Origin of the sequence: Candidatus Sphingomonas phytovorans, assembly GCA_029202385.1 — a bacterium.
Lineage (GTDB): Bacteria > Pseudomonadota > Alphaproteobacteria > Sphingomonadales > Sphingomonadaceae > Sphingomonas > Sphingomonas phytovorans.
Genome location: CP119314.1, coordinates 2,501 through 60,171, shown reverse-complemented (window position 1 = coordinate 60,171; position 57,671 = coordinate 2,501). Strand labels below are relative to the sequence as shown.

The 57,671-nt window shown below is 64.4% G+C and carries 45 protein-coding genes, 1 tRNA gene and 2 rRNA genes (1 of these 48 cut by a window edge); 11 read left to right on the top strand and 37 right to left on the bottom strand.

Annotation, left to right across the window (positions count from 1 at the left end; translation table 11 throughout):
* The 6 genes from P0Y59_00255 to P0Y59_00230 all read right to left on the bottom strand — a co-directional run.
* On the bottom strand, positions 1-1,964 hold the 5' portion of the coding sequence (locus P0Y59_00255; GenBank protein WEK00170.1) for an arylsulfatase. It extends 394 nt beyond the left edge of the window; the window shows 1,964 of its 2,358 coding nt (coding positions 1-1,964); it begins with the start codon at positions 1,962-1,964; its stop codon lies beyond the left edge, outside the window.
* Between the two features lie 256 nt (positions 1,965-2,220).
* Positions 2,221-4,539 carry a TonB-dependent receptor gene (locus P0Y59_00250; GenBank protein WEK00169.1) on the bottom strand — a complete coding sequence of 773 codons (2,319 nt, stop codon included), beginning with the start codon at positions 4,537-4,539 and terminating at the stop codon, positions 2,221-2,223.
* Between the two features lie 104 nt (positions 4,540-4,643).
* A complete protein-coding gene (locus P0Y59_00245) occupies positions 4,644-5,882 on the bottom strand; it encodes an MFS transporter (GenBank protein ID WEK02452.1) in 1,239 nt (412 codons plus the stop codon).
* A 2-nt stretch (positions 5,883-5,884) separates the two neighbouring features.
* Positions 5,885-6,646 (bottom strand): phytanoyl-CoA dioxygenase family protein, encoded by a 762-nt coding sequence (locus P0Y59_00240; GenBank protein WEK00168.1) that lies wholly within the window; start codon positions 6,644-6,646, stop codon positions 5,885-5,887.
* A gap of 62 nt (positions 6,647-6,708) precedes the next feature.
* A complete protein-coding gene (locus tag P0Y59_00235) occupies positions 6,709-7,791 on the bottom strand; it encodes an LLM class flavin-dependent oxidoreductase (protein ID WEK00167.1) in 1,083 nt (360 codons plus the stop codon).
* Positions 7,788-8,675 (bottom strand): aldo/keto reductase, encoded by an 888-nt coding sequence (locus P0Y59_00230; GenBank protein WEK00166.1) that lies wholly within the window; start codon positions 8,673-8,675, stop codon positions 7,788-7,790. Before P0Y59_00230 ends, P0Y59_00235 begins: the two co-directional genes overlap by 4 nt.
* On the opposite strand from P0Y59_00230, the gene P0Y59_00225 reads away from it, so the two are divergent.
* Positions 8,674-9,786, top strand: coding sequence for a Gfo/Idh/MocA family oxidoreductase (locus tag P0Y59_00225; protein WEK00165.1), 1,113 nt, complete (start codon positions 8,674-8,676; stop codon positions 9,784-9,786). The two genes, P0Y59_00230 and P0Y59_00225, sit on opposite strands and share 2 nt — an antisense overlap.
* Before the next feature lie 29 nt (positions 9,787-9,815).
* Here P0Y59_00225 and P0Y59_00220 read toward each other — a convergent pair whose 3' ends face one another.
* The 7 genes from P0Y59_00220 to P0Y59_00190 form a co-directional block, all read right to left on the bottom strand.
* Positions 9,816-11,048: a membrane dipeptidase gene (locus P0Y59_00220; GenBank protein WEK00164.1), complete on the bottom strand. Its 1,233-nt coding sequence runs from the start codon at positions 11,046-11,048 to the stop codon at positions 9,816-9,818.
* Between the two features lie 37 nt (positions 11,049-11,085).
* A complete protein-coding gene (locus P0Y59_00215) occupies positions 11,086-12,033 on the bottom strand; it encodes a serine O-acetyltransferase (protein ID WEK00163.1) in 948 nt (315 codons plus the stop codon).
* A gap of 236 nt (positions 12,034-12,269) precedes the next feature.
* Positions 12,270-13,070, bottom strand: coding sequence for a MetQ/NlpA family ABC transporter substrate-binding protein (locus tag P0Y59_00210; protein WEK00162.1), 801 nt, complete (start codon positions 13,068-13,070; stop codon positions 12,270-12,272).
* Positions 13,071-13,084: 14 nt separating this feature from the next.
* A complete protein-coding gene (locus P0Y59_00205; protein ID WEK00161.1) occupies positions 13,085-13,747 on the bottom strand; it encodes an ABC transporter permease in 663 nt (220 codons plus the stop codon).
* A complete protein-coding gene (locus P0Y59_00200; protein ID WEK00160.1) occupies positions 13,744-14,715 on the bottom strand; it encodes an ATP-binding cassette domain-containing protein in 972 nt (323 codons plus the stop codon). Before P0Y59_00200 ends, P0Y59_00205 begins: the two co-directional genes overlap by 4 nt.
* On the bottom strand, positions 14,712-15,725 hold the full coding sequence (locus P0Y59_00195) for an LLM class flavin-dependent oxidoreductase (protein ID WEK00159.1): 1,014 nt from the start codon (positions 15,723-15,725) through the stop codon (positions 14,712-14,714). The genes P0Y59_00200 and P0Y59_00195 overlap by 4 nt, the downstream gene beginning before the upstream one ends.
* A complete protein-coding gene (locus P0Y59_00190; GenBank protein WEK00158.1) occupies positions 15,722-16,639 on the bottom strand; it encodes an alpha-L-glutamate ligase in 918 nt (305 codons plus the stop codon). Before P0Y59_00190 ends, P0Y59_00195 begins: the two co-directional genes overlap by 4 nt.
* 275 nt (positions 16,640-16,914) lie before the next feature.
* Between P0Y59_00190 and P0Y59_00185 the strand changes: the two genes are divergently transcribed.
* Complete coding sequence (locus P0Y59_00185) at positions 16,915-18,498, top strand: sulfatase (GenBank protein ID WEK00157.1); 1,584 nt, start codon at positions 16,915-16,917, stop codon at positions 18,496-18,498.
* Positions 18,499-18,504: 6 nt separating this feature from the next.
* Here P0Y59_00185 and P0Y59_00180 read toward each other — a convergent pair whose 3' ends face one another.
* The 3 genes from P0Y59_00180 to P0Y59_00170 all read right to left on the bottom strand — a co-directional run bounded on the left by P0Y59_00180 (position 18,505) and on the right by P0Y59_00170 (position 19,527).
* The gene (locus P0Y59_00180; protein WEK00156.1) at positions 18,505-18,705 is read right to left on the bottom strand and encodes a hypothetical protein; all 201 of its coding nucleotides are present in this window, start codon (positions 18,703-18,705) and stop codon (positions 18,505-18,507) included.
* Between the two features lie 60 nt (positions 18,706-18,765).
* Entirely contained in the window at positions 18,766-18,990 is a 225-nt protein-coding gene (locus P0Y59_00175; GenBank protein ID WEK00155.1) for a hypothetical protein, read from the bottom strand.
* Positions 18,991-19,173: 183 nt separating this feature from the next.
* On the bottom strand, positions 19,174-19,527 hold the full coding sequence (locus tag P0Y59_00170; protein WEK00154.1) for a hypothetical protein: 354 nt from the start codon (positions 19,525-19,527) through the stop codon (positions 19,174-19,176).
* 363 nt (positions 19,528-19,890) lie between these two features.
* Here P0Y59_00170 and P0Y59_00165 point away from each other — a divergent pair, with 363 nt between their 5' ends.
* Complete coding sequence (locus tag P0Y59_00165) at positions 19,891-22,338, top strand: TonB-dependent receptor (GenBank protein WEK00153.1); 2,448 nt, start codon at positions 19,891-19,893, stop codon at positions 22,336-22,338.
* A 53-nt stretch (positions 22,339-22,391) separates the two neighbouring features.
* On the opposite strand, the gene P0Y59_00160 is transcribed toward P0Y59_00165, so the two are convergent.
* The 6 genes from P0Y59_00160 to P0Y59_00135 all read right to left on the bottom strand — a co-directional run bounded on the left by P0Y59_00160 (position 22,392) and on the right by P0Y59_00135 (position 33,773).
* On the bottom strand, positions 22,392-23,594 hold the full coding sequence (locus P0Y59_00160) for a c-type cytochrome (GenBank protein ID WEK00152.1): 1,203 nt from the start codon (positions 23,592-23,594) through the stop codon (positions 22,392-22,394).
* A 6-nt stretch (positions 23,595-23,600) separates the two neighbouring features.
* Entirely contained in the window at positions 23,601-24,140 is a 540-nt protein-coding gene (locus tag P0Y59_00155; GenBank protein WEK00151.1) for an SCO family protein, read from the bottom strand.
* A complete protein-coding gene (locus P0Y59_00150; protein WEK00150.1) occupies positions 24,140-25,882 on the bottom strand; it encodes a hypothetical protein in 1,743 nt (580 codons plus the stop codon). Before P0Y59_00150 ends, P0Y59_00155 begins: the two co-directional genes overlap by 1 nt.
* Positions 25,879-31,914, bottom strand: coding sequence for a hypothetical protein (locus P0Y59_00145; protein ID WEK00149.1), 6,036 nt, complete (start codon positions 31,912-31,914; stop codon positions 25,879-25,881). The genes P0Y59_00150 and P0Y59_00145 overlap by 4 nt, the downstream gene beginning before the upstream one ends.
* 180 nt (positions 31,915-32,094) lie before the next feature.
* A complete protein-coding gene (locus P0Y59_00140) occupies positions 32,095-33,105 on the bottom strand; it encodes a HAMP domain-containing sensor histidine kinase (GenBank protein ID WEK00148.1) in 1,011 nt (336 codons plus the stop codon).
* Positions 33,102-33,773 carry a response regulator transcription factor gene (locus P0Y59_00135; GenBank protein WEK00147.1) on the bottom strand — a complete coding sequence of 224 codons (672 nt, stop codon included), beginning with the start codon at positions 33,771-33,773 and terminating at the stop codon, positions 33,102-33,104. Before P0Y59_00135 ends, P0Y59_00140 begins: the two co-directional genes overlap by 4 nt.
* A 99-nt stretch (positions 33,774-33,872) precedes the next feature.
* Here P0Y59_00135 and P0Y59_00130 point away from each other — a divergent pair, with 99 nt between their 5' ends.
* Entirely contained in the window at positions 33,873-34,133 is a 261-nt protein-coding gene (locus P0Y59_00130) for a hypothetical protein (GenBank protein WEK00146.1), read from the top strand.
* A 103-nt stretch (positions 34,134-34,236) separates the two neighbouring features.
* On the opposite strand, the gene P0Y59_00125 is transcribed toward P0Y59_00130, so the two are convergent.
* The 3 genes from P0Y59_00125 to P0Y59_00115 all read right to left on the bottom strand — a co-directional run bounded on the left by P0Y59_00125 (position 34,237) and on the right by P0Y59_00115 (position 36,940).
* A complete protein-coding gene (locus P0Y59_00125; protein ID WEK00145.1) occupies positions 34,237-34,860 on the bottom strand; it encodes an outer membrane beta-barrel protein in 624 nt (207 codons plus the stop codon).
* A 185-nt stretch (positions 34,861-35,045) separates the two neighbouring features.
* The gene (locus P0Y59_00120) at positions 35,046-36,185 is read right to left on the bottom strand and encodes an ATP-binding protein (GenBank protein WEK00144.1); all 1,140 of its coding nucleotides are present in this window, start codon (positions 36,183-36,185) and stop codon (positions 35,046-35,048) included.
* Positions 36,186-36,247: 62 nt separating this feature from the next.
* Entirely contained in the window at positions 36,248-36,940 is a 693-nt protein-coding gene (locus tag P0Y59_00115) for a response regulator (GenBank protein ID WEK00143.1), read from the bottom strand.
* A 552-nt stretch (positions 36,941-37,492) separates the two neighbouring features.
* Between P0Y59_00115 and P0Y59_00110 the strand changes: the two genes are divergently transcribed.
* Positions 37,493-37,981 carry a MucR family transcriptional regulator gene (locus tag P0Y59_00110; protein WEK00142.1) on the top strand — a complete coding sequence of 163 codons (489 nt, stop codon included), beginning with the start codon at positions 37,493-37,495 and terminating at the stop codon, positions 37,979-37,981.
* A 59-nt stretch (positions 37,982-38,040) separates the two neighbouring features.
* Here P0Y59_00110 and P0Y59_00105 read toward each other — a convergent pair whose 3' ends face one another.
* From P0Y59_00105 to P0Y59_00075, 7 genes are all read right to left on the bottom strand, one after another.
* Positions 38,041-38,307 (bottom strand): metal-sensing transcriptional repressor, encoded by a 267-nt coding sequence (locus P0Y59_00105; GenBank protein WEK00141.1) that lies wholly within the window; start codon positions 38,305-38,307, stop codon positions 38,041-38,043.
* A 13-nt stretch (positions 38,308-38,320) separates the two neighbouring features.
* Positions 38,321-39,445, bottom strand: a complete 1,125-nt coding sequence (locus tag P0Y59_00100; GenBank protein WEK00140.1) for a nickel/cobalt efflux transporter — start codon at positions 39,443-39,445, stop codon at positions 38,321-38,323.
* A 92-nt stretch (positions 39,446-39,537) separates the two neighbouring features.
* A complete protein-coding gene (locus P0Y59_00095; GenBank protein ID WEK00139.1) occupies positions 39,538-40,659 on the bottom strand; it encodes a glycoside hydrolase family 130 protein in 1,122 nt (373 codons plus the stop codon).
* A complete protein-coding gene (locus P0Y59_00090; GenBank protein WEK00138.1) occupies positions 40,656-41,543 on the bottom strand; it encodes an ROK family protein in 888 nt (295 codons plus the stop codon). Before P0Y59_00090 ends, P0Y59_00095 begins: the two co-directional genes overlap by 4 nt.
* Entirely contained in the window at positions 41,540-42,721 is a 1,182-nt protein-coding gene (locus P0Y59_00085; protein WEK00137.1) for a Gfo/Idh/MocA family oxidoreductase, read from the bottom strand. The genes P0Y59_00090 and P0Y59_00085 overlap by 4 nt, the downstream gene beginning before the upstream one ends.
* Positions 42,718-44,163, bottom strand: a complete 1,446-nt coding sequence (locus P0Y59_00080; GenBank protein ID WEK00136.1) for an MFS transporter — start codon at positions 44,161-44,163, stop codon at positions 42,718-42,720. Before P0Y59_00080 ends, P0Y59_00085 begins: the two co-directional genes overlap by 4 nt.
* Positions 44,160-44,390 carry a hypothetical protein gene (locus P0Y59_00075; GenBank protein ID WEK00135.1) on the bottom strand — a complete coding sequence of 77 codons (231 nt, stop codon included), beginning with the start codon at positions 44,388-44,390 and terminating at the stop codon, positions 44,160-44,162. The genes P0Y59_00080 and P0Y59_00075 overlap by 4 nt, the downstream gene beginning before the upstream one ends.
* Between P0Y59_00075 and P0Y59_00070 the strand changes: the two genes are divergently transcribed.
* The 5 genes from P0Y59_00070 to P0Y59_00050 are packed head-to-tail and all read left to right on the top strand — an operon-like array spanning position 44,374 to position 50,898.
* Positions 44,374-46,710, top strand: coding sequence for a TonB-dependent receptor (locus P0Y59_00070; protein ID WEK00134.1), 2,337 nt, complete (start codon positions 44,374-44,376; stop codon positions 46,708-46,710). The genes P0Y59_00075 and P0Y59_00070 overlap by 17 nt on opposite strands.
* Before the next feature lie 60 nt (positions 46,711-46,770).
* A complete protein-coding gene (locus tag P0Y59_00065; protein WEK00133.1) occupies positions 46,771-47,733 on the top strand; it encodes an alpha/beta hydrolase in 963 nt (320 codons plus the stop codon).
* Complete coding sequence (locus P0Y59_00060; protein ID WEK00132.1) at positions 47,730-48,419, top strand: TetR/AcrR family transcriptional regulator; 690 nt, start codon at positions 47,730-47,732, stop codon at positions 48,417-48,419. The genes P0Y59_00065 and P0Y59_00060 overlap by 4 nt, the downstream gene beginning before the upstream one ends.
* A gap of 11 nt (positions 48,420-48,430) precedes the next feature.
* On the top strand, positions 48,431-49,669 hold the full coding sequence (locus tag P0Y59_00055) for a family 1 glycosylhydrolase (protein WEK00131.1): 1,239 nt from the start codon (positions 48,431-48,433) through the stop codon (positions 49,667-49,669).
* Complete coding sequence (locus P0Y59_00050) at positions 49,669-50,898, top strand: serine hydrolase (GenBank protein WEK00130.1); 1,230 nt, start codon at positions 49,669-49,671, stop codon at positions 50,896-50,898. The genes P0Y59_00055 and P0Y59_00050 overlap by 1 nt, the downstream gene beginning before the upstream one ends.
* 27 nt (positions 50,899-50,925) lie before the next feature.
* Here the strand turns inward: P0Y59_00050 and P0Y59_00045 are convergent, their stop codons facing one another.
* Positions 50,926-52,110, bottom strand: coding sequence for an MFS transporter (locus P0Y59_00045; protein WEK00129.1), 1,185 nt, complete (start codon positions 52,108-52,110; stop codon positions 50,926-50,928).
* A gap of 17 nt (positions 52,111-52,127) precedes the next feature.
* Positions 52,128-53,162 carry an aldo/keto reductase gene (locus P0Y59_00040; GenBank protein WEK00128.1) on the bottom strand — a complete coding sequence of 345 codons (1,035 nt, stop codon included), beginning with the start codon at positions 53,160-53,162 and terminating at the stop codon, positions 52,128-52,130.
* An 85-nt stretch (positions 53,163-53,247) separates the two neighbouring features.
* On the opposite strand from P0Y59_00040, the gene P0Y59_00035 reads away from it, so the two are divergent.
* Positions 53,248-54,153: a LysR substrate-binding domain-containing protein gene (locus P0Y59_00035; GenBank protein WEK00127.1), complete on the top strand. Its 906-nt coding sequence runs from the start codon at positions 53,248-53,250 to the stop codon at positions 54,151-54,153.
* Between the two features lie 123 nt (positions 54,154-54,276).
* On the opposite strand, the gene P0Y59_00030 is transcribed toward P0Y59_00035, so the two are convergent.
* The 3 genes from P0Y59_00030 to P0Y59_00020 form a co-directional block, all read right to left on the bottom strand.
* Positions 54,277-54,353: transfer RNA gene (locus tag P0Y59_00030), tRNA-Met, on the bottom strand.
* Between the two features lie 91 nt (positions 54,354-54,444).
* Positions 54,445-54,559: ribosomal RNA gene (gene rrf / locus P0Y59_00025) — 5S ribosomal RNA — on the bottom strand.
* Positions 54,560-54,755: 196 nt separating this feature from the next.
* A 23S ribosomal RNA gene (locus tag P0Y59_00020) occupies positions 54,756-57,553 on the bottom strand.
* Positions 57,554-57,671 lie beyond the last annotated feature (118 nt).

The window sequence follows — 57,671 nt, the reverse complement described above, 5'->3', positions numbered from 1 at the left end:
ACGCCGCTGCCCGTCGCGGCGTCACCCCTGATGTCGACTTCGAAACGATGCGCCCGCCCGGAAAGATCGGGCAGCGCATTGCGCGGCAGCTGGCCGATATCCGACTTGAAGACAAAGCGCTTCGCGGCGGGATCGAAGATCGTCGGCGCGTCGATCGGGGCAGGCAGCAGTGGAAAGACACCGTTGCGCACCCCCTCCTTCTCGAATTCCGCCTTGAGCTCGGCGAGCCTGGCCGGTTCCTTTGCCGCGAGATCGTTCGCTTCACTGAAGTCCTGATCGACGTGATAGAGTTCCCAACGGTCAGTCTCCGGATCGCTCGTGTAGACGCTGAGCCCCGATTCGATCAGTTTCCACGGCAGATACGGCCGGCGTGCCGCCGCCACCCAGCCGTCGCGATAGATCGCGCGGTTGCCGAAGATCTCGAAATATTGCTCGCGATGCGCTTCGGGCGCGGCCGGGTTGGTAAAGGTCGGCACCAGGCTGCGCCCCTCGAACGGGATTTGCTTCACGCCGTCGATCGTGTCGGGGAAAGCGATGCCGGCCGCATCGAGAATCGTTGGAGCGATGTCGTTGACGTGGCCGAACTGACCACGCACCGCACCAGCGGCACTGGTGTGCCCGGGCCAGGACACGATCAGCGGGTTGCGCGTCCCGCCGAAATGCGAGGCGACCTGCTTCATCCACTGGAAGGGCGCGGTGGTCGCCCAGCCCCAGCCTGCCGCATAGTGATTGGCGACCTCCGGCCCGCCGAACTTGTCGATCTGGGCAAGCTGCGAAGCCGCTCCGACCTGCCCGCCGGTGCCGGAAGCTGCCTCGTTGGCGAGCGATCCGTCGAGCCCGCCTTCGGCGCTGCCGCCATTGTCGCCGACGATGTAGAAGATCAGCGTGTTCTCGCCGCCCGGCCGGCTGCGGATCTCGTGGATCAGGCGGCCGACCTCATGGTCGGTATGTTCGAGAAAGGCCGAATAGACCTCCATCTGCCGCGCATAGAGCTTCTTCTGGTCGGGTGTGAGACTCTCCCAGGCCGGCAGCCCGTCGGGACGTGGCGTCAGTTGGGTGTTGGCCGGGATCACGCCGAGGCGCTTTTGCCGGACAAAGGCCTCTTCGCGATATCTGTCCCACCCGCCGTCGAACCGGCCCTTGTTCCGGGCGATCCATTCCGCGGGAACATGATGCGGCTGATGCACCGCGCCCGTCGCGAAATAGAGGAAATAGGGCTTGGCCCCGGCGAGGGCGTCATGCTCGTCGACCCAGCGGACCGCATGGTCGACGAGATCGACCGTCAGGTGATAGCCGGGCGAGGCCTTGTTGGGTGACTCCACCGGCGTGGTGTTGTCGTACAGGTGCGGCTCCCACTGATTGTCCTCGCCGTTGAGGAAACCGTAGAAATGGTCGAAACCAAGACCGGTCGGCCAGTGCGTGAACGGTCCGGCCGAGGAAATCTCCCATTGCGGGGTGTTGTGCCATTTGCCGAAGGCTGCGGTGCTATAGCCATTGTCGTGCAGGATGCGGGCGACCGACGCTGTCTCCTTCTTCCAGATCGTGTTGTACGCTGGGAAGCCTGCTGCGATGTCCTGCAGATTGCCGAAGCCCACCTGATGCTGATTGCGCCCCGTCAGCAGCGCGGCGCGTGTCGGCGAACAGATCGCGGTGGTGTTGAAGCGGTTGTAGCGCACGCCGTCGGCCGCGAGGGCGTCGAGATTGGGCGTGCGGGCCAAGCCGCCAAAGGTCGAGGTGGCCGCGAAACCGACATCGTCGAGAAGGATGACGACGACGTTCGGGGCGGACTTCGGCGCCTCGGCCTGTTTGGGGAATGCGGCGACCGATTGGGCACGGGTAAGGCCGATCTTGCCGCTGAACCCCTCCGATCCGCCGGGCGCCGATTGTGCTTGCGCCGCAAGGGGCGCCGAGAGCGAAAGAGTCGATACGGACAGCAACAACAACGTGCGACGCAATATGGTCATGGGCCCCTCCAGTCGGAAGCGGCCATACTCTATCATATTAGTAGAGAATAAACGTAGCATTCCCTTGGGCGACTCAATTTCAGCTTTCCGGCCCCTTCCCCCTGCGACACACCCCGCGGGCAAAACGCGCGCGTCAGTCTGATGTCGGTCGAAAAGGAAGCGGCGCTGCTATCAGTCTCATCGCCGACCGATGCCGTCATCGGTCGTTGGCAGGGAGGGGACCCGGCAGCTCGTCAGCGCCGGTTCCCCGCCCGGATCAGAAGTCCTTGCGCAGCAACAGACCCGCATAGCGCTGGTCGTCACGCGGGACGAAGCGCACCGTACCAGCGGCGCTGCCATTGCCCAGGAAGCTGGAATAATGCGTGTTCGTGATGTTCTTCACATAAGCGCGCACCTGCCAGCCCGACTTGCCGGACAGCACCGCCACGCTGGCGTTCCAGATCGCATAGGCAGGCTCGATCGTGTTGGCCGTTTCAGACAGCGAATATTGGGTCTTGCTGCGGAACGAGAGATCGCTCTGGAGTTCCAGGTTGAGCGCATCGGTGACCGGGAAGCGATAGGCCGCATTGCCGTAGAGCTTGACCTTGGGCGCGAACGGCAGGGGCTGCCCGTTGATGTTGCAGCTGACCGCGGCGCCGACCGGGCAATTGAAATTCACCACCTTGGCGTCAGTGTACGCAGCCGACAGGTCGACGGTGAAGCCGCGGATCGGGCGAAGCGTCACATCGGCCTCCGCGCCGCGCGACCTGACCGAGCCTGCGTTGATCAGGCGAGTCACCTGCAACCCGCCGACCGTATCGGCGAAGTTCGCCTGATAGCCTTCGAAGCTCGTCGAATAGACCGCCAGCGCGTAGCTGAAGCTCCGGTCCGACGTATTGCCCTTGATCCCGGCTTCATAGGAATTCGAGGTCTCGGGCTGGAGCGGCACCTCGTCGAGCGGCAGGACCGTGGTGCCGACGAGCTGCGAGCGCATGTTGAAATAGACGTTGTAGCCCGGCCCCTTGTAGCCGCGCGAATAGGTGAAATAGGTCTGCGCGTTCTTGCCCAGGTCGAGCTGGAGGCCGAGCCGGTAGCTGTCGCCGCGCCTGCTCGTCGAGCCGGTCGCATTGTGGTAGCCGCGAATGCCCGGTCGATCGACCGACGGCGCCGCGGCCCCGAGATTGTTCGGGTCGTTGGTCGAGGTCCGGACATGGTAGAAATCGACATCGTCCCAGGTCGACCGGTAACCGGCGATGCCCCGGAAGAAGCTGGTGAAGTTGAGATTGGCCTCGCCGAACAGCGCGTAATTGTTGTTGGTGACGCCATAATTGGCAACGCCCACCGTGGTCAGCGGCCCCGGCAATGTCGTGATCGTACGCTGGTAGCGCTCATCGGTATCGGCATGGAGGTAATAGGCACCGAGAACATAGTCGATGAAGCCTCGCTTCGGCGAGGTCAGCCGCAGTTCCTGCGAGAACTGGCGCGAGTTCACGTCGCCGAAATCCTCGCCCTGCGGGAAGCCGACCGCCAGCGTCGAGATGCCGTCGAAATCCTGATGCTGATGGTTCAGCCATTTGCGATAGGCCGTGATCGAGGTGACATGATAGTCGCCAAGCGCAAGTTCCCCGGTCAGCGACACGCCGAAATTCTTGTCGCGAACATCCGAATCGAAGTTCGACGCGATGGTGCGATTGTCCCGTGAGGGCACCACACCGGCACCGGCGAGCAGCCCGGCGAGCGCAGCCGAGTTGGTGACGACATTGGTCGGATACGCCGTCTGCGATGTGGACGCGTAGATCGCGGTCGGCACGGTATCGCGCGACTGGAGATAGTCGCCTATGACCGTGAACTTCAGGTCGTCGTTCGGCGTGAAGATCAGCTTGCCGCGGCCGCCATAGCGTTCGAACCCGTTCACCTCATGACCGTTGGTGAGGTTGCGGACGTTCCCGTCCCATTTTGTGTAGAGGCCGCCGATCAGGGCCTGGAGCTTGCCGGGGATGAGCGCGCCGGAAACACCGGCCTTCACGCGATATTCCTCATCGGTCGTGATGCCGGCCTCGCCGAACGCGCTGAACTGGTCGGTCGGATTCCGGGTCACGATGTTGACGACGCCGGCCGACGCGTTCTTGCCGAACAAGGTACCCTGCGGCCCGCGCAGCACCTCGACCCGCTCGACCTCGCCCAGATCGAGCGTCGACTGGCCCGGGCGAGTCAGCACGACGCCGTCGAGCACGGTCGAGACCGATGGCTCGACGCCGGGCGAGGTCGTGATGGTGCCGACGCCGCGGATGAAGATGGTGCGATCCTTGTTCGACGCACCCGTACGGAACTCGACCGACGGCACCGAGGTCGCGATCGACTGGAGATTGTTCAACTGGCGGCTGGCGAGCGATTCACCGCTGATCGCCGTGATGGCGATGGGAACGTCCCTGACTGCTTCGGAACGATAGCGCGCCGTCACGACGATCTCGTCGTCCTTGCTTTCATCGGGGGCGGCCGGCTCCGGCGCTGATTGCGCCCAGACCATGTTCGGCGCCAGCGCGCTGCTCGTCGCGAGCAGCATGAATGCGATAAATTTCGAGCGCCGGCTGGTCATCGATCTACCCTCTTTATGTCAGTCCCTGTGGGGCGGCGTATAATCCACCGATTTGGTGGGAAAAGAAAGTTTTCCTTCCCCACCCTGTAGTCGCAGGTGCCCGGTCAGACGCCGGGCTGCATCACCGACGGGCCGACCCGCCGAATGCGCGGCAGCAGCAAATGAATCCAGCCAAGCGCCAGGAGATAGGCGACGCTGGCGAAGGCGAAGAGCGGCCCGTAGCCAAGCCCGGCCGCAAGGACGAGGCCGGCGATCTTCGCGATCGCCATGCCGCCGAGATTGCCGCAGAAAGCCCCGAAGCTGGTGACCCTGCCGACTTTCGCGTGCGGCGTCACATCGGCAATCAGGGCGAACACGCTGGTCGAGAAACCCTGATGTCCGGCCAGCGCCAGGGCGAGTAGCGCGACCGCCGGCCCATAGGCGTCGACGTGCAGCGCAAGCGGGATCGGCACCACGCACAGCGCGGAGGCGAACATCACGCTCTTGCGCACCCGGTTCTCGGTCCAGCCACGCCCGAGTAGCGCGCTGGAGGCAGCTCCGGCCACGAGCGAGCCGAGCGCTGCGCCGGTATAGGCAATGGCGAGCGGCGGCCCAAGCGCGGTGCCGCTCAGGCCGAACTGGCGATTGAAGAAGTCCGGCATCCAGAAGAGCATCAGCCACCAGGTCGAATCCGACAGGATCTTGCCCACCGCGATCGCCCAGGTGCGCCGTTCGGTAAGGATCGGCCCATAGGTCTCGACCGGCGTGTCGCCTCCGGGCGCGACCTCGCGTTCTGCGCCGAACCTCACGCCGCGGGTCGCCAGCAGCCAGACGCCCGCCCACAGCAATCCCGCCACGCCCGCGGCGACGAACGCGGCGCGCCAGCCCCATGCAACGGCGACAGCCGGGATGAACAGGGGCGTGATGATCGCCCCGATGCTGTTGATCCCGTTCGTCAAGCCGAAGCCGAGCGAGCGAAGCCGCGGCGGGAAGATCGTCGCGATCGTCTTGATCCCGCTCGGGGTGCCCATTGCCTCGGTCGCGCCGAGCGCCACCCGGCACAGGATGAACTGGGTGAATCCGCTGGCCCAGCCATGCAGCATCGCCGACACGCTCCAGGCCGCGACCCCGACCGGGTTCGCCCATTTCACGCCGAGCCGGTCGACGATCGCGCCGGTGAACAGGAAGGCAATGGCGGCCGCGCCCTGAAACCAGGCAGCCAGCGTGCCATAGTCGTTATCGGACCAATGAAGATCAGCGCTGATAACCGGCTTGAGGATCGAGATGATCTGCCGGTCGACCAGGTTGAGGATGCCGGCCGTGAGGATCAGCGCGAACAGCAGCCAGCGGCGGCGCGGCGACATCGTCACGCGACGGTGACCTGCTCGCCATTCTGGAGGATCCGGATCGCATTGCGCCGAAGCTGGCGCGTGCCGGGGTTGAGCATCGCCTCGGCGGTATATTGCGCGAGATAGACCCGCCTCGGCGCCGTGCTGAGATTCGCGCCGGTGGCGTGGAGCAGGAGGCTGGAGAAGGCCACCACGCTGCCGGCAGGCACTTCGATCGCAAGGCCTTCCTCGCCGGTCGCGACCGCGAGATCATTGGTCGCGGCCTGCCGGTCATGAGTGCGGATACCATCCAGATGGCTCCCCGGGATGACGCGTACCGTGCCATTCTCGATCGTCGTGTCGTCGAGCGGGCACCAGCAGGTGAGATAGGGCAGATGATCCGCCGGCCCGCCATTGCCAACGACATAGCCGGAATCCTGGTGCCAGCTGAAGGCGAGGCCCCGGTCCGGCCCCTTCACGACATATTGGTCGAAGAAGAAATAGGCGTCGGGTCCAAGCGTCGCCCGGCATATCTGCGCCATCGTCCGGCTGAACAGCATCCGGCGGAGCGACGGCTGTTCGCGCTGGCATTCATTCGCGAAATAGCGGGTTCCGCGGTGGCTCAGCCCAAGCGCATCGACGCCCGCCGCATCCATCCGGGCATTCTCGCGCGCGACGAAATGGTCGCATTCCTCGCGCAGCAGATCGAGCAGATCCCCCGCCAGGATGCCGGGGAACACCGCATAGCCCTCACGCGCAAAACTACCGGCCTGCGCCGCTATCGCCTGATCTGTCTCCATGGGGCGAGGCTATGCCGGGGACCGGGTGTTGGCCAGCCCAGTTTTTCTATGGATCGGATCGCCTATGCTATGACCAGCGGGCCGTGATCGAGGCGTGGCAGGACGTGCCGCGCGAACAGGTCAGCCTCGGCCCCGTGCGGATAGCCCGACAGGATGAACGCCTCGATGCCGAGCGCCCGATATGCCTCAAGCTTGGCGAGCACCTGGTCCGGATCGCCGACGATCGCCGCGCCGCATCCCGACCGTGCCCGCCCGATACCGGTCCAGAGATTGTCCTCGGCATAACCCTCGCCTCCCGCCGTCTCGCGCAGTTCGGCCTGGCGCCGCACGCCCGCGGACTGGGAATCGAGCGATTTCGCCCTGATCGCCGCGCCCGCCGCGTCGTCGAGCCGCGAGAGGAGCCGGTCCGCCGCGTCCCGCGCCGCAGCCTCGGTCTCGCGCACCACGACATGAACGCGATATCCGAAGCGGAGGCTGCGGCCGGCCTTGTCCGCACGGGCGCGCAGGTCGGCGATCGTCTCGCGCACGGCTTCCATCCGGTCCGGCCACATCAGATAGACGTCAGCCCCCTTCGCGGCGGCTTCGCGCGCATCTTCCGACAGGCCGCCGAAATAGAAAGCCGGCGAGCGGCCCGAAACCGTGCCGACGCGCGGCGGGTCAAGCTTGAGCTTCCAGAAATCGCCGTCATGATCGAGCGGCCGTCCGTCGAGCAGCGTGCGCAGGATATGCATCGCTTCCACGGTGCGCGCGTAGCGCGGGGCACTCGCGAGCGTTTCGCCGGGCAGGTCGCTGGAGATGATATTGATCGTCAGGCGCCCCTGCCCGCTCTCATCCGCGCCGAGGATACGATCGATGGTTGCGATCTGCCGCGCAAGCTGCGGCGGCCAGCTCTCACCGATCCGCACCGCCATGAGCAGCCGGATACGACGGACGAGCACGGCGATCGCCGCGGCAAAGGCCGTGGTGTCGATGCCGAGCGCATAGCCCGACGGCAGCAGGACATTGTCGAAACCGCCGCTCTCGGCCTGAAGCACGATGTCGCGGCAATGCTCCCAGCTCGACTGGAGCTTCGGGTCGGGCACGCCGAGATATTCATAATCGTCGTCGCACAGCGCCGAGAACCAGCTGACCTCGCAAGCATTCATGGCAGGCGTTCTCCGATGGAGGCTTCGAGCACCGCGTACCATTCGGCACGTGTCCATTCGACCTTGAACGCGTCGCATGCTTCCCGGATGCGCGCCGGCGTCTGGCTCCCGACGATCGGAATCACGGTCGCCGGGTGCACCATCAGCCAGGAATACGCCGCGGCGCCGGCCGACACACCGAATTTCCCGCCCTGCGCCGCGAGCAGGCCGCCGACCGGGCCGTCAGCCGCGCCGAGGCGCCCACCGCCGAGCGGCGACCAGGCCAGGACCGCCAGATCATGCGCCATCGCCTGGTCGACAACGCCGTCCCACAGCGGCGCGGTGCGCAGCGCGGAAAATTCCGGCTGGATCGACGCGAGAGGGACCGAAAGAAAGGCGAGCAGCGCCGACACCTGCGGAGTCGTGAAGTTCGAAACGCCGATCGCCCGGACCTTGCCCGACTGGACCATCCGCTCCAGCGCACGAGCGGTTTCCTGCGGATTGGCCAGGAGATCGGGCCGATGGATCTGCCAGAGATCGACCTGATCGACACCAAGCCTGCGGAGCGAGGCATCGAGCGCCGATTCGAGATAGGACGGGCTCGAATCATAGGGAACGTCCAGCACGATCCCGCCCTTGGTGGCGAGGACCATCCGGGCACGCAGTTCGGGCGCGTCGGCAAGCACGCGGCCGAGCAGCGCTTCGGCCGTGCCGAAGCCGGCGCCGTCGGCACCATAGATGTCGGCCGTATCGAACAGGGAGATGCCCGAATCGAGCGCTGATTCGACGAGCGCCCGGGCGGCAAGGACATCATCGCCCTTGAACCGCCACATGCCCCATGCCAGCGGGGAGACGGAAATCCCGCTCTTGCCGAGCGGGCGCGATTCAGAAGGGCGTGTAAGCATGCGCGCTCATGGCACAAGGGACGACAAGGTGGGAGAGCTTATCCGCTACGGAATCGTCGGCACCGGAATGATGGGGTGCGAGCATATCCGGAACATCCGGTTGCTGCCCGGCGCCCGGATAACGGCGATTGCCGACCCGGTCGAAACGTCGCTTGGCTGGGCCGACGCATCGCTCGGCGACGCGCGGCCCCAGCGCTTTCGTTCGGCAGCGGAACTGGCGGAAAAAGGCGAGGTCGACGCGGTGGTGATCGCCTCGCCCAACAACACGCACCGCGATACGATCGCCCCCCTGTTCGATCGCGGTATCGCGATCCTGTGCGAGAAACCGCTGGCGACGACGATCGAGGATGCCCGGTGGATCGCCGACCGCGCGGCCGGCCATTCGGCCCCCGTCTGGACCGGCATGGAATATCGCTACATGCCGCCGGTCGCGCGCTTCATCGCCGATGTCCATGGCGGACGTATCGGCCGCCTGCAGATGCTGGCAATGCGCGAGCACCGCTTCCCGTTCCTCGTCAAGGTCGGGGACTGGAACCGTTTCTCGCGGAATACCGGCGGCACGATGGTAGAGAAATGCTGTCATTTCTTCGACCTGATGCGCCTGATCGTTCAGGCCGAACCGGTACGCGTCTTCTGTTCCGGCGCAATGGACGTCAACCACCGCGACGAGCTTTATGGCGGGGAGCGGCCCGACATCATCGACAACAGCTATACCGTGGTCGATTTCTCCAACGGCGTTCGCGCCCTGCTCGATCTGTGCATGTTCGCTGACGGTGCCGAGCATCAGGAGGAGATCGTGGCGACCGGCGATACCGCGCGGCTCGACGTCATCGTCCCGCCCGGCGACATCATCTTCTCGCCGCGCGTCGGCTTCCGCGCTGAAAAGGCCGTCGTTCGCGAGGCAATCGCGGTGGACGAGGCAGCGATGGCCGCCGGATCGCATCACGGTGCCACCTTCCATCAGCACGAGGCGTTCGCGCGCGCGGTTCGGGGCGAAGGCCCTGTCGAGGTGACCGCCGATGACGGCCTGCGCGCGGTGGCGATCGGCGTCGCCGCGGAGATCAGCGCCCGTGAACATCGCGTCGTCGAGATGTCCGAACTCGGGATGTGACAGCGCGCGCCCGGCCGAGTGCGCCGGCGCTAGCTGGCCCTCGCCGCTTCCGCCGCGCCCAGGACGCGCAGGAAATTGCCGCCCCAGATCGCCTTGATCTGCGCTTCGTCATAGCCGCGCCTGACCAGCTCGCGGGTGACATTGAGCGCATCGGCTTCACTGTCGAAGCCGATGACCCCCGATCCATGGTTGAAGTCGGAACCGATGCCGACATGCTGCCAGCCGATCCGCTTCGCGATATAGTCGATATGATCGACGAACTCGGCCAGCGTGCCGCGCGACTGGGCAACGCCGACCTCATCGATGAACGCGTCCTGTCGTTCGTGGGAAAGGCTGCTTGCGTCGTCGCTCGGGCCCTTGAACGTCGCCGGCAATCCATAGCGTGCACGGACCTCGGCAATCCGGCGCAGGCTGTCGGCGTCCTGCTTGTGAAGATAGGGGGAAAAGGGCGTGACCTGCACCACGCCGCCATTGGCCTTGATCGCATCGAGCTCCGCATCCGACAGGTTGCGTGTGTTGTCGATGAGCCCGCGCGCACTTGAATGGGTGGCGACGACCGGCGCGCGAGTCAGGTCCAGTGTCTGCAGCAAGGCCGCGGTCGAGAGCTGCGAGACGTCGATCAATGCGCCCAGGTCGTTGAGCCGTTTGACCCCTTGGCGACCGAGTGGAGACAGCCCCCCATTCACGCTTTCGGGCTCGTTCCAGGGACGCGACGAATCAGCGAAATCATTGTGTCCGGCATGGTTGAACGCGAACACGCGCACGCCAGCCTTGTAGAAGGCATCGAGCTGCGAAAGGTCGCTGCCGATCGACCGGGCGTTCTGGAAGCCGATGATCACAGCGACCTTTCCCGCGCGGTGCAACCGTTCGACGTCACCGGCGTCGAGGGCCAGGCCGATGCGGCCGGGATTGTCGGCGACGAACGCCTTGATCCAGGCAAGCTTCGCATCGGCTTCCTTGCGCGCCGCGGCCACACCCGTTGCGTCGCGCGGCCCGGGGCCCACCGCCACCGCCAGCACCACCGCATCCACCCCGCCCGCGATCAGGCGCTTCAGATCGGCCCGGGAGCCGCCATCAGGCAGGAAATAGCGTTTCGGTGTCGACGGGAGCAGGACGTCCGCATGGCTGTCGAGCGTCAACACTCGACGATGAATTCCGACCGCCCGGTCCCCGGCCGCCTTGTCGTCACCGGCGGATTGAGCATTCCCCGGCGCTGCCAGGCAAAGTCCGGCGAGGATGGTCGTTTTCAGCAAATGCTTCATGCGCCTTTTCCTTTTCCAATCGCGACGGTTGTCCGGGTCATTCACCCGCTTCTCTTGGGCGGATCGCTGGTTCGGCTGCCTCGACCACGCTGTCGGGCGGCACGTCGCGCCGCAGCCAGACATTGCCGGCGATGCGCGAGCGAGCGCCGACCGTGACCGGCCCGAGAAGCACGGCGCCGGCGAAGATCACGACATCGTCCCCGATCGCGGGATGGCGGCGCGTGGTGCCATCGCCCCCGCTCCCGTCATGCGCCCCGCCCGCTATTGCCGGCTCGCCCCCAAGCGTGACGCCCTGGTAGAGCCTGACCCGGTCGCCGATCCTGGCTGTCTCGCCGATCACGATTCCCGTGCCATGATCGATGAAGAAGCTTCGCCCGATGGCGGCGCCCGGATGGATATCGATGCCGGTCTCGGCATGCGCGACCTCGGCGACGACGCGCGCGACCAGCGGCGCGCCGAGGCGATAGAGCCGGTGCGCGAGCCGGTGATGGATGATGGCCGCGAGCGACGGATAGGACAGCAGCACTTCGTCGACGCTGCGCGCGGCGGGATCATTGGCATATCCCGCCTCGACATCCTCATCGAGCAGGCGCCGGATATCGGGCAGGCTCGCAGCGAAAGCACCGATGATGCGTTCGACCTCGAGCCCTTCCTCGAGACTGTCGATGCCGGGGCGCGCGATGCGAAGCTCGATGGCGATCTGAGCGCCAAGTTGCGAGAGGGTCGATTCGAGCGTTGCCTCGACCCACGCATTCTCGTTGCCGGCGGTCAGCTCGGGCGGCCCGAGGCGCAACGGGAAAAGTGCCGCGCCTAGTTCCCGCAGGATACGGCGAAGCGCCTGGCGCGATGGAAACTGGATCCCGCGCTCGGCATGGCGCGCGTGGCTGGCACGCCAGTCGAGACGCGCCTGCCTGAGCCCGTCGACGACGATCCCAAGCTCGCGGGGAAAGGCGATCGACGCGTCGTTTCCGACAGTGCCGGTCATCGTGCCGCCTGCCCGCTCAGCGTCACGGCCCCGCCCGTCCGGTTGGGCTTCCGGAAGAACGGCCGAGAGATGCGGGCCCGCTCAACCCGGTGTGATTGCTGCTTCGGCATGACGCGACCCATGGTTACGAGCCGCCCTGCCGGCCCATCACCATAATCTATCAATTTAGTGGGAATTAAAGCGAAGAAAAGATATGCCGCGCCCAACGCCCTCTTGCAGCAGCGGTGACGGTCGCTTCAGAAAGCCGGAAGCACGGCACCCTTGTATTTGTGCTCGATGAATTCCCGGACCAGCGGACTCCTCAGGGCAGCGACAAGTTTCTGCACCTTGGGGTTGGTCCGGGCGCTCTCCGGACCGACAATGAAATTGACATAGGGGCTGTCCTTGCCCTCGATCGCCAATGCATCGCGGGTCGGGTTGAGCCCGGCGTCGAGCGCATAATTGGTGTTGATCATGGCCAGATCGACCTGATCGAGGACGCGGGGCAGAGTCGCCGCTTCAAGCTCGCGGAATTTGAGCTTCTTCGGGTTGGTGACGACGTCCTTCGGCGTGGCCGAGATGCTTTTCGGGTCCCGCAACGTGACCAGCCCTGCCTTTGCCAGCAACTGGAGCGCGCGGCCGCTGTTGCTCGGTTCGTTCGGGATGGCGACCGTCGCGCCGTCCGGCAGATCGGCCAGCGCCTTCCACTTGCGCGAATAGGCACCGAAAGGCTCGACATGGATTCCGGCGATGGTGACGAGCCTGGTGCCGTGCGCCTTGTTGAACTCGGCGAGATAGGGTCCGGTCTGGAAATAATTGACCGCGATCCGCCCTTCCGCGACCTGCGTGTTCGGCTGCACATAGTCGTTGAACACCCGGACATCGAGATTGACGCCCTCCCGAGCGAGCATGGGCTTCACGAAGTCGAGAATCTCGGCGTGCGGCACCGCTGTCGCGGCGACGGTCAACGTGTCGGCCGCCCCCTCCCCGCCGGATTTGGCGCCGCAAGCGGCAAGGGCAAGAGAGCCGATCAGGGTAAGCAGGATTCGGCGGTTCATCGGCGGACCTTTCGTCAGCGGCTGAAATGAAGGACGAGGCGGTCGCCCGCCATCTGGAGAAACTGGACGAGCACCAGGAGCAAGATGACGGTCACGACCATCACATCCGTCTGGAAACGCTGATAGCCGAAGCGGATCGCGAGATCGCCCAGTCCTCCCGCGCCGACCACGCCGGCCATGGCGGTGAAGGACACCAGGGCGACAGCAGTCACCGTCGCCCCCGCGATGATGCCGGGCAGCGCCTCGGGCAGCAGCGCCCGGAAGACCAGATCGCGGGTCGTCGCGCCCATCGCCTGCACGGCTTCGATGGTGTTGCGATCGACCTCGCGCAACGCGGTCTCGACCAGGCGCGCGAAGAAGGGCGCGGTGCCGACGACCAGCGGTGGGATCGCGCCGAGCACGCCCAGCGACGTGCCGACGAGCAGCATCGTCACCGGGATCATCACGATCAGCAGGATGATGAACGGCACCGAACGCAGCAGGTTGACGAGGAGCGCAAGCACGCCGTTGGCCGCGCGGTGCGCCCAGGCCTGTCCCGGGCTGGTCAGGAACAGGATGATCCCGAGCGGCAGCCCAAGAAGGATCGTCAGCACCAGCGATCCGCCGAGCATCGCCAGCGTATCCAGACAGGCCTGCGCGATCTCGCGCCAGTCGACATTGCCGAGGAAGCCGCTCATCGAATCACCTGCCCGTAGCGTTCAAGCGCCGCGACCGCCGCGGCGGTATCCCCGCTGATGCCGAGGGTGAGCTGGCTGAAACGCATGTCCTTGAAGTTGCCGATCCGACCGTCGAGGATCGCGAGATCGGCGCCCGTTTCGCGTGCTACCCGCGTCAGCACCGGTTCCGACAGGGCATCGCCGCGCAACGTCAGGCGAACCACGAGCCCGTCGAATTCGGCATAGCCCCTGTCGATATTCTCGCCCGCCTCGGCGAGGAGCGCCCGCGTCTCCGGCGCTTCGGGATAGAGGAAAACATCGGCGACGGTCCCGTGTTCGACCACCCGCCCCGCGTCGAGCACCGCCACCCGGTCGCAGACCTGGCGCACGACATCCATTTCGTGGGTGATCAGGACGATGGTGATGCCTAGCTCGCGATTGAGGTCGGCGATCAGCGTGAGGATGCTTCGCGTCGTCTCGGGATCGAGCGCGCTGGTCGCCTCGTCGCACAGCAGGATGTCGGGACCTGTCGCAAGCGCCCGGGCGATGCCGACACGCTGCTTCTGCCCACCCGAGAGTTGCGCGGGGTATTTGGCGCCATGATCGGAGAGGCCGACGCGATCGAGCAGCGCCGGGACGCGCGTCGCGATGTCTCCCGGTGCGATGCCTGCGATCCGAAGCGGCAGCGCGACATTGTCAGCCACCGTGCGCGACGACAACAGCCCGAAATTCTGGAAGATCATGCCCACCCGACGGCGCAGCGCGCGCAGCGGCTCGCCCGCGAGAGTCGCGACATCGACGCCATCCACCTCGACCGAGCCGGCGCTTGGCCGTTCGAGCCCGTTGAGCAGCCGCACCAGGGTCGATTTTCCGGCGCCCGAGCGGCCGATGATGCCGAACACCTCGCCCCGCGCAATGTCCAGATCCACACCCGCGAGCGCTGCGTGCGCGCCATTGAATTTCTTGTGGACACCCTTCAGTCGGATCATGCGTTGATCACCTGCGCCGCGAACCGCTCCATCTCCTCCTTCTGGGGACTCATCTGGAGCAGCAGCAGGTCCAGCCCGGCATCCTCATATTCGGCGATGCGTTCCTTCACCTGCTCGGGCGTGCCGACAAGATTTGGCCTGAGGCCGCGGTTGGAGACCGAATATTCCTGGATCTTCAGTTCACGCTCGAGCTGGGTGCCCGACAGCCACTGGTCGAAATTCGCATAGCCTGCGGGCAGATCTCGCACGTCGGTGATGCGCGCGAGCTCGCGTTTCGCCTCGGCCTCGCTGTCGCGCACGATCGCATAGGCCGCCATACCGAAGGTCATCGGCTTGCCGCCGGCATCGGCCCGCCGCGCCCGCATGTCAGCGATCTTGGGCGCGATCGCCTCGACCGGGTCGCCGTGCATCACATAGGCATCGCATCGCCCGGCGATCATCGTCTTCGCCGCCTCGCTCTCGCCGCCGGCATACAGCACTGGCGCATGCACCGGCTTGGGCGAGCAGATCGCCTGATCGGTCTTGTAGAATTGCCCCTCGAAACTGAATCTTTCCGTGCGCCACAGGCCCCTCACCACATCGAGCCATTCAGCCGTGCGGGCATAGCGGTCGTCATGCTGGTCGAACTGCAGGCCATATTGCTTCGCCTCATCCGCCCACCAGGAGGAGACGACATTGAGCGACAACCGGCCGCCCGAGATTCGATCGATGTTCGCCGCAGCCTTGGCGAACAAGGCAGGCTGATGGAAATTGGGCCGCACCGCGACCATCAGTTCCTGAGTCCTGGTCACCGCCGCGACCGCAGCGGCAGTCGACCATGCGTCAAGCGCCGGCTCGGTCACCCCCTTGATGTCGTTGAGATTCAGCTCGGCGATGAGGGTCAGGTCATACCCGATCGCCTCGGCACGGATCGCCAGGTCGCGCGTATAGTCCCAGCTCGCCTCCATGCCCTCGTCGGGAACGTTGCGCAGCCAGCCGCCGAATACCGGCATCCAGTAGCCGTACCTCACGCCTTCGCCTCCCGGATCACGCCTTCCAGCCAGTCGGCCAGCCGTTCGTGCGGATCCCAGCCGAGTATGTCGAGCGGGCTGGCGACGAAATTGGACAGCGCGTTGATGTCGTAGAAGCGCGGGATTCCGTCGCGATCGTCGATCATCACTTCCACGCCACCGATATCGAGCCCGGCCGCGCCCGCGATACGCTCGGCAGCCGCCGCCAGTTCCGCCGGGACCCGGGCCTCGGTGATGGCGATCGCCGGCTTGCCGGGCGTGGTCAGGCAGACATCCGCGGGGCAGAGATCGAAGCTGCCGCCCCCATCGACATCGATCGCATAGAGAAATTTACCGCCGAGCGTTTCGATCCGGGTGATCTTGCCGTCGCGCACCGGCACATATTCCTGGATGAGCAACACCCGGTCGATGCTGTCGGGGACCGACTGGTCCGCGACTGCTTCGGCCAGCGCCTCGCGGCTGTCGTAGCGGACGATACCGGCACCCGACCCGCCGATGTTCGCCTTGACGACGACGGGAAAGCGCAACCCCTCGCTCGCCGCCGCCAGATCGGCCGTTCGCCGGACGACTCGTGTCGCGGGGATGGCAAGGCCTAAGGACGAGATCGTCGACAACTGCCGCGCCTTCGACGCATCGACAGCGAGCGTATCGGCGCCGTTGATCACCCGGGCACCCGAGGACGCCCAATGCGCCATCAGGGCCTGGGTATAGAAGATCGGATGTTCCGGCGAGCGCAGGAAGCTCGACATGGCGATGCGGTTGAACACGACCGGCGCCGGGAGCGTGCGGTCCCCGGGATCGAAGGCGTGGCCATCGGCATGGAGCGCGGCGTGGTCGATGCCGCGCCGATCGAGCGCGGCGAACAGCGGCTGGAACCACGAGGGATGCTCATAGACGATCGCTAGGTCAGTCATTCGGTGCCTTTGTGCGACATGCCCCAAGGACCGGCATGCCATCGAGTTCTTGCCTTTTACCGCCACTCGGGACGGATTCGGGCCAATGTCGTCGAGCGGCGGGATAGCGCGCCGGTCATCGCTATGGGAGAGATTCGCCTTTTCCGGGCCATAGCTAAAATTGATTTCAATCTCTATCGATGTAGTGGGATATTGTCCCGATTTCCTCACGCGCGGCGCCCCACTATCTCTGGCAGACGGGGAGACCGCCCCTGATGCATATAGGAGCTTCGCCAATGAGCGACACACCAAGCCGCCGCGGCGTTCTGCTTGCCGGGAGCGGCGGCGCGTTCGGCCTGTTCAGCTGGGCCGCAGGCGCGGCGACGCCCCCCGAGCAGCGCAGGCAGTTGACGCTGAAACGAAGCGCCGGCGTCCGTCCACGCAACATCCTGGTCGTCCTCACTGACGATCATCGCTTCGACGCCATGGGGTTCATGAAGACGCAAAGCTTCGGCGAGACGCCGACGCTCGACCGGCTTGCGCGGGAGGGTGTCCATTTCCGCAACGCCTTCGTCACGACGGCGCTGTGTTCGCCGTCGCGTGCCTCCATCTTCACCGGGCTCTATGCGCACCAGCACAAGGTGGTCGACAACAACCACCCGATTCCGCCCGGCCTGACCTATTATCCCGAATATCTGCAGGCGGCCGGATATGAGACCGCCTTTATCGGCAAATGGCACATGGGCGCCGAGACCGATACGCCACAGCCGGGCTTCGACCGCTGGGTCAGCTTCAAGGGACAGGGCAGCTACTGGCCCACCGAAGACGGCCTCAATGTCGACGGCAGGCATGTGCCGCAGCGTGGCTATATCACCGACGAACTGACCGATTATGCGCTCGACTGGATCGGCAAGCGCGACCGGAAGCGTCCCTGGATGATGCACCTCGCGCACAAGGCGGTGCATTCCGAATTCATCCCGGCGCCGCGCCACGCAGGCCGCTATGCCAAGGAGACGTTCCGCTATCCGGAGACGATGAAGCCCGGAACCCCGGGCCGGCCAATGTGGGTGGAGAACCAGCGCAACAGCTGGCATGGCGTCGACTATCCCTATCACGGGACGCTCGACGTCGCCGATTATTACAAGCGCTACATGGAAACGCTGCTCGCGGTGGACGAGGGTCTGGCCCGGATCATGGACCTGCTCCACCAGCGCGGCGAACTCGACGACACGCTGATCCTCTATATGGGGGACAATGGCTTCCAGTTCGGCGAGCATGGCCTGATCGACAAGCGCACCGCTTATGAGGAATCGATGCGCGTGCCGCTGCTTGCGCGATGCCCCGCCTTGTTCGGTCCGGGAACCGTCGATCAGGTCGTCGCCAATATCGACGTGGCGCCGACGATGCTCGCCGTGGCAGGGCTTGAGGCACCAGCCTCGATGGCGGGCGCCAATGCCATGCCCCTCGCACAGGGCAGGACGATCCCCTGGCGCACCGAGCTACTCTACGAATATTATTGGGAGCGCAATTTCCCGCAGACGCCGACCGTCCACGCGCTACGCGAGGACCGGTACAAATATATGCATTTCCACGGCATCTGGGACATTGACGAGCTTTACGATCTCCAGGCGGACCCCGGCGAGGCCGACAATCTTCTCGCCCGGCCGGGCCATGAAGCGCTGGCCGAGCGGATGAGCAGGAAGCTCTTCGCCAGGCTGGAGGAATCCGGGGGCATGCAGATCCCGCTCAGCCCGGACTCGGGCGAGCGCAACGACCTGCGCGACCCCAAGGGGCCGAAGGGCGCCCCCTTCCCGGACAGCTTTCTGCGCCCGCCAGCTGGGAAACTCGCCGCGCTGGCGCAAAAGCTGCGGCCGGGGTGAAACGCCTCACCGCCAGCCCAGGGCAGGCGCGACATGCGTCAGAATGGCGTCGAGGACATGGGCGTTATAGTCGACGCCAAGCTGGTTCGGCACGGTGAGCAGCAGCGTGTCAGCCTCGGCGATCGCCTCGTCAGCGCGCAACTCCTCGATCAGCCGCTCCGGCTCGGCCGCATAGGAGCGCCCGAAGATCGCGCGCATATTCGTCAATGATGCCGATCTGGTCGCTGCCGTCGCCGCGGCCGAAATAGGCGCGGTCCGTGTCGTTCATCAGCGCGAAGATCGATCGCGACGACCGAGACGCGCGGCTCCGCGCTGATGGCCGGCTTCCTTCCAGGCCTCGCGATAGAGGCGGATCTGCTTGGCCTGCTGCACATGGAAGGGCTCGCCAGTCTCGTCCGCCTTCAGCGTCGAGCTCTGCAGGTTCATGCCCTGCTTCGCGGCCCACGACGCCGTGGCGTTCGAGCGCAGACCCCACCAGATGCGCTCGCGCAAGCCGGCTCGAATGAGGCTCAAGCCGGAGCAGTCCCGGCGGATTCGGGAACATCGGTCGCGGGCTGGGCTGGGCGAAGCCCTCGCCCTTAAGCAGGTCGAGAAACACCTCGGCGTGGCGACGACCCATATCGGCATCGGTCTCGCCCTCCGCTGGCGCGTAGCCGAAATGGCGCCAGCCCTCGATCACCTGCTCCGGCGAGCCACGGCTGATGCCGAGTTGCAGCCGGCCGCCGGCGATGAGGTCGGCCGCGCCCGGCATCCTCGGCCATGTAGAGCGGGTTCTCGTAGCGCATGTCGATCACGCCGGTGCCGATCTCGATCCGGCTCGGTCTTCGCGCCGACCGCCGCCAGCAGCGGAAAAGGCGAGGCCAGCTGGCGCGCGAAATGATGCACGCGGAAATAGGCCCCGTCGGCGCCAAGCTCCTCGGCCGCCACGGCGAGATCGATCGACTGCAGCAGCACGTCGGATGCCGAGCGCGTCGCTGATTGCGTCGACGCCGACCAATGGCCGAAGGAAAGAAATCCGATCTTCTTCATATGATGTTCCTGACGCTGATGTCTGGCGAAAATGCAGTCCGGGCGTGAGCCAGCTTCCCTGCACAGATAGGTCGCCCATCGGACGAAAGCATCGTCGCGGCGTGGTACGCGTCGCGGAAAAGCTGTGTTTCCCGAAGCGGTGCTTCCCGCATGTTGAACCGCTGCGATCGAAGCCCTTTCTGACCGCTACCTCGCCCCTGCCGGGCACCAGTCCCCCGCAGTGGATACCCCGGACTGCGCAGGTCTTGTGTCGGAACATCCCGCGAAACGGGCATGGCAGGATTGACACCCCCGATGCGCTTCGATAGCGGCACCCCTCATTAAGTAATGATATATCATTATGCATTCCCGGGGGGAAACGATTTGCGTCATCTGGCAATCAAGGCGTTCGCTGCGATCTCGTTGGTCGGTGCCTCCGCACCCTATGCTGCGGCGCAGGAAATAACGGCGAATCAAGCCGATGAGCAGGTCCCGCCACAGGAAACGGATCGCCGCAAGAAGCCCGATATCGGCGCGTCCCAGGGCGATATCGTGGTCACCGGCTCGCTGATCCGCGGCCTGCCGAAAGAATATGTCGCCAGCCCGGTGTTTACCTATGGCCAGGCGGATATCGTGCACTCAGGTGCCGGTTCGGTGTCCGAATATATGCTTACAATACCGCAGAACTTCACCGGCGACCTGAGCGAGTTCGCGACGACCGGCGCCGGCATCGGCAGCCCGCTTGGCGATGCCGCCACCTACAATCAGTTCGACGGCTTTGCCGGTTTCGCGCTGCGCGGCCTTGCCTCGGACGCCACGCTGACCCTGCTCAACGGGCGACGCATGCCCTCGGTCGGCCTCACCGAGGCGCCGACCGTATCGACCATTCCATCGATGCTGATCGAACGCATCGACATCATCCCCGACGGCGCCTCGGCGACCTATGGTGCCGACGCCGTTGCCGGCGTCGTCAACATCGTGACCCGCAAGCCGGATCACGGCCTCGAGCTTCAGGCCCGCGGCGCGACCGCGACACGGACCGGCAAGGAGGACGTGCAGATCAGCGGGCTTGCCGGGCATTCGTGGGGCAGCGGCACCATCTACGGCATGGCGATGTACCAGAAACGATCGCCCTTCATCGGCGACCCGGTCGATGTCTCGGGGGAAGCGCTTCAGATAACGCAGCTCCCGAACGAGCGGCTCAGCGGCCTGTATGCGGGCGGGCGGCAGGAGGCCGGCGACTTCACCTTTTCGATTGACGCCTCCCGCTTCCAGCGTGACCGCAATTCACGTCAGATTTTTCTCGACGAGCCGGCCTTCAACCGGGAGTTCAAGACCCGTACCACAGGCGTATCGGTCTATAACGGCATCCACTGGCAGGGTAAGGATTCCACGGCGCTGGACCTGACCATGGACTATCACCGCACCCATACCGACAGCAGTTCCAGCCGGGTCGGGCGCTCGCCCAGCCTGCGCGATTCCACCAACACGCTGTTCGTCGCTGAACTGCGCGGCCAGACCGCGTTGGCGACATTGCCGGCCGGGCCGATCCTGGTCGCCGGCGGCTTCCAGTATCGCGCCGAGACGCTGCGTACCGACGCGACGATCTTCTTCAACCGCAATGGCGGCACCCGCAAGGTCAAGTCGGTCTTCGGCGAGGTCAACCTGCCGATCGTAGGTACTGAGCAGGGAGTACCGCTGATCCGGTCGCTGATCCTGTCCGCCGCCGCCCGATATGAGGATCTGGGTTTCGACAGGACGCTCTCGCCCAAGATCGGGCTGCGCTGGCAAATCGACCGATCCATCGCGCTGCGCGGAACCTATGCACGATCATTCCTCGTGCCCCGGTTCAGGAGCACGATCGGCATCGCCGAGCAGGTATCGTTCGGCCTGTATGACTATAAATTCCTCGACCCGAAGAATCAGAACCCCGCCCTGCCGGCAGGCAAGGCGCTGGTCATGTTTCGGGCGGGCGCCAACCCGGATCTCAAGACCCAGAAGGCCGATACCTTCACGGTCGGCGTGGATTTCACCCCGACATTCATCCCCGATCTCACCGTAAAGGCCGGTTACTACCGGATCAGGATATCAGGGCGTGTCGGGACGCCGTCGCCGGACGACAGCCTTTCGGTCAAGGACCTGCAGGTCTTCAACACGCTTAACCCAAGCCTGGCGCAGGTGAAGCAGGTCATCGACAATCCGGCCGTTTTCCGCCGGTTCGCTGAAGTGCCGTCGATCAATGGCGGCGATCTCACCTTCTTCGACAACGCGGGCCAGGTGCCAGCCAGCCTGTTGTCCCGGGTGCAGCTGATCGCCGACATCAGGGCACAGAATTTCGCCGTCGAATCTACCGACGGCCTCGACCTCGACCTTGCCTATCGCACCACATTGTTCGGGGGCACGGCGATGGTGAACCTGACCGGCCAATATATTCTCAACCTCGATCTCAAGGCCGGCGGCTCGACGGCGATTTCGCGGCTCGATGGGTATGCGAAGCCGGCCGACCTGCGGCTGAACGGCACCATCGCCTGGGGACGCGGCGCTTTCTCGATCGGATCGGTGGTCAATTATGTCGATGGCTTCACGGACGACCGCCCCAATGAGCCGGTCCGGAACATCGGGTCGTACACGACGGCCTCCCTGTTCCTTGGCGTCGATCTGCGCCGACTGCTGGTGTCACCCTTGTTCAGCGGCAGCGAGGCGCAGCTTGTCGTCGCCAACCTGTTCGACCGGCAACCGCCCCGCGTCGTCAACGGGGTGGTGGGGTATGATCCCTATAACAATCCGCCCAATCCGAGGACAGTGGGCCTGGTCCTGAGCAAGCGGTTCTGACGGCACGCGGCATCCGGCTGGCGGCCCCGCAGGGTCCGCCGCCGGCATCCTCGTCATCGCCCGACCGGTTTCCATTCAGGGCTTTGGCTTGCAGCAAGCGCCGGCCAGGTCAGCTGTTGCAGCGCGACCCCCGCGAACAGCGACCTCCGGTCCTCGGCGACCTTGCGCCAGGCGGTATCCAGCGCGACGAGCATCCGCGGCTCGGACGGGCGCGCCGTCATATGCCGGCTCGTCTCGACAATGGCATCCGCCACCAGCGCGGGCACGACCGAAAAGGCATCGTCCAGAGGCAGAGCGGCAAAGGCATGGATGGGAAGACCCGCCGCGCGGGAGCGCAGCAGCACCGGGATCAGGTCGATCGGCACCCCGCGCAAGCTGACATAGAGGCGCGTGGCATTGGCACAGCCCGGCGGCAGCGGCGTTGCCGCCGACAGGATGATCACCGCGTCGGCCGGCTTCATTGCGCAATGATCGCGATCCTGCACCTCAAGCGATTCAGCGATCGCAAGCAGCCGGACGTCCTCGATGCCAGGGCCGAGGTGCTGATCGTCGATCCACACCAGCCCCTCGGTGCCGAGCGTTTTCATATATCCGAACAGCGCCGCGAGTTCGCTGTCCTGGCCCGCTTCCACGCCACGGGTCGCCGGATCATTGCCGGCGTCACGTAGCGCGATACGGACTCCTGTGTCGTCGTCCAGTCCGTCGGCAGGTTGCAGCGCGACCAGGAACGCAGCAGGACCAACGCCCTCCACCAGTTCGATGCGACGGCCGAATACACCGCCGGCCTGGTTGACCGCATCGAAACGCCGAGCGAGCACATCATGCCAGCGGCGGTGGGCGGGCAAGGCCGGTGTCGGCGCCATGCGGACCACGATCCGCGCGTCTTCCACGCCCGGCACGGCACGATCCTCACGGCCCGCGAGATAGGCCACCAATGCCCGGCAATCCTCGCCCGAGATCGAAAAACGCGGCATCGATCGCGAAAGCGCGCGACCATCGGGAGCCATGCCGGAGATCAGCGCGCGGCACAGTCGGCCGGGTTCCGCATAAGGGCTTCGACCGGAAAATAGCGACCGTATCTCGGGAATTGCCGTGCCCCCCTCATTGCCTCCCTGCCCGGCGACGCCGTGACAGGACGCGCAGGACTGCCCCGCCCCGTTCAACCCGAAATAGATGCGTCTGCCCTCGCGCGGATCAGCGGACGCCAGCGCCAGAAGCGTCGGCAGCATCGCGGCCACCAGCAGTCGCAGCCCCATGCCCGGCTAGCGCGCCGCGAACCGGACGGCGGCAGCGAGCTGACTGGGGTGCGGCAGATCGTCGAAGCGCTTGACCAGCTGTCCGTGACTGTTGAGCACGAGCACCTGCGAGGAGTGAAGCTGCACGTCGATCGCGGTTTCGCCATAATAGCGCATCAGGCCGCCAATATCCCCGGGCCCGACATACAGGGCGACCCAGCCTGGCTTCGCGCGGTGCTTTTGCAGCCACCCGGTCAGGCGCGCGGGCGTGGTTTCCCGCGGCAGGATCGATACTGACACGATGCGATATGCCTTGTTGGGTCGCGCCTTCATCAGAAGGTCCTGCGTGCGCGACAACATTTCGCCCGAAACCGGGCAGAAGCTGGGGCAGGTCGGATACATGAAGTGCAGCACCGTGACCTGCCCGTCGAGCACCTGCTGAAACGACCGCCTGGCACCCGACTGGTCGATCGTCGGCGGATTGGGCCGCCCGGCCGCAGAGGCTCCGTCGGTCGACGCCGGCAATGCCATCGAGAACATCGCCGCAACCGCCATCATGATGCGCATCATGGCTCCACCCTGATCGTCGCGACCGGCCGCCCCGCCATCCTGGCCGGCAGGGTGACCGGATCCGGCATCACCAGGGTAGCGCCGACCTCGGTCATCGGCACCCTTGCCTCGAACACCCCCGTGTCGATCCGCATCGCAGCCAAATGGCGCTGAATCCCTACACCGCTGGCGTTCATCACCAGCACGCCGATCTGGACGGGCGGCTCCTCGGCACCATCAAGCAGGAATCGCACCACCGCCGTCTCGCCCAGCCTTACGCGATCGGCGGCGGAAACGAGGGTCAGCCGCACTTCGCGCTCGTCGACCGCCAGTACTGCCGGACCGCGCACCTCGAACGCCGTGCATTGTACGAATCGCGGCTGGGTCCCCATGACCACAGCGACGTAGCGGCCCGGCCGCTCAAGCCGGAAACCGGCTTCGAACCGGCCGGCCGCCACCGGGCGGATCGTCGGCCCGACCAGCAGCAGGCGATCCGGCGGCGGGCCGGGGTTGCGCAGCGTGCCCGACGGAATGTTCATCCCTTCATGGTAAAAATAGATGAGGTTTTGTTCGGCATCCGACCAGGCAGCCAGGCCATCGGCGGAAGCAGTCAGCGCTGCGTTCGCGCGTGTTGCCGAAACCGGTTCACCGCCGGCGATCCAGCGCGGGCCACCACCGGCGGGGCGGGCCAGCTCGGCCAGCGGCAGCACCATCGTTTCCCCCCGGCCCTCGCTCCGCACGAAAAGAAAACTGTCCGATGCTGCGAGGCTGACCGGCCGGTCGACGGCGATCGTCCGGGCAAAAGCGCCCTTTTCCAGATCGACCACCTGCAAGGCGGCGCCGCCACGATCATGGACTACAGCCACCCGGCCATCCGGAGACAACCACAACTGCCCATTGGGAGCGCCCATCGCAGGCATATCCCTGACGTCCGAAACCACGCCGGTGCGCGCGATCATCACGACCGCCCCGTCGCGGGTGAGCCCGATCAGCCGATCGGCAGCGCGCGACCATGCCGCGTCGCGCAGGTCCCGATCGATCGCGACGCGACCATGTCCGCCGATCAACCGCACGCCCCGCGCGCCGATCAGCCAGATCTCATCGCGGTCGCCCGGAACGATCGCCTCGACATCTATGGTCCCCGGCATCAACTGCGCCGCACGCGCATCCACCCGGTGCACGCCAGTCCCGGGAGCGATCGCGTACAAACTGCCGTCCTCGGCCCCGCGCAGCATCCGCACCGGACCAAGCCCCTCGACCGTGCGAGCAATCTGCCAGCGTGCGACATCGACCGCGACCAGCTTGCCCGCATCGGGCAACGCCGCCCAGATCAACCCGTCGGCAGCCGCCCAATGCCATGCCGACGGCGCCGAGCCGAATTCGACATGGGCCAGAGACCGTGCACCGCGAATGCCGTTGCGCGGGTCGAGTACGTGGAGCGCGCCGGCGGCATCCAGGGTCACGACATGGATCGCGTTGAAATCACGCGCCGCGGGTTGCAACGGGCCGCTCTGGAGCAACCGATCGGCCCGCGCCTCGCAGGACGCGGCGGCGGGATCGATCGTCTCGTCGAAATCGATCCAGGCAAAGGGCGGCTGGGCGCTGTTGCCCGCCGATGACCGGGCGGCCGTGGTCACGCTCAGCCGCAACGGCTTGCCCGTTGCAATGCCGTCGCCGCCGCCGCTTATCCTGACTTCAGGTCCAGCACCGATCAGCGCGACGGCCAGGGGAAGCAGCAGGAGCCGACTCCACGGCATCATTCGCACTGCCGGTTCACCCTGAGCACGGCCCACAAGCCGCCGTCGAAGCCCCAGCTATAGGTGTCGCGTATGGCATAATCGCCCTCCACCTTGCCGCTGCCACCGGCACCATGTGCGAGCAGCATGTTCCAGTGGCTGCCCGGCCCGACGACATCCTGCGAGCCCCGATGCTGGCTGAGCGGATCGGTGCCGAGCTCAGTCGAATTCTTCACGAACGGCTGGTCATCCCAGCTATGCCCCGCGACCTCGATCACGTGATTGCGGCCATGGCCGTTGGGAAACAGCACCCGCATCCGCACCGGATCGCCCGGCAATGCGCAGAAGCGTGGTGTCTGGTTGCGGCTGTTGATCCCGTTGAAGCTGTCGGACAACAGGTCGTGCTGGCGCTGCAGTATCGTCACCGAACGCGGCATCGCGGCTGAGTGAATACGGCGCATCCAGCCAGCCTCGCTGCGATAGTTGAACGCCTTGTGGCCGGCATCGACCGCATCGACCTCCTCGTCCGCTACCTCACACATCGTCTTGATCGAATCGTCGGCCGCACCGACGCATTGCGCGACCCGGCGCACCGGCTCGTCGATGGTGGTCGACGCGAGGCGCCTCGGCTGAATCCGCGGAGTCCTCGAAGGGATGCGGCTGATAAGCTCGGGGTTGAGGACCAGACCGGTTCCTATCCGTGGGTCGAGCAGGCCGGATCGCGGCGACCGGGTGCCGGCCAGACGCAGATTGGCATCGTCCTGACCGACCAGAACGAAATCGCGATAGGGCCTGGTTTCGCCGAACACGACAGCCGATGCCCGGGTCGCCAGCGGAATGGCGTTGTTGGAAAAAAGTTCGGACGGGGTCGTATCGAACCCCCAGACAGCGTCGGCAGGCTGGATGATGAGCGCACCGAACAAGCCCTTCCCTCCCTGCTTGATCGGATCGGCCGGCATCAGATTCAGCGCGCCGAACTCGACCGGCTGGAACTTGGGTTTGGTCCGATCCTGCCAGTCGACCACGCCGGCATACCATTCGTAGCGACGCGACTGGCCCGGCAGCACCGTCTGGACAGCATTGCCGCCGACATTGATGCCGTCGTTAGTGCCGACATGCTTGCGCAGCGACTGGGCGTGGATGCCGACCCGCTCGGTGGTGCGCAACTGGTTGATGTTGAAACCCTCGGCAATGTTGGGAAGATTGGCGAAGCTCGGCATGTCGCTCGGCGTCATGTCGTTGCTGAGCAATACGCTGATGCACTCGCCAGCCCGGGCGCGCAGGATCAGCGGCTCGATCTTGCGATCGGGACGCAGCTTGCCTGTGTCCGGATCAAGGTCGACGACACGCACATAAAGCAGGCCCGTCGGGTCATGCGCCGCTTTCCAGCTGTCGTTGCTGTTGCGGGCAGGATTGGCGAAGGTCGTTCCCGGCTTGAAGCGGTGATAGATCAGCGATCCGTCGGTCAGCGCGGTCTTCGCGTCGACGGCCGCGATCCAGTAGTAGCGGGTCGGCGCGTCGGGCGCGCAGACCGGCAGCGACTGCGGATCATCGTGGTCGACGAAGCGCGGCAATTGCCGCCGCAGCGTCGCGAAACGCGCCGTCTGCGCTTTGACGTTGGTCAGCGCAGTGGCGAAGGCAGCGGTTCTGAAGCGTTCCGACGAGAAATTCGCCCGCTCGGCCGGAATGGCCGGCACGCGGCTCCGGTCGAGCAGATACGATGCCGCATCCAGGCGAACGGCATGCAGCGTCTCGACGGCTTCCTCATATTGCGCCTCGAGCACCGCCTGCTGATAATAACCATCATCGGTGATCGGCGGGGTCGCCATGCCGCCGGCTTCCGCCGCGCGGGCCGCACTGCGGAAACGAGCGGGCACCGCCGCCGACCTGGTCAGCCCCGGGGCCTCGGACCGTGCGGCGATCGCCACGGCGTCGGCCGTGCTGAAGGCACGGTCCTGCCGCCCGGTTTCTTCACGGGCGGCGAGTGGTGCGGTCGTTCCACGGAACGTCCCGACCTGTACCGCGATGCCCAATGACTTGGCCTCGCCAAGCAATTCAGCCTCCAGACGCGCGACATCGGCAATGAAGCCCTGCAGATAGGCTGGATCGACCACGCGATAGCCGGCCACGATCTCCTCCTCGCCGGCCGCCACCGTCCTCGCGATATCGGTCTCGAGCGCCTTGACCGAATCCTGCTCCGGCTGATCGGCAAGGCGTGCGGCGTCGGCCAGCGTCGACAGGTGCGTCGGGCGCGTCGCTTCGCGATAGCTGCGAATGATACCCCAATTGCCGTACCACACATCCTCGATGCTGGCGCCGACCCGATAGAGGTGATCAAGCTGCTTGAAGCTCGCCGGAGTCTCCCTGGTCGCGAGGCTGCTCGGGATGTCGAGCACGCCGTTGAACTCGAAATGTTCGGACAGCGCAGTGCCCACGAAACTGCGATAGCCCGAATTGGGCTCGTGCGACGCGTTGCGCCAGGTCAGGCCGTTGATCGTGAAGCTGTGCTCATGCTCGTGCGCGCCGGCCAGCAGGCGGATCCGCATCGGTTCACGCTCGACCAGTTCAAGCAGCGGGGTGAACGGATCGCCCGGCTGCATGCCCGGGGATGGCAGCGGCCAAGTCGAACGCGTCACGCCCTTCACCAGCGGATAGCTGTCGATCGCCTGGTTCAGGTCGGCATCGGTGCGGGGAATGGAGCGGAAGACATGGCCGAGATCGCCGGCCACCCCGCCGGCCTGCGCGATCTGGCTGCCGTCCCACAGCCGGGGCGGCAGCGGCTCCGAGCGATAATTGACGCTCATCACCCCGATATCGTCCGCTGACACGATCTCGGGCGCGCACGGGATCGTGCCCGACGGGCAGCCGCTACCGTCCAGCCACTCGTGCTTCACCAGGCGCGGCAGGCTGGAACCGATATAATCGCCCACATTGGCATCGGCTACCTGGTGCGGCGCGTTGATTCCGTTCACCTGGACCGACGAGCCGTCGGACTGGCGCGCATATTGGTCCTTCCTGGTGAAGGCCATGTGGAAGTCCTGGAACTCAAGCGCGAACTCGCGGAAATTGTCTTCCTTGCGATTGCCGACGACCATCGCCTTCCAGCTCGTCGGCCCTCCGTCGCGCCGCCCCCGGCCAAGTTCGGTCATCCCGCCGCGCCCGAGCGCATCGAACCAGCGCGTGCCCGCCGGCTCGACGATCAGGCCGGCATAGAGCCCCGCCTGCTGATGGTTGGAAGCACCGAAATGGTCGTGGGTGAACACGGTCTCCAGCGTCTTGTCGAAGGTCTTTCCGCTGGCGAGCTCGGCCGCCTCCTGCGTGTCGGCATACCAGCGCTGGATCGTCGCCTGTCCGCCGACCCATTCGGTCTGTCTCGGGAACCACGGATGAGGCTCGGCGATCGGACAGCTCCCGGTTGCCGCGCGCGTATCCCCGGCGAGCCGCACCGCGCTGCCGGTACAGCCATTGGCGCGGCGAATCGCGACGATGCGCGCCACGACTTCCTGCGCGGCCGGGGTGCCGTCCTCATAGTTGAAGCCGTTGGCGCCACCATCCGAAGCCTGCACGTCGAACTTCACGAGATGGATGTGCTGCCCGATGATGTCGGTCGGCACCTCCAGCTGGAAAGCGTCGCGCTTCATCTTCTTGGGCACGACGTTGGTATGTTCGACCACAACGCAATTGCCCGAATTGACGCGGAAGAACAGCGGCTGGGGCAAGCGATCACCCGACATGGTCGGCAGGATGTCGTCGCGCAGCGCCAGGATTCGGGCCTGCGGCGTGTGCCAACCCTTCTTGTTGAGGATCATGTCATACTGGAACACGCCGATCTGGAACCGCCGGGTCGGAGCGTTGGGATCGGAACATGGTTCGGCGAAGGGGGCGCCGGGGGCTGGTTTCAGGCCATTGGTCACGAAGGTGGCGGCAGCCCCGTCGGCTCGAAAGCTCGCATGGCTTTGCGCGTGGAACTTCATCGCCGCCTGCTCCTGCGGCGTGCCGTCCTCGGGCAGGTACCGCGGCGTCAGCGTCTGATATTCCTTCACCAGGCTCGGCGGCAGCGTTGCCGGAAAAGCCGTCGGCGTTGTCGTGCCGGCGGTGATGATATGCCGCTTCAGCCCCCCGTCGATCGGCTGGCCGGCGGTATCATGGGCGATATCGAGCGGTGGTGCCGGCGGGCGCCCCCCGGCCCGTGCAGGCACGTGGAAAGGGTATCCCGGGTGACGATTGGGATCGATGCTCGCCGGATCGACCTGGCCGCTCGCGATACGCACCGGTCCGGCGACGGGGGCCATCGCCGTGGCCGGCAACGGCACCAGCGCTGGAATCGGCGTACCACGCGCCACTTCGCCGTCGGGCAGGGCCCGGGCCCCCTCGGCAACGCGCCGGGGCGCGAAGGGCGATTCGCCCGGCCGGAGAGAATCCAGCTTCGACCCAGGCTCGAACACGTCGTGCACGCGCCACAGCGCCCACATGCCCTGCGCGAAATGGGGGTAGAAGTGGCAATGGAAGATCGAGTCGCCGGCGGTGCGATTGCGATTGCCACTGCCGCCATAGGCGATCTCGTAGGTATAGGCCCCTCCCGGCCCGATCGTCTGGCTGTCGAGATAGGGTGCGCGCGCATTGGCCTGTACCTGCAACCACTGGTGAGCGTGCAGGTGAAAGACGTGATGCTCCTTCGGCCCGGCATGGATATTGCGGATGACCACCCGGTCGTTGAGATAGCTGTGATAGACGTTCGACGGGTCTTCCGGGAAATACACCCGTTCGGCCGGCAAGCCGTCGAACGGCATCCCCTTGGCCTGCATGTTGGCTGGCTTGTCGACCACCATCGCCGGATCGCCCACCGCCCAGGATGAAAGGAAATACTCCTCCATCTGGCAATCGACGCAGGCCTTGACCGGGCCAAGCTTCTTGCGGTTCGCCATCACCTCGGCACCGGCGCCCGCCGTGCCGTAGTTGATGGCGAAGCCATCGCGTACGCCGTGCAACGAGCGGGCCAGCGCGCGTTCCGCGACCGGCGCGCTATCGGGTGCGTCGAATTCCTTGAACGCCTGCACCGCGCCGGATTCGTCATGGAAGATGACGGTGAATTCGCGGAACGGCTTGCGGCGGTCACCACATACCGGGAATGGCTTGCCGGCACTGTCGAGGCAGCGAAACTCGCTGGATATCTCGGCCCTGGAAAGGTCGATGATGGCCGTCAGGTCGCTATGGATGAGCTCCCGCCCGGCAAGCATCGCGAACGGCGCGTAGCTGGCGAATAACGGATGGCCGGCGCTCGACGTGCCGGAGGCCGCCTTGCCCATCTCGGCCTCGGTCACCTGCGACCGGTACCATATCGACCCGGTTGGCTCGACCGTCACAGCCGCGAACAGGCCGGCGTGGATCGCCCCGCCATTGCCGTCCGATCCGATCGTCGCGGCGGGGCTGTAGGCGAAGAAGGTCCCTTCATCCTCAGCAATCAGGCGATAGGTCGTGGTGGCCCCGGGCGGTACGAGCGAGCTCGGGTTACCGCCGACGTGCTGCGCCATCGCCGTGATCTTGGCGTCGGGAGCAAGCCCCGTGACATGCAGGCCAGCCATGCGCTCCGCCGGCTGTTCGCCGCAGCCCTCCTCGCCAACGGCTGCGTTGCCGGGGCGCGGCGGGCAAACCGCGTGCTCAGGTCGCGCGGTCATGAAATGGTTGCGGCGCGATTTGTCGAGCAGGTTGGTGAATTCGATTTCGAGACAGTCGCCCTTGTTGACCCGCAGCGTCAGTGGGCGCGGGCGCTTGCCCGGACGTAAGGTCACCTTGCCCGCCGACAGCGCTTCGCCCGCAGCCGGGGCGCGGGCACCGTCCGGCGTGGCCTGGTCGAGCACCCACAGGTCGCGCTTCAACACGAACATCATGCCGTGCGGCTGGACGGCACCGTAGCGATTCCAGGCCCAGGCCTGGTCGATCGCGGCGACCCGCGCGACGATCGTGTTCTGGGGCGTGCATCGCTGCGCGATGGCGGGAACGCTGAAACCCAATGCCAGGATCGCGATTACGGCGCGTAACAGCCAACGGCTTCCCATCCGACCCCCCTTGGTGGCGCGAAATTGGTAACGCGGTACGAGCGGCGATCCTGACGGACCGCCACATGGAGTTCGCTGACACATCGGCCTGTCGATGCGCCCAATCGCCGATCTCCCGACGACTCATGACGTTTGACGATCCCTAGCGACCCAGTCTGACCGCAGTCTGACGTGTGACGATCAACTGTCGAATTCGAGGCGGAGTTCGCACCGTTTCGGATCAGTCCCGAGCGCCCCCCCATGCATGTCCATCGCTTTGGCCACGATCGCCAGACCCAGTCCCGCCCCATGGACGTTTGCATGATCGAAGCGTTCGTAGCGCCGGCTGAGCGTCTTCAGCTGATCCACCTGCAACCCCGGCCCCTCGTCGCGCACACGGAGCAGAGCACCAGGCCCGACAAAGACAGTGATGCTTCCGCCGGCCGGAGTGGCGCGGATGGCGTTCTCGACCAGGTTGCGCAGCGCCGCCGCAATCACCTGCCCGTATCCCGGCAGGCTGACCGGCTCGCAAACCTCCAGGCCAAGCGTTCGCTCTTCCATCGCAGCCATCGGCGCGACCAGCGCTATCACCGCCCGCGCAACTTTCACGAGGTCGACCGTCTCCGCAGCGGTGGCGGCGGCGATCGCCGCATCCAGTTGAGCCATCATCATCAGCTGGTCCACCAGCCGCGCCATCGCATCAAGGTCTCCGCGCAACCGCAGCAGGGTCGGGTCGCCAAGGCGATCGATCTCCAGTCGCGCGACCGTGAGCGGGGTACGCAGTTCGTGCGCGACATCGACGGCAAACATTTCCTGCCGTGCCGCGGCTTCGTCGAGACGGGCAAGCAGTGCGTTGACGGCATCGACAAAAGGCATGGCTTCGAGGGGGAGGCCCCGCGCATCGACGCGAAAACCGCGCTGATGCCCGTCGACCAGTTCGATCCGGCCCGCAGCATCGCCAAATGAACGCAACGCCGAGGCGATCAGCCACTGGGTGAAGAGATAGGTCGGATAGGTCAGCACCAGCAACGGCACCGCGACATGATCGATGATTTCATGTGCGATACCGGGAAGGCCGAGCTTGCGCGTACCGCCCCCGAACAACAGTTCGAAATCGAGTACCACGAACAGCAGGAGCAGTACCGCCCCAACACCCCCGATCTGCATCGTCCTCCGCCGATGCCGGTCGAACAGCGAGCCGGTGGTCGTCATCCGTCATCCCGCAACAGGAAACCGACGCCCCGAAACGTCACCAGCATCCCGCCCGCCCCGTGCTCGTCAAGCTTGCGGCGCAACCGCGACACGGCGGCATCCACGGCATTCTCCGTGGCAGGCTGGCTCAGATTGTAGAGCGCATTCTCGATCATCGACCGTTCGGTGACGGTGCCCGCGCGCCGCATCAATATCTCGGCCAGATCGGTTTCCCGACGCGTAAGGACCACCGGCCGATCATCGATCCGCAAGGACCGGGAAGCGCTGTCGTAGCGAAGCCGCCCAACCCGGATGACCGGATCGGTTCGCCGTCCGGGGCGGCGCAACAGCGCGCGAAGTCGCGCGGCGAGTTCCCCGATATCGAACGGCTTGCACAGGAAATCGTCGGCGCCGGCATCCAGGCCAGCTATGCGATCGTTCAATCCGCCGCGTGCGGTCAGCAGGATCGTGGGCGGCAATGTTCCGCCGCGATGCTTGCTCAGCCAGTCGCAGCCATCGCCGTCCGGCAAGCCGGCATCGAGAATGATGGCATCATATTGTGCCACGGCCAGCGCTGCCTCCGCATCCGCCAGGGTAACGACATGATCGGCACAATATCCCAGTGGAAGAAGCGCTTCCGAGAGCAATTCTCCGAGACGCTCATTGTCCTCAACAACCAGCAGGCGCACGATCGGAACGCCATTGGCTGGGCACGCAGATGACGCCCATCGCTTCAGATCAATCGCAGCGCATGCGCGATGAACCAGCCTGAGACGAAAAGGAGGAGCATGACGATCGTTACGCGGTTCGATATCGACGACATGGGAATTCTTGCGATCTTCACGCTACCTCCCTTTCGGGTGCCGGGCGGAAAAACATCCGGGCAGCGCTTCCGCTCGCGCCTTCCAGTTGATCGCCCGCCGACTCAACATATCTATTGCCCGGTGATGGGACAGATCATGCTACCGGTCTATCCTGCATTTGCCGCGGACTCGATTGTTATTCGCCAACAACCTTATTCTTATCATTCGATAGCGACAAGACGATGAACGATCATCGAACCCCGCGCGAGCGGCCTCGACGAGGGGGCTTCGAATATTCGGCACAGAATGCGGTCGACGGCGCACCGAACCGGCGCGCCGTCAGCAAGCACTAAAAGCGCAACGATCCACCCACCGAAATTCGGTTCTGCCTCATGTTCTTGTCGAATTTCGTCCGGTTGACTTCAGCGCGAAGCGAGAACTCCCGCGACACGGCATATTCGATGCCTCCTCCATAAGTGAAACCACCATCTTTCCGCTTCGTGATACCGTTGCCGGCGACCTGCCCGCTGATTTCCCGCTCGTTGCGCATCCGGCGATACCCAGCGCGACCGTAGAGCATCACGTTTGCCACCGGCACGAGGCCAATGCGCGCTGTCACGTCATAGGTCAGGCCGGGTTTGAAACGATAACGTCCACCTGCAATCGAAGCCTGATTGAAGCTGCGCCCCGTAGTCCCGATCCCCGCCTCGACACCGACGATCAGGCCGTTCACCGGCGCGATATCATAGCCAATGGCGCCACGAACCGCCGCGAAATTGGCGTAATGCTTCATGCCGCTCGTCGAGGGCGCGCCTGGCTGACGGACATGATTGTCGACGATTCCTCCCTCGATAGTGACGTGCGCGCCTGCGAACCGGGAAATCGACTCTGCATCCTGCGCCCGCGCCGGCACGGAGAGAACGGATGCGCCGGCCAGCAGAATGACAAGCGAACTGTTAAGGATGGACTTCAAGGTGATACTCCCAGGGATGGCCTGCTGACACTATGCCGGCCGGCACGACCGCAATGGGGCCCGACTCTCCAGATTCGGTCGGCCGGATATGAATATTCAGTGGAGAGGGTTCTTTGCCGACACGGGCAGGCGCGGCGGCGCGACATCGAGGCGCCTTCGCTCCCGATGCCGGCAGCTGACGTTGATCAAAGCGTATCGGAAACGACACCCGCCGGCAGACGCAGCGTGAAGATCGTGCCGGTCCCATCATGGTTCGCCAATGTCGCGGTTCCGTCATGGGCTTCGGCAATGGCGCGTACGACCGAAAGGCCGAGCCCGCTGCCCCCGCTATGCCGCGCGCGGGACGCCTCGGCGCGCCAGAACCGGTCAAAGGCCATATCCATGGTGCCCGCCGGCAACCCGGGACCGTGATCGACGATTTCGAGTACTGCCCACCCGCCCCGCCGCTCAGTGCAAATGCGCAACGGGCCGCTGCCCGCAGCGTAACGCTGGGCATTGGACAGAACCGCCCCGATCACCTGGCGGATCCGTGCGGCATCGGCGACCGCGGGGGTCGGCCGTAAATCAAGCACCGGGTCCAGCCCGGCTGCTTCCAGATCGGGCCGAACGAGGGCAATCAGCCGCTCCACCTCAAGCGCCAGGTCGATATGGGCCGGATCAAGCAACATGCGATCCGATTTCGCCAGATTGATCGTCTGCAGATCATCGACCAGCCGCCCAAGTCCCTCCACCTGCAACAGCAGGCATCGCATCTCTTCTTCCTCGCAGGCGAACAGGCCATCGATCGTGCCCTGGATGCGTCCGCGCAAGATCGTAAGCGGTGTGCGCAATTCATGGGCGATCGCCACCGTGCTTTCCGCCAGTTCCCGCTCAGCGCGCTGCAGCGATTGCGCCATGGCGTTGAAATCGTCGATGAGTTCCGCTTCCTCGACCGAGGCCCATGGCACCAGCGACGCGCGCGCCGACAGATCGCCATCGGCTACGCGCCGGGCAGTGAATGCAACGTCGTTCAAGCCGCGCCCCAGCTTGGTGAGCAAAATGCTGCCAAGGACGAAATCACTTACCGCCATGATCAGCAGGCAGATCAGGATGGCATTGTTGCCACGCTGATTCAGCGATTCCGTGATTTCGTTCGTCTCCTTTATGACTTTATCGAGGCCCTCGATTTCGGGCACCCGGCCCGCTTCCAGCGCGGCGAGAGCGCGCTGAACGACGGGCGACGCCGTTTCCTTGATCCGGCGCTCTTCGTTGCTGCTCCATATTGTCATCGCAACGAAGATCAGCGCGCAATTGGTGATGACGATGACGACCAACCCCGTCGCCAACTGGCGCGCGATAGGCCACCGACCACGCGGGCGAAGGGTCAGTCGCGTGCGTAAGGCGGCAATCATGACGCGGCCAGCCGATAGCCGACACCCCGCACTACGGCGCAGAGCCCCGGCATGCCGGCCCGATCGAGCTTGCGGCGAAGGTTGCTGATATGGCTGTCAACGGTCCGTTCGAGCGCATTGCCCTCCGGCAAGCACGCATCCACCAGTTCGGCGCGGTGAAAAACGCGGCGCGGCGCGCGAAGCAGGTGCGAGAGCAGCCGGTATTCGGTCAGTGTCAGATCCAGCGGAATGATGGCCGCATCGCCCTGCACCGCCGCAGTATAGCTCAAGGTATCGAGTTGCAGTGCCCCGAACCTGATCAATGACTGATCGGGGTTGGCGCCGCCCGTGCGTCGCAACACCGCCTTTGCCCGCGCGACGACCTCAAGCGGATTGAACGGTTTCACGACATAATCGTCGGCACCGATCCGCAGCGCCGACAGCTTGTCCAGATCCTCGGCCCGTGCCGTCGTCATGATGATCGGCGTCGAGCCCCGCGCGCGAAGATCGGCCAGCACCGCAAAGCCGTCCCGTTTTGGCAGCCCGACATCGAGCAGCACAAGGTCGGGCCGCAACGACTGGTGATGAACCAGCGCCGCCGCCCCATCCTCGGCGGTCACTGTCCTGAATCCTTCGCGTTCCAGATAGGAGCGCAGGATGTGGGCGATTTCGGGTTCATCCTCGACAATGAGGATCAGGGCATTGTCCACGATATTCTGCCTAATGAAGGATGTTTGCGATCCTGTGTCCTGATTGTGCGGGATGCGCAAAGATCATGTGGAGAAATGATGGAGGCGATCGTCCATGTCGCCCTCCGAGGCGTCAGAACCGCAACCTCTCACGGATCGCATAGCTGACGCTCGCGTCGACAAGCATCTCTCCAGGCAACAGTCCCACCTTCATCGCCTTTTCCCCCATGAAGTTCATGAAAGGACGGTGCCGGACGATCGTGCAGGCTACGCTTAGGACATATGGACTTCCTGCGCAGACGCAGCCCGTTCGTGCGGGATTACTATGCGCCCAGGGGTCAGGGCTTTCTGAATATCGACAGCGCGCAATCGGATGCGGGCGCGATCCTCGCGAACAAGCGTTGCTGGCCTGATGGCGAGATGGAATACATGTTATTTAAGAATCCAAAGGTTCCTACCAACGTTTTTAGAGTTGATTCTTCGCGCTATCCGCGACATGAACTAGTTCTCCGGGAGAATTATAGTTGAAGGTCGCCATCGCTTTGGCGCGCTTCCCATTGACCAGGATCCAGAATGTCTGACCAAATCTCGTTGAACGCCGTCGAACTCGCAACGGAATTGACCCTTGCCTGGCTCGGCAATCCGAACAACCGCGTGTCGGCCGATGATGTGCCGGCGTTCCTGAATGCCATGCACGCGACCCTTACCGAACTGGGGCAAGGAGCCTCCGCTCCCGCGGATGTTCAGGACGATGAAATTCCCCAGCCGGAATTCACGCCCGCGGTCACGGTACGCAAATCCCTGGCGTCGAAAGATCACATCATCTCGATGATCGACGGCAAGCCTTACAGGACATTGCGTCGCCACCTTTCCGGGCATGGACTAACGCCGGAGCAATATCGGGAACGCTATAACCTCAAGCCCGATTATCCGATGGTAGCCGAGAGCTATTCGGAGGTGCGCCGCGCGATGGCGCACAAGATCGGCCTTGGCCAGAAGGGTCGGCGAGCCAAGCCAGCCGCAAAGCCGAAGCGCGCGCCGCTGCACGCCAAATTTTCCTGACTCCACGGCAGCGTCCGGTCAGCAACCGGGCGCTGCCAGCCAGTCCTCGCCAGACGCATCTAGAGATATTTGGCAAGATCGGTCAGGCGGGAAAGCTTCTCCCGTGCGTCACGCGACAAGGGACCGACCACGTCCTCGAGATGATGCTCGATATGGTCGGCGACGAGCAGGGTCTTGGTCTTGTCGAGCGCGCTGACCACGGCCTGGAGCTGCTGGGCGGTTTCCAAACCGTCCCGATGCTCCTCGATCATGGTGATGATCTTGGCCAGATGGCCCTGCGCCCGTTTCAGACGATTGAGCAGGTCCGGGTTGGATGCATGGCTCATAACAATTCCCTGGTCATGTCGTCGGCAGATGAAGCCATCCGTTGACGCCAAGGTAGAGACCGATCAACACAATAACAGCGCCCGAAACGAAGGGTGCTTTTCGAACGATCTCGCCAAAGCCGCTGAATCGCCGCGCAACCTGCCTGACGCTGATCGCCGCTATCACCCCTGATGTCACCATCGTCAGCGCTAGGCCGATGCTGAAGCACAACACCAGGGCGGCACCCAAAGTGAAAGCCTTGAGTTGCAGGCACAGCAGCAGGACGGTGATGGCGCCGGGGCACGGAATCAGGCCACCGGTAAGACCGAAAATAACGATCTGCCCGGTAGTGACTGACTGATCGGAGAAGCGGCGGCGGATGTCGTCCGCATGGGCAAGTTCATGGGCGTCCTGGTAGCCGGCGGTCAGATCCAGACCTCGCAATCCTTCATGCATTGGATCATGGCCATGATGATGCTCGACGAACGCCACGTCGTAGCTATGCCCATGATCGCCATGAGCAAGGTGAAGGCGCGCGACAAATTCATGCGGCTCGGGAATCGCTTCGCGGGATTCGAGGAAGCAAGTCCGCTGGACGAAGCTGTAGGCCGCCCGTACCCCGTCAGGCCGTTCGGTTTCGAGGGTCACCTCTGCTGCGGGCCAGAGGCGACCGCGCTCCGCCGTGATCCGAAATCGCGGGGGCACACCTTCCTCGAAAACTGCCAGCCGCAAAACGCCGTGCCCGGTATCGATCCGGATCGGCTCTTCATGCCTATGATCGCCATGGGCATGATCGTGTATCGCCGAAAAACCCTGCTCACGGCGCGTCCGCCAGAGCATCCAAATCCCCATCGCGATGATGACGACCGCAGACCCGACCTGAAGATAAGGTTCGATCCTTTCCGGTGCGAGCCCCTGCCACAGATAGAGCCCGCCCAGTGCGATGACCCAGACGATGGCCGTATGGGAGAGCGTCGCGCAAAGGCCAAGCAGCACGGCCTGCTTCACGGTCCCCCTCACCGCGATAATGAACGCTGCCATCATCGTCTTGGAATGACCGGGTTCGAGCCCGTGCAGCGCGCCGAGCAGGATCGCGGTCGGGACGAACAGCCAGGCGTGCGCAGCGCCCTGTTGGAGCAGATCTGTGAAAGAGGTCATTTGCATGACCTATCCCCCTGGAGGGGATGAGTCTAACTGATATTGAGCGCACGTGACGGGGCAACCGGGAACAAGGATGGTCGGGACCTCGTCTACCCCTGCCCGATCGGCGCGGTGGACACGCCCAGGCGCGAGTCAGCAAGGCCGACATAGAGCCACCATTTTCCCTCGAAAGCGACCAGTCCTTCGGCAAAGCATACATTGCCGACCTGGCCCTGCGCTTCGGCAGGATCGATCCGTAGGAAGGGTTCGAAGAGCCGCCCCACCACGGCGGTCGGGTCAGCGGAGTCGAGCAGCAACTGGCCCGGCTGATACGCCCCCGGCGGCGTCCCCGGTGCACCGCCATCATAGTGATTCGCACCATTATAGATCAGCACGATGCCGTGTTCCGTCAGGAGCGCGGGCGGGCCGGGTTCCGTCAGCATTGAATCGAAACGGCCGCGCCGTGGCCCGGCGATATGCTGCAACGCGCGCGGTACCGCGACCCGGTCGAGTTGCCACCACCCTTCCCCGTCGCGCGCGTCGGGATCCCAGGTCAGATAGCGATCGGGGCAGGAATCCGTCTCGACCGGCGTCCAGCGGATCAAGTCGTCCGAGGTCGCGGCATAGACGATGCCCTCGCCCCAATACATCCAGTATCGGCCATCGATCCTGGCCGCGACGAGCCTGCCGTCGCGAAGTTCGGTCACGATCGACCCGGCCTTGGTCGGACGACGGACATAGGGCGTCTGCGCGAAGGCCGGACCGTGCTTGGTCCAGCGGCGCAGATCGTCCGAGGTGGCGACGAAAAGGCAGCCGACCTTGCCGTCGAAGGCCGTATAGGTGCAGACATAGCCGCCATCGGGCGAAACGACGACACGCGGGTCCTCCAGTCCGCCCGGCCATTCCCAAGCCTGCCAGCGATCATTTCCGGGTGCGAGGACCGGCTCCGGGTCGAGCTCGAACTGATAACCGTCAGCGCTGGTCGCAAGGCCGATCCGGGACGTTCCCGCATAGCGCCCGACATGATCCTCGCCGCGCACCAGCAGGCAGATACGCCCATCGTGCACGACGGCGCCGGGATTGAACGCATCCTTGGCCGCCCAGGCGATCGGACCGGCGGAAAGCAGGCAGGAGAAAGTGACATCGCCGCGTTCTTCGAGCACGCGCTGCGGGGCGGTGAACGGGCCGAGCGCCCAGTCGGGCAACCCTTCCGGCATTGCAGTTCCGGTCATGAATATCCTCCAGCTTCGCGTGCCATGATCATCGCGCCTTCGAGCCCGGCATGATCGAGTTCGGCGCGGCGCAGGAAATCGGGTGCGTGTGCGGCCGGACCGACTCCGTAGCCGCCAAGCTCCGCACGCATATAGCCGGCCGCCGCCTCGGGCAGGCCGACGGTCGCCATCACGCCGCCGCCCAGCACGATGCGGGCGGGCGACCAGGCGAGAACCAGCGTCGCGAGCAAAGCGCCCAGATACCCGGCGACCAGGTCAAGCGTATCTGGGTCGTCGCCAAGCACACGACCTGGACCCAGGCGCTGCAGGATCGCCGGGCCGGCCGCCAGTCCCTCGGCGCAATCGCCGTGAAAGGGACATGCGCTCGGCACGTGATCATCCGCACGACGGTGCAGGCGGATATGACCGATCTCGGGATGAAGCGCGCCGGCCAGCGAGCGCCCGCTGATCGCGAGGCCACCACCGATCCCCGTGCCCATAGTCACATAGGCGAGGCTGTCGCATCCGCGCCCCGAACCCAGCCGCTGCTCCGCGAAAGCGGCAGCGCTGACATCGGTATCGACCAGCGTCGGCGCCCCAAGCCGGGCGGCGAGCGACGCCCGCAGATTCGACCCCGCCCAACCAGGCTTGGAAGTTTCGAGCATCAGGCCCCGATCGGGTGAATCGCGTGCGACGACGAGCGGCCCGAATGCAGCCAGACCGATACCCGCGACAGATGCCGAACGCGGTACCGAACGCGCGACCAGCGCTTCGACCGCATCGGCCGCCGCCTCCGCGGTCGTTGTCGCCCAGCGTTCCTCAGCGATGGTTTCACCACCCTGATCGATCCGGCAAAGGGTCTTGGTGCCACCAGTCTCCACGCCGACGAAACAGATAGCGCTCAATCTCCCACCTCCGGCAGAGGCGCGGGGCGCGCCACGCGCGACCTGATCGCAACGCGGCCCATCCCTTCAGCCGAGGCTTCGAGCCCGAGAAGTGCCTCGAGGACATGATAGGCCAATTGGCCATTTGCGCGCGCCGGGCGATCCCGCCGCACTGACTCCACCTGGTCGAGCAAGCCAATTCCGCGCTTGTCCCCGACCGCGAGCAGGCAGTCTGCGCCGAGCGGCCTGCCCGAGATGGGATCAACGCCCTGCCCGATCAGCCGAACGGCCTGGGCGAGACCAGCGGGATCGATCTTCGGTCCGGCTGACTCAACGCCGTGCGCCGCCCAGTCGCCGCCCTTGCTGATGCGCGTCACACCGCCGAAGACGTTGGGATCCGGTGCCTGGAGCGAACCCTCGTCGCCATAGAGTTCGATCGGCGCGCGGCGATGACGGGTGACGTCCCAGGACAGGCTGAGCGCGACATTGGCGCCGCTTTCGAACAGCAACGCCGCGTTGACGCTGGTGGCAATCTCGACGGGGATCGGCTCGCCTTCGCGGCCGGTGCGTATGTCACGGGGCCGTGTCCCGATCGCGACGACCTCGACCACTGGACCGAGCAGATTGACCAGCTGAGTCACATAATAGGGCCCGACATCGAGCAATGGTCCGCCGCCGCGCCGGTAGAAGAAGGCCGGATTCGGGTGCCAGGATTCCATGCCGCGCGACAGCATCGCCACGCTTCCGCCCATGACCGAACCGATCGCTCCCCGGTCGACCAGCCGCCGCGCGCGCTGGCTACCCTCCCCAAGAAAGGTGTCGGGGGCGCAAGCGATGCTGAGGCCTCGCCGTTCGGCGAGATCAAGCAGATCCCGGGCGTCTTCGAGCCGGGTTGCGAACGGCTTCTCGCTGTAGAGATGCTTGCCCGCCTCAAGAACGGCCCGGCCGATCGCGTGATGGACCGATGGCGGCGCCAGGTTGACGACGAACTCGATCTCCGGGTCGTCGAGCAGGTCGGCCGTCGTCATCGCCGCGCAGCCGTAGCGCGACGCCTGTGCCGCGGCCGAGGCCATTGTCCGGCTGCTGACTGCCTTCAACCGAACCGCGTCCGACCGCAGGATAGTGCCGAGATAGGCATGGCTGACCATGCCGCAGCCGATGACACCGACCGCCGGCGGACTGCCCCCCGCACCGGTCATGGCAGCGCCACCGCCGCCGCGGCGCGGCGCTCGGTGAGGTCGCGCATGATCCTGGCGTGGCTGGTCGCATCGAGCCGATAGAGGAAGGTGGCGATGATCGCACCGAGATAGAGCAGCCCTGCACCCGGCCCGTAGAAGAAACCGAGCCAGTGGATCATGCCGTCGGGCAGCCTGGCCGCCAACCCGCCATGTTCGGCGAGATCAGTCGGAAAGTGGATGATCTGAAGCACGGTGCCGGCGATCAGCGCACCAACCCCGGCCGCCGCCTTGCTGGCGAAGGCCCAGCCGGCGTAATAGAGCCCCTCCCGCCGCGCGCCGAACAGATGCTCATGCTCGTCCGCGGCGTCCGCCATCATCGAGGCGAAGGCGATCGCGGCGGCCGCCATCAGGATGCCGCCGACGAACACGATGCCCGACAGCACCCACATCAACATAGTGCCCTGAAACGGGAACAGGCCAAGCAACCGCAATCCGGCCGGCACCGTCTCGGACACCGCCAGCCCGACCAGCCCGATCAGCAATACGGTACGCTTCTCCAGCCGCTTGAGGAGTGGGCCGGCGAGCGGCGCGCCAAGCAACAGGCCAGCAAACACCGCCAGCGTCACCATCTGGGTCTGGGCCGAGGTGAAGTGCCAGAAAAAGGTGTTGGTATGCAGGCCGAGCGTCGCATGCGTGCCCAGGGCCGAGAAGAATAGGAGCGCGCTACCGAACAGCACGCGGAAGGATCGATTGCGGAATACTTCGCCCAGCTCGCGCAGCAGGCGTGCGTGGATTCCGCCCTCGCCGAACGCAGGCGGGTGCTGGCGATCAAGCGTCCGGCCGACGACCCGGCCCGAGATCAGCCCGCCGATCACGAAGATCACCGCGAGGGTGATCGCGAAGGGCGTATAGGCACCGTGATTCGCCGTTCCGCCCGGTCCGGCGAAGAATATCCCGAAGCCAAGCACCACCGCGACCAGCGTGCCGAGCATGCCGATTCCCCAGCGCCAGGCCATGATCGACGAGCGCTCGACATAGTCCTCGCTCAGCTCGGCACCGACTGCCGAATAGGGCAAGATGAACAGCGACATCGCGATCCGCAGGAGCACTGACAACAGGGTCAGCCACGCGAACAGCGCCATGGTGCCGAGACCAGTCGGTAGCGTGAAGATCGCGACGAACAGCAGGGCCACCGCCGGTAATCCCGCGAGCATAAAAGGAAGCCGCCGGCCCATTCTTGATCGCCACCCATCCGACAGCGACCCGATCAGCGGATCCATCACCGCGTCGACCATCAGGCCCGTCGCCAGGGCGATTCCGGCAAGGCCACCGGGGAGGCCGCAGACCGTCGTGACGTAGAAGAGCAGGAAGATGCTGAGTGACTGGCTGACGATTCCGTCGACGACCTGGCCAGCCGAATAGCCGAGCTTTTGCCCGAATGGCAGCTTTCCGCGCGAGGTCATGAACCGCGCTCCCACGCCACGTCAGCCTGCCATTCGCGCGCCATGCTCGCCGTCATATCCGTCTCCCATTCGCATCGGGTCTGCGCCCGTTGATGAAGCAGCCATACAGCAAAATCAGAATCACTCAACAAAAAGGATGTACGTTTTGTAAGTTGAATGATATTGGCCCTGCCCGGAGACGGCGAACGACCGTTCGACAGGGAGATGATGATGAAGGTTTCGCACAAGCTCGGCATTCTCGCTGCGTCGACCATCCTGGCAAACGCCGCCGTTCCGGCATTCGCGCAATCATCGCCGACGCCGGGAGACCAGACCGCCCCGGTTGCGGAGGATGCGACGGCCGACATCATCGTCACCGCGAACAAGCGCGAGGAACGTCTGCACGACGTGCCGATCAGCATTTCAGTGATCGGCGGCGACCAGATCACCAAGCAGAACATCAACGAAGTTACCGATCTGGTGCGCAGCACGCCGGCACTCAACTCCGCTGGGCCGTTCGGCGCTCTCAGCATCCGCGGCGTCGGATCGATCTCGTTCGCACGCTCGGCCGAGGGATCGGTCGGTGTCGTGGTCGACGGTGTCGCCCTCGCCAATACATCGACCAACCCGCCCCAACTATTCGATATCGCGCGGGTCGAAGTGCTCGAAGGGCCACAGGGCACGCTGTTCGGCCGCAACTCCTCCGCCGGCGTCGTCAATATCACGACCGTCGCGCCCGACCCGAACAAATGGGAAGTAATCGGCCATGCCGATATCGCCACGCGCAACAATTATATCGGCCGCGCGGTGATCAACGTGCCGATTGCCGGCAACGCAGCGCTCCGCATCGCGGGATCATACAGCCAGGCGCCCGAGAACCAGTATAACCGCTATGACGGCAGCTATTTCCGGAACACCGGTAAAGGCGTGCGCGGGCGCTTCAAATGGGATCCGATCGACGCGCTGACGATCAACCTCGGCGCAGACTACAGCCAGTTCGACCGCAAGGGCGGCACGCCATGGACAGTCTATCAATCGACACCGGGCAGCCTGCTCTCGCAGCGCCTGGCCGCCTGCGGCGTGGTCGTCGGCCCGGAGAATCAACAGGGCTGCATCGATGGCGGCAACGCGACGACGACCAGGAGCTACGGCTTTTCCGGCCAGGTCGACGCGCAGATCGGCGGCCTCACCCTCACCTCGATCAGCGCTTATCGCGCGTTCAAATCGACCTTCGGCGGCACCGATGTCGACAGCGTTCCGATCAACCGCCTGAACGTCAATGAATCGCCGACCAGCGTGCGCAATTTCAGCCAGGAATTCCGGCTGACCTCGCCGACCGGTGGGCTGATCGACTATGTCGTCGGTCTCTATTATTTCGACAGCAAGCTTGACGGGACGAATACCCAGCGCGGCAATATCCTGGGTGACTTCACCTCGGGGCCGGCCGCTGCCTTGTGCCCGCTTGCGCCGTTCGGCCCCCCGGCGATCCTCTGCGCGCTACCGGTCGGCCAGGTGCAGACCACCAGCGCGACGACGACCAGCTATGCAGCGTTCGGCAATGCCACGCTCAACATCTCGTCGTCGTTCCGGCTGCTGTTCGGCGCACGCTATGGCAGGGAAGACGTCGATGCGCGGACCACTGGCGTGCTGGTCCCGGGCGCCCTCACCGGCGTCCTCAGCATCGCGCCGATCAGCGCCGGTATCCATGACACCTATTTCTCGTATCGGGTGGGTGCGCAGTTCGATGTCACGCGGAACGTGATGCTCTACGGCACCTATACGCGCGGCTATAAAGGACCGTCGATCAACGACCAGACCGGCACCGGCAACATTCCCAAGATCGTCCAGCCCGAAATCCCGCACGCCGGCGAGATCGGCATCAAGGCCAACGCCTTTGATGGACGGCTGACCGCGAGCATCGCCGGATTCTACAACCGGATCGACAATTTCCAGGCCCAGTTCTTCGACCCGACCGCGGGCGCCTTCATCTTCGGCAACGCGCCGAAGCTGACCACCAAGGGCGTATCGTTCAACCTGACCGGGCGACCGACGCGCGGCCTCACCCTCAACCTCGGCGCGCTCTACAACGACGCCAGATATGGCGCCGGCTATCTCGTCGCCTGCGCGCAAGGCCAGACGGCGGCGCAGGGATGCATGACCATCGCCCCGGGCGTCACGGTGGACGATGCCGGCGGCAATCGCCTGACCGGCGCGCCCGAATGGAAGGTGACGGCGTTCAGCGAATATGCCGCGACATTGACCGGCAACATCCAGGGCTTCGTCCAGGCCGACATGGCCTATACCTCGCGGATCAATTTCGACGCCGCCTACAGCCCGCAGAACACCAACGCGCCCGCGGCGATCTTCGGTGGGCGGATCGGGGTGCGCACCGCCGACGAACGTTTCGGCATATCAGTCTTCGCGCGCAACCTGTTCGACGTCTACCGGCCGGTCGTTCGCTTCGCGACACCCGTCGCAAGGCAACAGCTCGATCCGCTGTCCTTTTCACAAATCTCCGGACCGGAATCGCGCCGGACCATCGGCGTGTCGCTCGATGCCAAATTCTGATCCGGATTCTGACGTGGAGGCGGGTTCGGCGGTCCAGACCGCCGCACCCGGCACAGCATGATGACCGAATCGGCCGATCCTCGCCTCCATATCGCGGCCTCCGTCTCGCCCCAGGCGGCAGCGATCCTTCGCATGGTCGGTGCCATGCTTTCCACGATGCCGCCACGAGAGCCCCCGGCGACGTTGGCCGATTTCGATGCAGCCAATATCCGCGGGGCGGCCTTTGCCGAACAGATCATGGCGGCCCCGCTCGCCGAACTCAGGCCAGAGACCGAACAATGGAACGCGAACGGCACACCCGTGCTTACGGTCCATCCACAGGATGCGTCGCCCGGTGCGACGCCCCTGGTCTATGTTCATGGTGGCGGCTTCGTCGGTGGATCGGCGCGGGCCAATCTCCTCACCGCGGCGGTCGCCGCCGCGACCAGCCGCCGCATCGTCCATTCGATCGACTATACCCTGGCCCCGCGCGCGACCTGGCGTGTCATCCTCGATCAGGTCGTGGCCGCCTGGCAAGCGATCCTGGAACGGCATGAAGCGTCCCCAGGCCTGTTCGGCGATTCCGCCGGCGGATGCATCGCAGCGGCAGCCACGCTACTGCTGCGCGAACAGGACCAGACCTTGCCGTCGGCGCTGGCCTTGCTCTCGCCGGTCGTCGACCTTGCGGGCGGCGGCGACACCAATGTGACATTGGCGCCGGTCGACTATCTCGAACGGCGCATGCTCGAGCCGGGGCTGCGCGCCTATGCCGATCAGGCCGACTGGAGCAATCCGCTGGTGTCGCCGATCCATGGCGACTTCACGAAGGATTTCCCCCCGGTCCTCACCCAGGTCGGCACTCGGGAAGTGTTGCTGAGCGACTCCGTCCGCCTTCATCGCGCGCTTGCCGGCGCCGGTCGCACGTCCCGGCTGGAAGTCTATGAAGGCATGCCGCACGTCTTCCAGCCTATCCTCGCCGCGACGCCCGAGGGTCGCGGCGCATGGTCCGAGATCGCCGCGTTCTGGTCGGAGCATCTGGCATGAGCATCGCGGTGCTGGCGCCGGTGCCGATAGCCGGTAATCATGAACGGATGACCGACGCCGACACATCCGCCCGCCGCCAGCGCCGCCCCCAGGCAGAGCGCAGCGCAGACACCCGTGCCAAGCTGATCGAGGCGGCCATCACCTGTCTCAACAGATCCGGCTACAGCGCGACGACCGTCTCGACCGTCGCCGAGGAGGCCGGGGTCAGCCGAGGCGCGATGACTCACCAGTTTCCCGCGAAGACCGACCTGATGGTCGCGGTGGTCGAGGCTGTCTTCCTCGACGACGCAGCGATGTACAATCAGTCGGTCGAGGAGATGGAGCCGGTCGAGTGGCTCCTTGCCCTCCCTGAGACGATGTGGCGCGTGATGAGCCGCCCGTCCGGCATCGCCGTGATGGAGATATTGCTTGCCTCGCGCTCCGATGCCGATCTGGCCGAAAAGCTGTCGAAAGCCCAGTCGCAGATCGACACCCGCGCGCACAAATGGAGCGGCGAACGAATCCGCGCCGCCGGAATCGAGCCGCACCCCGAGGGCGAGGCGATCCACGAACTCTATGTCGCGGCCGTCCGCGGCCTCGCGCTCGAAGCAGTCGTCACGCGCAATACCGCCAACGTCCATCGCTCGCTCGCCGTGCTGAGCACGCTGATGCGCCGTCTCTACCCCGACCTCGACCGCAAGACCTGAAGGATTTCCCTTTGACCAATGCCCCTCGCCTTCCCGTCCCGGAGAATTTCCTCTGGGGCACCGCCATTTCCGCGCACCAGAGCGAGGGCAACAACGTCAATTCGGACGCGTGGCTGTGCGAGACGGTGAAGCCAACCGTCTATGCCGAACCATCGCGCGATGCCTGTGACAGCTATCACCGCTACGCGGAAGACATAGCGATCGCCGCTGACCTCGGCTTCAACTGTCACCGGATCGGCATCGAATGGGCGCGGATCGAGCCGGAACAGGGCCTCTTCTCGACAGCGGCGCTCGACCATTATCGCCGCGTGCTCGACGCCTGCCATGCCCGCGGCCTGGCGCCGATGGTAACCTACAACCATTTCACCGTGCCGCGCTGGTTTGCCGCACGCGGCGGATTCGAGGTAGCCGACGGTGCTGACCTTTTCGCGCGCTTCGCCGGGAAGGCGACCGACCATCTGGGTGACCTGATCGCCTATGCCTCGACCTTCAACGAGGCCAACATCCAGCGCCTCGTCGCGCAACTCCGGCGCGCCGGTACCGGTGTCGGGCAAGCGATCGACGCCATGATCGCGGCATGCGCCAAGGCGTGCGGATCGGATCGCTTCTCCTCGCTCCTCTTCGCGCCGATCGAGACCAGCGAGCCGGTGATGGTCGATGCACACACCAAGGCAATGGCGGCGATGAAGGCGGGCCCAGGCAATTTCCCGGTCGGCCTGACCCTGACGATGCAGGACGTTCAGGGCGTCGGTGAAGGCAACCAGGCGGAGGCGCTGATCGACATGCTCTACGGCCCATGGCTCGAAACCGCGCGCCATGCGGATTTCGTCGGGGTGCAGACTTATACAAGGGTGCTGGTGGGCCCGGAGGGCCGCCTGTCGCCACCGGCCGATGCCGAGATGACCGGCGCCCATTACGAATTCTACCCCCAGGCGCTCGGGGGCACGATCCGTTTCGCGCACGAGCGGATCGGGCGGCCGATCTACGTCACGGAGAACGGCATCTGCACTGACGACGACACCCGGCGCATCGCCTATCTCGACGCCGCGCTTGCCGAAGTTCGCCAGTGCCTTGCCGACGGCATCGACGTGCACAGCTATATCTGCTGGTCGCTGCTCGACAATTTCGAATGGACCCGCGGCTATGGCGAGCGCTTCGGCCTCGTCCATATCGACTACGAGACCTTCGCGCGCACGCCCAAGCCGAGCGCCCATCATCTCGGCGCGATCGCCCGCTCGGGGCTCATCTGATGGGAGTGCCGTCGGTCCAGGCCACGCCGGAGGATGCAGGCCTTTCGTCCGAAGGGCTCGCGAAGGTCGATGCCTATGTCCAGGCGCAGATCGACGCTGGGAAGATTCCGGGCGCGATCACGCTCGTCGCGCGCCACGGCAGGATCGTCCATGTCCATCCGATGGGGTTGAAGGATATCGCCTCTGGCGAGCCGTCGCGGGTCGATGGTCTCTACCGCATCTTCTCGATGACCAAGCCGGTTACCGCCGTCGCCATGATGATCCTCTACGACGAAGGACGCTGGCATCCCGACGATCCGATCGAGCGGCATCTGCCCGAGTTCGCCGGGCTGAAAGCCTTTGCCGGACCGGCTGAGGACGGCATGATCCTTCTGGAAGACCCGGACCATCCGCCGACGCTGCGCGAACTGTTCACTCACACCGCCGGGCTCAGCTACGGCACGGCGCTGTCCGATCCGAACGATCCGGTCGATACCGCCTATCGCAACGCGAAAATCTGGGAGGCGGAGGATCTGTCCGACATGATGGCACGGCTGGCGCTCATGCCGCTCGCCTATCAGCCGGGATCGTCCTGGCGCTACAGCGTCGGCATGGATGTTCAGGGCGCGATCATCGAGCGGCTGAGCGGGCAATCTCTCGCCGCGTTCATGCGCGAGCGGATCTTCGCGCCACTCGGCATGGTCGACACCAGCTTCTACACCCCGCCGGAAAAGGCCGATCGGCTGGCGACGCTCTATTTCAAGACCGGCGAGATGCCGCTCACGCCGATCGACAATCCGCTGCGCAAGGACCATGACAACGAGCCAGCACTGGCGATGGGCGGCGGCGGCCTGGTATCGACGATCGGCGACTATGCGCGCTTTGCCCAGATGCTGCTCAACAAGGGCGAGCTCGATGGCGCGCGCATCATCAGCGCCGAGGCAGCCACGCTGATGATGAGCAATCATTTGCCGGATGCCCTGATGGAGCGCGGCTTCCTCGCCGGCCATCAGCGCATCCGCCCGGGATTCGGCTTCGGGTTCAACGGCATCGTCTTCACCGATCCAGCGCTGGCGGGCGTCCCGGTCGGCACCGGTACCTACCACTGGGACGGCGCCGCCGGCACCTGGTTCTGGGTCGATCCAGCCAACGACCTGCTGTTCGTCGGCATGACCCAGTTCCTGTCCTATACGGCGCCTCCGCTCCAGGCGACGACACAGACGCTGCTGGCCGACGCGATCATCGACTGATCGCGGGCCGGCGGCAATGTCAGCCGGCTAACAGGCCTCCGCCGCAAGCGGCTGCCCATCGGATGTCTCCCTCGAACGCCGCGCCAGGAACAGCACCATCGCCAGGCCAAGAGCCGAAGTCGCGGCACCGGCCAGGGCGACGGCCGGATAGCCGAGCCGCATGGCGATCACGGCACCGCCGAGCGCGGCCCCAAGCGCATTGCCCAGATTGAACGCGCCGATATTGACCGACGATGCCAAGTTGGGCGCATCGGAGGCCGCCGCCATGACCCGAAGCTGCAGCGGCGGGACCAGCGCAAAGCTCGCGACGCCCCAGAGGAACACGAGGATGGCGGTCGGTGCCGGATGGCGCAGGAGAAGAGCGAAGGCGATCAGGACGACCGAGAGTCCTCCCAATGTGACGATCAGCGTACGGTCCACCGACCGGTCGGCGAACTTGCCCCCCAGCCAGTTCCCGACGGTAAGGCCGACTCCATAGGTGATCAGCATGCTCGTCACGAAACCCAGCGACGCCCCGGTTTCTTCGTGCAGAATCGGCACGATATAGGTGAAGACGGTAAACATGGCGCTCGAGCCAATCACGGTCAGCAAAAGGGCGGCAATGACGGGGCCGCGAGTCAGCACGCGCAGCTCAGCCATCATGTTCCCGCCTTCCGGCGTCGGCATCGGCGGCAAGGTGAGGCGCAGGGCTGCCATGGTCAGGACCCCAAGCCCCGCAATGCCCCAGAAGGAAGCACGCCAGCCAAGCTGATCGCCCGCCCAGGTGGCCAGCGGCACACCCACCACATTGGCGATGGTCAGGCCCATGAACATCGCGGCAACCGCTCCCGCGCGCCGGTCGGGGGGTACGAGACTCGCAGCCACGATCGAGCCGACGCCGAAAAACGCGCCATGGTTCAGGGAGGTGATGACACGCGCGACAAGCAGCATGCCGTAGCTATCCGATACCGCCGACAGGAGGTTGCCGATCGTGAAGATCGCCGCGAGGCCGATCAGCAATCTCCGCCGCGGCATTCGGCCCGTGGTCAGCGTCATCAACGGTGCGCCGAGCATGACGCCAAGGGCATAGGCACTGATCAGCAATCCAGCCGCGGGAATGGAAACTTTCAGGTCCCCGGCGATCACCGGGAGCAGGCCCATCGGGGCAAACTCGGTCACGCCGATGCCGAACGCACCGGCCGCCAGGGCGAGGAGAGGAAGATTGAGTTTCATGGAAAAGGCCTCGACGATCAAACCAGCGGCGGATTCAGGCGGGCAAAACCCTCCTGCTGCCGGTAAGGTGTGTGTGGATAGGGCGGGATAACGGTGCTGGCCGCGTCCAGGGCCGCGATCTGGGCCGGCGTCAGCGACCAGCCGACGGCGCCGAGATTGTCGCGTAGCTGCGCCTCGTTCCGTGCGCCGATGATGACCGAGGAGACGGTCGGGCGCTGGAGCAGCCAGTTGATCGCCACCTGGGGCACTGTCTTGCCGGTTTCTTCGGCAACGACATCCAACGCGTCGACGACACGATAGAGATGTTCGTCCGCGACCGGCGGCGCGAAAACGGCCGTCTCATGCAGCCTGCTCCCGTCCGGGATGGCAGCATCGCGGCGGATCCTGCCGGTCAGCCGGCCCCAGCCGAGCGGACTCCATACCAGCGCACCGACGCCCTGGTCGGCAGCCAGCGGCATGAGGTCGTCTTCATAGGCCCGGCCGATCAGCGAGTAATAGACCTGGTGAGCGACAAAACGCGGCCAGCCATGGCGATCTGCCGCAGCCAGCGCCTTCATCAACTGCCAGCCGGGATAGTTGGAGACGCCAGCGTAGCGAACCTTGCCCGCGGCAACCAGCATGTCGAGAGTCGCGAGCAGTTCTTCCACCGGCGTCGAGGCATCGAAGGCGTGAAGCTGGAGCAGGTCGATATGGTCGGTACCCAGGCGACGCAGAGCATCTTCGACCGACCGGATCACGCGCGTGCGCGAGACGCCCCAGTCGCCGGGGCCGTCCCCCATGGGCAAGCCAGTCTTGGTTGAAATCAGCACAGCATCGCGTCGACCGCTGATCGCCTCACCCAGCACCCGTTCCGAGGCACCGTTCGAATAGACGTCGGCGGTGTCGAACAGGGTAACCCCGGCCTCAAGGCAAATGTCGATCAGCCGGCGTGCCTCGACGGCATCGCTCTGTCCCCATGCACTGAACAACGGCCCGGAACCACCGAAGGTCCCCGCGCCGAAGCTGAGAACGGGAACCCGCAAGCCCGACGACCCCAGCTGCCGATAATCCATGACTGGCCCTTTCTAAAATGCTGACGCACAGATGGACGGCGAGAGACCGCAGCGGTACCCCGTCCGAAAGCCAAGGATTTGTGATATGGACACACAGGTTCAGATAACGACTGACCGGGCATGGGCTCTGGAAGTGTTCGCCGCCGTCGCGGCAGCCGGCAGTTTTTCGGGCGCGGGACGAGCGCTTGGCCTGACGCCATCAGCGGTCGGCCGAACCGTCGACCGGATCGAGGCCCGACTGGGCGTGCGGTTGCTGCTGCGCACGACTAGGACGCTGACGCTCACCGCCGAAGGCCAGGCCTATCTCGGCGCGGCACGACGTATTCTCACTGATCTCGACGATGCCGAGCAGGCGATCGCCGACCAGGGAGCGCCGAGGGGGCGCCTCAGGGTCAGCGCCTCTCTTTCCCATGGCCGGTTATGCGTCGTACCGTTGCTCGGCGCGTTCGTACAACGCTATCCGCACATCCTCGTCGACATCAACCTCACCGACGCGGTGGTGGATATCGCGGGCGGCCAGGCGGATGTCGGCATACGCTTCGGTCCGTTGGCGGACAGTCTGCTGACCGCACGCAAACTGGGTCGGACAGGACGGGTGATCGTCGCCTCCCCCGAATATCTTGAGCGGAACGGAACGCCACAGGTCCCGGAGGATCTGCACGGCCATAACTGCCTGAGCTTCAACTTTCGCCGCGCCGAGCCGATCTGGCCGTTCCGTCGCGACGGACAGGACTATGTGCTGAGCGTGCGCGGCAACATCGAGGCAAATAACGGCGAGACACTGGGACAATTGGCCGTCGCGGGCGTCGGCGTTGCGCGAGTGGGTGCCTTCAGCGTGATCGGCGACATCGCGTCCGGGCGGCTCGCGTCCCTGCTCGAGGAATTCAATCCTGGCGATGTGGAGACGATCCATGCTGTTTTCGTCGGCGGGGCGAACACGCCGGCGCGAGTGCGGGCGTTTGTCGACTTCCTCGCCGAAGAATTGCGATAGCTGGTTTCCCAGTGCTGCGGTGAGGGGCTCGGAACGCAGGAAAGCCCGCTTGCCTTATGGGCGGCGGGTTTTTGTGGTTGTCGCATACGACGATAGGCACCGTGAAGTGCCGAAGGTTACCGTTGGTTGCGGGGACAGGATTTGAACCTGTGACCTTCAGGTTATGAGCCTGACGAGCTACCGGGCTGCTCCACCCCGCGCCAAGGTTCACACCCGCTGGTGGGCGGGTGTTGTGACATGTGAATGGGTTCTGCTGGATCTGTTTTTCGTGATTGTATCACCGGCTTCAATGCCTGGCGACGACCTACTCTTCCATTGCTTGAGCAATAGTACCATCGGCGCAGTCAGGTTTCACGGCCGAGTTCGGGATGGGATCGGGTGGGGCACTGACGCTATAGCCACCAAGCAATGAGGCCGGTGAGACAGACCGGGCTGCCTTGCGGCTGTCCGGCCAACCCTTGCGGGTTGTCTCGAAAAACGGTTCCAAAATCGATGCACGCTTTACCTGTTGTTACAGGTGGTTGTTCTTAGGCGTTGCAATTTGATCATCCGACGCTCGCGGACAAGGCTGGTTTTCCCAGGATTGTCGTTGATGGTGGGACTCTCAAGCGCAAATAGAGCAATTAGTATCGGTTAGCTCCATGCGTTACCGCACTTCTACATCCGATCTATCAACGTCGTGGTCTCCGACGGCTCTATGAAATCTTATCTCGAGGGAGGCTTCCCGCTTAGATGCTTTCAGCGGTTATCCCGTCCATACATAGCTACCCTGCTGCGCTCCTGGCGGAACGACAGGTACACCAGAGGTATGTTCAACCCGGTCCTCTCGTACTAGGGTCAACTCCTCTCAAATTTCGACGCCCACGGCAGATAGGGACCAAACTGTCTCGCGACGTTCTGAACCCAGCTCACGTACCACTTTAATTGGCGAACAGCCAAACCCTTGGGACCTGCTCCAGCCCCAGGATGTGATGAGCCGACATCGAGGTGCCAAACAACCCCGTCGATATGAGCTCTTGGGGGTTATCAGCCTGTTATCCCCGGCGTACCTTTTATCCGTTGAGCGATGGCCCTTCCACGAGGGACCACCGGATCACTATGACCGACTTTCGTCTCTGCTCGACTTGTCAGTCTCGCAGTCAGGCTGGCTTATGCCATTGCACTCTAACAGACGGTTTCCAACCGTCCTGAGCCAACCTTCGCGCGCCTCCGTTACTCTTTAGGAGGCGACCGCCCCAGTCAAACTACCCGCCACAGAGGGTCCCTGATCCAGTTTCATGGATCGAGGTTAGACATCAGAAAACAACAGGGTGGTATTTCACCTATGGCTCCACACCGGCTGGCGCCAATGCTTCAAAGCCTCCCACCTATGCTACACAGTTCTTTCCTAATGCCACTCTGAAGCTGCAGTAAAGGTGCACGGGGTCTTTCCGTCTAACCGCGGGTACTCCGCATCTTCACGGAGAATTCAATTTCGCTGAGCATGTCCTGGAGACAGTGGGGAAGTCGTTACGCCATTCGTGCAGGTCGGAACTTACCCGACAAGGAATTTCGCTACCTTAGGACCGTTATAGTTACGGCCGCCGTTTACCTGGGCTTCATTTCGCAGCTTGCACCACTCCACTTAACCTTCAGGCACCGGGCAGGCGTCAGGCCCTATACGTCGTCTTGAAGCCGACTTAGCAGAGCCCTGTGTTTTTGCTAAACAGTCGCTACCCCCTGGCCTGTGCCCCCTCAAAGTGCTTGCGCATAGTGAGGGCCTCCTTCTTCCGAAGGTACGGAGGCAATTTGCCGAGTTCCTTCAGGACACTTCTCTCAAGCGCCTTGGTATACTCTACCTGACCACCTGTGTCGGTTTCGGGTACGGTCTATACGGTGGGGCTATTTCCTGGAACCTCTTCGAAGCCCATCCAATCCAATAAGGATGAACAACTCACGAGATCCGTCACACACCACCAGGCCCACGAATATTAACGTGGTTCCCATCGACTACCCCCTTCGGGCTCGTCTTAGGGGCCGGCTCACCCTGCGCGGATTAGCCTTGCGCAGGAACCCTTGGTCTTTCGGCGAGAGGGCATCTCACCCTCTTTATCGCTACTCATGTCTGCATTCGCACTTCCGATACCTCCAGGACCCATTACCAGATCCCTTCACTGGCTTACGGAACGCTCCGCTACCGCGTGCATTGCTGCACACCCTAAGCTTCGGTGCGTGTCTTGAGCCCCGTTACATCTTCGCCGCAAAACCTCTTATTTAGACCAGTGAGCTGTTACGCTTTCTTTAAAGGATGGCTGCTTCTAAGCCAACCTCCTGGTTGTTTTGGAAGTTTCACATGCTTTCCCACTTAGACACGACTTGGGGACCTTAGCTGTAGGTCAGGGCTGTTTCCCTTTTGACGACGGACCTTAGCACCCGCCGTCTGTCTCCCGGATAGTACTCGCAGGTATTCGGAGTTTGGTTAGGTTTGGTAGATCTCGCGACCCCCTAGCCCATCCAGTGCTCTACCCCCTGCGGTATTCATCCGAGGCACTACCTAAATAGTTTTCGCGGAGAACCAGCTATTTCCCGGCTTGATTGGCCTTTCACCCCTAAACACAACTCATCCGGTAACTTTTCAACGTTAATCGGTTCGGACCTCCAGTGCGTGTTACCGCACCTTCATCCTGGTCATGCCTAGATCGCCGGGTTTCGGGTCTAATACATCAAACTTAGTCGCCCTATTCAGACTCGCTTTCGCTGCGCCTACACCTATCGGCTTAAGCTTGCTTGATACATTAAGTCACAGACCCATTATACAAAAGGTACGCAGTCAGGCCACATGAGCCCTCCTACTGCTTGTAGGCAATCCGTTTCAGGTACTGTTTCACTCCCCTCATCGGGGTGCTTTTCACCTTTCCCTCACGGTACTAGTTCACTATCGGTCGCATACGAGTATTTAGGCTTGGAGGGTGGTCCCCCCATGTTCAGACAGAATTACACGTGTTCCGCCCTACTCGAGTCCTGAAGTCTCACTTTCGCATACGGGGCTGTCACCCGCTATGGCCAGTCTTTCCAAACTGTTCTGCTAGTTGAACTCCAGGCACTGGCCTGGTCCGCGTTCGCTCGCCACTACTAACGGAATCTCGGTTGATGTCTTTTCCTCCAGCTACTGAGATGTTTCAGTTCGCCGGGTTCGCTTCACGAAAGCTATGTATTCACTTAAGTGATACCTAGCCCCATTTAGCTTGCCCCGCCCGGTAAACCGGTCGGCTCAAGTTAAACGGGATAGGTGGGTTTCCCCATTCGGAAATCTGCGGGTCAAAGGTTGCTCACACCTCACCGCAGCTTATCGCAGCGTGCCACGTCCTTCATCGCCTGTATGCGCCAAGGCATCCACGAATTGCCCTTACCTTACGCTTGAGAGTCCGCACCACCAACGACAACGCTGGGCCGACTTCCGAGGAAGCCAACCAAAACTCGGCAGAGCAGCAATGTCACAGTATCTTGGTGCGGATGATTAAAATGCTCAGCCTAATAAC

Bases quoted from the DNA above. Each gene is read 5' to 3' on its own strand.
- P0Y59_00160 (WEK00152.1), bottom strand. From the start codon at position 23,594: ATGGGGCTGCGACTGCTGGTGGCCGCGATGCTGCCGACGCTTCTGGCG.
- P0Y59_00200 (WEK00160.1), bottom strand. From the start codon at position 14,715: ATGATCCGACTGAAGGGTGTCCACAAGAAATTCAATGGCGCGCACGCA.
- P0Y59_00040 (WEK00128.1), bottom strand. From the start codon at position 53,162: ATGGATTATCGGCAGCTGGGGTCGTCGGGCTTGCGGGTTCCCGTTCTC.
- P0Y59_00240 (WEK00168.1), bottom strand. From the start codon at position 6,646: ATGGAGACAGATCAGGCGATAGCGGCGCAGGCCGGTAGTTTTGCGCGT.
- P0Y59_00220 (WEK00164.1), bottom strand. From the start codon at position 11,048: ATGAAGCATTTGCTGAAAACGACCATCCTCGCCGGACTTTGCCTGGCA.
- P0Y59_00105 (WEK00141.1), bottom strand. From the start codon at position 38,307: ATGAGCCATGCATCCAACCCGGACCTGCTCAATCGTCTGAAACGGGCG.
- P0Y59_00065 (WEK00133.1), top strand. From the start codon at position 46,771: ATGACCGAATCGGCCGATCCTCGCCTCCATATCGCGGCCTCCGTCTCG.
- P0Y59_00245 (WEK02452.1), bottom strand. From the start codon at position 5,882: ATGTCGCCGCGCCGCCGCTGGCTGCTGTTCGCGCTGATCCTCACGGCC.
- P0Y59_00035 (WEK00127.1), top strand. From the start codon at position 53,248: ATGGACACACAGGTTCAGATAACGACTGACCGGGCATGGGCTCTGGAA.
- P0Y59_00130 (WEK00146.1), top strand. From the start codon at position 33,873: ATGACGATCGTTACGCGGTTCGATATCGACGACATGGGAATTCTTGCG.
- P0Y59_00150 (WEK00150.1), bottom strand. From the start codon at position 25,882: ATGATGCCGTGGAGTCGGCTCCTGCTGCTTCCCCTGGCCGTCGCGCTG.
- P0Y59_00095 (WEK00139.1), bottom strand. From the start codon at position 40,659: ATGACCGGAACTGCAATGCCGGAAGGGTTGCCCGACTGGGCGCTCGGC.
- P0Y59_00235 (WEK00167.1), bottom strand. From the start codon at position 7,791: ATGAATGCTTGCGAGGTCAGCTGGTTCTCGGCGCTGTGCGACGACGAT.
- P0Y59_00215 (WEK00163.1), bottom strand. From the start codon at position 12,033: ATGACCGGCACTGTCGGAAACGACGCGTCGATCGCCTTTCCCCGCGAG.
- P0Y59_00230 (WEK00166.1), bottom strand. From the start codon at position 8,675: ATGCTTACACGCCCTTCTGAATCGCGCCCGCTCGGCAAGAGCGGGATT.
- P0Y59_00170 (WEK00154.1), bottom strand. From the start codon at position 19,527: ATGAAGAAGATCGGATTTCTTTCCTTCGGCCATTGGTCGGCGTCGACG.
- P0Y59_00145 (WEK00149.1), bottom strand. From the start codon at position 31,914: ATGGGAAGCCGTTGGCTGTTACGCGCCGTAATCGCGATCCTGGCATTG.
- P0Y59_00190 (WEK00158.1), bottom strand. From the start codon at position 16,639: ATGACTGACCTAGCGATCGTCTATGAGCATCCCTCGTGGTTCCAGCCG.
- P0Y59_00060 (WEK00132.1), top strand. From the start codon at position 47,730: ATGAGCATCGCGGTGCTGGCGCCGGTGCCGATAGCCGGTAATCATGAA.
- P0Y59_00080 (WEK00136.1), bottom strand. From the start codon at position 44,163: ATGACCTCGCGCGGAAAGCTGCCATTCGGGCAAAAGCTCGGCTATTCG.
- P0Y59_00100 (WEK00140.1), bottom strand. From the start codon at position 39,445: ATGACCTCTTTCACAGATCTGCTCCAACAGGGCGCTGCGCACGCCTGG.
- P0Y59_00045 (WEK00129.1), bottom strand. From the start codon at position 52,110: ATGAAACTCAATCTTCCTCTCCTCGCCCTGGCGGCCGGTGCGTTCGGC.
- P0Y59_00085 (WEK00137.1), bottom strand. From the start codon at position 42,721: ATGACCGGTGCGGGGGGCAGTCCGCCGGCGGTCGGTGTCATCGGCTGC.
- P0Y59_00070 (WEK00134.1), top strand. From the start codon at position 44,374: ATGAAGGTTTCGCACAAGCTCGGCATTCTCGCTGCGTCGACCATCCTG.
- P0Y59_00210 (WEK00162.1), bottom strand. From the start codon at position 13,070: ATGAACCGCCGAATCCTGCTTACCCTGATCGGCTCTCTTGCCCTTGCC.
- P0Y59_00185 (WEK00157.1), top strand. From the start codon at position 16,915: ATGAGCGACACACCAAGCCGCCGCGGCGTTCTGCTTGCCGGGAGCGGC.
- P0Y59_00050 (WEK00130.1), top strand. From the start codon at position 49,669: ATGGGAGTGCCGTCGGTCCAGGCCACGCCGGAGGATGCAGGCCTTTCG.
- P0Y59_00110 (WEK00142.1), top strand. From the start codon at position 37,493: ATGTCTGACCAAATCTCGTTGAACGCCGTCGAACTCGCAACGGAATTG.
- P0Y59_00155 (WEK00151.1), bottom strand. From the start codon at position 24,140: ATGCGCATCATGATGGCGGTTGCGGCGATGTTCTCGATGGCATTGCCG.
- P0Y59_00250 (WEK00169.1), bottom strand. From the start codon at position 4,539: ATGACCAGCCGGCGCTCGAAATTTATCGCATTCATGCTGCTCGCGACG.
- P0Y59_00225 (WEK00165.1), top strand. From the start codon at position 8,674: ATGCGCGCTCATGGCACAAGGGACGACAAGGTGGGAGAGCTTATCCGC.
- P0Y59_00140 (WEK00148.1), bottom strand. From the start codon at position 33,105: ATGACGACCACCGGCTCGCTGTTCGACCGGCATCGGCGGAGGACGATG.
- P0Y59_00205 (WEK00161.1), bottom strand. From the start codon at position 13,747: ATGAGCGGCTTCCTCGGCAATGTCGACTGGCGCGAGATCGCGCAGGCC.